The following is a 56,226-nucleotide window of genomic DNA, read 5'->3' on the forward strand; positions in this document are numbered from 1 at the left end:
CACGCCGATCTCGATGTACCCGCAGATGTGGCAGGCCAGCGGTGTCAGCTACCCCGAGCTGATCGACCGCCTGGTACAGGCCGCGCTGCGCCGCTCCACCGGGCTGCGCTGAGCGCCCGGCGGCAGGTCATCCGCGCATGGAGGCGATCCCCTTGGGGATCGCCTTCTTCACGGCCGGCGCCAGGTCCGTGAGGATCCCGGTGCCCTCGTCCTGCGCGGACATCCCCTCGGGCAGGCTGATCTGCACATAGGCCACGCGGTTGGCCGTGGTGAACCGCCAGGTGCCGTCGCCCTGCTTCTCCATCAGCCAGTCGACGCCGTCCACCCCGCCCGCGATCGCGTCGCGGTCGCCTCCCTCGGCCACCTTCGGATCGACCATCTTCGGCGGCCGTACGACACCGCAGCGCAGTATGATCGCCGGGCTTCCCCAGCCCGCCGTGTAGGCGGACCGGGGTGCGGGGTCGTTGCGGCTCCGTCCGTCGAGCTTCTGCGGCAGCACCTGGTGCAGGTCCCGGCACACCGGGACCGTCTTCGCGTCGGGGGTGGGAACCGCCACCGAGGCGCTGTCGTCTGCCGAGGAACAGCCCGCGACCGCGAGCAGCAGCGCGGGCGCGAGCAGGCCGAGAGGCCGGTGACGGAAGATGTTCACCGGCCAAGCGTAGACGGGGGCTACAGATGCACGACCGGACAGGTCAGGGTGCGCGTGATGCCGTCCACCTGCTGGACCTTCGCGACCACCATGCGACCGAGGTCGTCGACCGTGTCGGCCTGGGCGCGCACGATGACATCGTACGGACCTGTCACGTCCTCGGCCTGGATCACTCCAGGGATCTTGCTGATCGTCTCGGCGACGGTCGACGCCTTGCCGACCTCCGTCTGGATCAGGATGTACGCCTGTACCACGGAACCTCCAAGGCGGCCACGAGGATCATGTGGGGAAAAGGAACGCCACGGTATCGCGTTGCCGCTCCCCGCGGGGAGACCTGCGGGAACCGGGCTTGCGCGCCAGGGTGCAGGCACGACGGAGGTTGACGGTCGTCCTCGACCGCAACACACCGTCATCCTGATCGGAGCGGACGGTCATACCGACCGCAACGACGGTCATCTCGACCGTATCGGGGACACTGATGACGCGCGAGTGGGCACGGCAAGGCAGAGAAGGGGAGCCAGGGAAATGAAGGGCACTGTTGGTGAGCTCGGGGAGTTCGGGCTCATCAGGGAGCTCACCTCCCGTCTCACCACCACCCCGGCGGTGCGGATCGGCCCCGGCGACGACGCCGCGGTGGTCGCCGCGCCCGACCGGCGTGTGGTGGCGAGCACCGACATCCTGCTGGAGGGGCGGCACTTCCGCCGCGACTGGTCCACGGCCTACGACGTCGGACGCAAGGCGGCCGCCCAGAACCTCGCCGACATCGCCGCGATGGGCGCCGTACCGACCGCCCTGCTGCTCGGCCTGGTCGTGCCCGCCGAACTCCCGGTCACCTGGCCGAGCGAGCTGATGGACGGCCTGCGCGACGAGTGCCAGGTCGCGGGCGCCTCCGTGGTCGGCGGGGACGTCGTACGCGGCGACACGATCATGGTGTCGATCACCGCGCTCGGCGATCTGCGCAACCAGGAGCCCGTCACGCGCGCGGGTGCCCAGCCCGGCGACCTCGTGGCCGTCACGGGCTGGCTGGGCTGGTCCGCGGCCGGCTACGCGGTCCTGTCCCGGGGTTTCCGCTCCCCGCGCGCCTTCGTGGAGGCCCACCGCCGCCCCGAGCCGCCGTACCACGCGGGCCCGGCCGCCGCCGCGCTCGGCGCGACCGCGATGTGCGACGTGAGCGACGGCCTGATCGCCGACCTCGGGCACATCGCCGAGGCCAGCAAGGTCCGCATCGACATCCGCTCCGGCGCGATCGACATCCCGACCCAGATGAACGACATCGGCCAGGCGGTCGGCGTGGACCCGCTGCAGTGGGTGCTGACCGGGGGAGAGGACCACGCGATCGTCGCGACCTTCCCGCCGGACGCCAAGCTGCCGGCCCGCTGGAAGGTCATCGGAGAGGTCCTCAACCCCTCCGCGCTGCCCCAGGTGACCGTCGACGGGGCGCCCTGGACCAGCAAGGGCGGCTGGGACCACTTCGGGGACATCGAGTCATGATCCCCTGTGTGCTGACCGTGGCGGGCTCGGACTCCGGCGGCGGCGCCGGCATCCAGGCCGACCTGAAGACGATGCTGGCGTTCGGCGTGCACGGGATGAGCGTGATCACGGCCGTGACCGCGCAGAACTCCCTGGGCGTGCAGGGCGCCTGGGAGCTGCCCGTGGCGGCGGTACGGGCGCAGTACCGCAGCGTCGTGGACGACATCGGGGTGCAGGCCGTGAAGACCGGCATGCTGGCCTCGGCGGAACTGGTCGAGGCCGTCGCCGAGTTGATCTCCGGCACGGACGCGCCGGCCGTGGTGGACCCGGTCGGCGTCTCCAAGCACGGCGACCCGCTGCTGGCCGCCTCCGCGCTGGATTCCGTACGGCGGAAACTGCTGCCGGCGGCGACCGTGGCGACTCCGAACCTCGACGAGGTGGCCCAACTCACAGGGGTGCGCGTCGAGTCGGAGGACGATCTACGACGGGCAGCGGCGGCCGTGCTGGAGTACGGGCCGCGCTGGGTGCTGATCAAGGGCGGTCACCTGGCGGGGGATGCCGTGGACCTGCTGACGGACGGCTCGGCGGAGCACTGGCTGCGGGCCCCGCGCCACGACAACCGGCACACGCACGGCACGGGCTGCACGCTGGCCTCCGCGATCGCGTCGGGGCTGGCGAAGGGGCAGAGCGTGCCGGAGGCCGTCACGGCGGCCAAGGAGTACGTCACGGGGGCCATCGCGGCCGGGTTCGCGCTGGGGGCGGGGATCGGGCCGGTGGATCACGGCTGGCGCTTCCGGGGCTGATCTCGCGTCCGGGGCTGATCTCGCGCGCGTACGGCGATCGGTGCCCGGGTACGGCAAAAAGCCGGCCCACCCGGAGGTGGACCGGCTCAGTGCAGCGAACCAGGCAGTGGCCGCGCGCTCAGCTGTAGCGTCAGCGCGAGACCTTGCCGGCCTTGATGCACGAGGTGCAAGCGTTCACGCGCTTCGGCGTCCCGCCGACCACGGTACGCACACGCTGGATGTTCGGGTTCCAGCGGCGGGACGTACGGCGGTGCGAGTGCGAGATGTTGTTGCCGAAGCCCGGCCCCTTGCCGCAGACGTCGCAGTTGGCAGCCACGGGTCACTCCAAAGACTTCAGATGCACTTACGGTTGATCCCGGCATGCCGGGATCGAGATCTTAAGACCTGAATCTGAGTGGCGGTGCCAGGGGAGCGGCCCGATCGGATCGGGCAACCGGAGCAGCATACAACGACTGCGTCCGTACAAGGAAACTACCATGGCAGCTCAGGGCACCGCTCCCGGCCCTCTTCCGCCGGACACCCGATCGGGGTCTACGCTGCGTCCCACGTAGGGCCGGTTCAGGGAGGCGCAGGTGGCGCAGGTGCCGCAGACATTCTTCGATGCTCTCGCGGTACGCACCTGGTGCGGTCTGGCGCTCGGCGCACTGGGGCGGGCCCGCGAGGAGATCGACGCGATCAACGTCTACCCGGTGGCCGACGGGGACACCGGCACGAACCTCTACCTCACCCTGGAATCGGCGGCGACGGCCGTGGAGGCCGTGTTCGCCGGGTACGAGACGGGCGACGGGGAGCCGTCCCTCGCGGACGCCGTGCGGGCGATGGCCCACGGCGCGCTCATCGGCGCCCGGGGCAACTCCGGGACGATCCTCGCGCAGCTGCTGCGGGGGATGGCGCAGGTGCTCTCACAGGACGGGGACGCGGTCGGTGAGGAGCCCCGCATCGACGGCGTCGGGCTGCGACTGGCGCTGCGCCGGGCCGCCGACTCCGCCCGGCAGGCCGTGGCCCACCCGGTCGAGGGAACGGTGCTGACGGTCGCCTCGGCCGCCGCCGACGCCGCCGAGGGGGCCGAGGGCGACTGCGGGGCGGTCGCGCGGGCGGCCTACGAGGGGGCTCGGGCGGCCCTGGCGGCGACTCCGGGCCAGCTGGAGGTGCTGGGCAGGGCCGGGGTGGTCGACGCGGGCGGACGGGGCCTCGTGGCGGTGCTGGGCGCGCTGGTGGAGGCCTTCACGGGGGAAGCGGTACGGGAGAACGCGAGGGCGGCGGTGCCTGACGCGCACGCGCGCGTGGCGGTCGTCTCCGATGCCGGGCCGTGTGCCGACGGGAACGGCACCGACGGGCCCGCGTACGAGGTGATCTATCTCCTGGAGGCCGACGACACGGCCGTGGACCGGCTCCGGGAACGGCTCGACGCCCTCGGCGAATGCCTGGTCGTGGTCGGCGGCGACGGGCTGTGGAACGTCCATGTGCACGTCGACGACGCCGGCGCCGCCGTGGAGCTGGGCGTGGAGGCCGGGCGGCCGTACCGGATCCGGATCACCCACTTCGGACTCGGCGACGCGCACACCGGGCGCGGCCGGCCCCCGCGCGAGCGCGTCCAGCGGGCCGTCGTCGCCGTCGTACCGGGCGAGGGCCTGGCCGGGCTGTACGCCGAGGCCGGCGCCACCACCGTCCTCGCGCGCCCCGGGGAGCCGCCCGCCAGCGGGGAACTGGTGCAGGCGGTACGGCGGGCCCACGCGCGCGAGGTCGTGCTGCTGCCCAACGACGCCGAGCTGCGCCACACGGCCGCGGCGGCCGCCGAGCAGGCCCGCACCGAGGGCATCCGGGTGGCCCTGATCCCGACCCGCTCGGCGGTCCAGGGCATCGCCGCGCTCGCCGTGCACGAGCCGGCGCGCCGATTCGACGAGGACGTCGTCCAGATGACCTCGGCGGCGGGCGCCACCCGGTACGCCGAGGTCGTCGTCGCCGAGCACGAGTCCTGGACGACCGCCGGCATCTGCCAGGCCGGGGACGTCCTCGGGCTGATCGACGGCGACGTGGCCGTGATCGGCCCCGACGTCACCGCCACCGCCGGCACCGTCCTGGACCGCATGCTCCAGGCCGGCGGCGAGCTGGTCACCCTCGTCGTCGGCGACGAGGCCCCCGAGACCGTCGCCGAGCACCTTCAGGCCCGGGTACGGGAGTCCTACCTCGCCGTCGACACGGTCGTGTACCGGGGCGGCCGGCAGGGGGCGCTGCTGCTCATCGGCGTGGAGTGAGCGGGCCTCACGCCTCCAGCTCGAGCATCTGGGCGGCCTCCGCCCGCCGTTCCCGGACGGTCTCGTCGTCGCCACCGGCGCCCTCGTAGGCCGCGAGCACGGCACGCGCGCGTGCGACCGCCTCGGCCGGCCGGCCGAGGTCGGCCTCCAGCCAGCCCGCGGCGAGCTCGGCACCGGTACGGCTGTGCAGCCCGTCCACGCCGAGGCCGCCGAACAGCGCGGCAGCCCGGTCCATGTGCACCAGCGCGGCCTCGAACACGCCCTGGATCACGCTGTCGTCGGCCTCTTCGGCTCCGTCGGCCTCCACTGTCGCCGAGCGGGCCAGAAGATCGCCGAACTGGCGGTGCGTGGTGCCCAGTTCGGCCGTGAGCTGCTCCGAGGCCACCGGGTCCGTCACGGCCGCCCGTGCGTCCTCGCACGTGCGCACCGCCTCCGCCATCAGCTCCCGCCCGCTCTCCGCGCCGGCCTCCCCGCGCAGTGCCAGCCACGCGCGGGCGCGCAGTGAGCGCACGAGGAACTGCGGGTTGCCCAGCGCCCGCCACAGCTCGCCCGCGCGCGCGTACGCCTGCTCGGCCTCCGCAGGCAGACCGGCGTGGCTCAGGGACTCGGCCGCGAGGTGGGCGAGCGTGGCGTGGTCCTGCTGCTCGGGCCAGTGCCGGGCGAACTCGGCGGCCCGCAGCCGGCGTTCGGCGGCCGCCCGGTGATCACCCAGCTCGCCCAGACAGTCACCGAGCCACCACAGCGCCTGTACGACGGCCCCGTCGCCGTGCGTCTCGGCGGACAGGTCGGCCAGGGCCGACTCCAGCACCTCCGCGGCCTCCGCACACCGCCCCTGCCGCAGCAGGAACCCGCCCAGCTGCTGCCGCGCCCAGGCACCCAGGGTGCCGCTCTCGCCCGCCTCGTCGGCCCAGTGCGCCGCCTCCAGCGCCTGTTCGGCCGCCTCGACGACCTCCCCGCGTCCTCCGACGATCTCCGCGAGCTGCAGATGCAACTGCGCCCGTCCGACCGGCTCCACATACGGCCCGCCGTGCTCCAGGGCGTCCCGCAGCGCCCGCTCGGCCCCGGCGAGGTCACCGGCCTGATGGGCGAGCGCGGCGACCTGCACCTGGTACTCCACGGCGAACCACGGCAGCCCGGCGTCGACGTAGGCACCGGCGGCCTCGCGAAACAACCCGGCAGCCCGCCCGCCGTCTCCCCGCAGCCCGGCCAGCTCGGCGAGCATCCCCCGAGCCTCCGCACCCCGCGCGGCCAACCGCACGTCCTCGGCCCCCCGCCCGTCGACGAGAGCGAGCACCTCCCGCACGGCCCGCTCGGTGAGCGCCGCGGCATCGTGCCGGGCATCCACGTCCGCCACCGGCGTTTCGGGCGTCCCTTGCCGGGCCGCCGTCCCCTCAGCCGTCGCCCCCTCGAACACCGCCCCCTCATGCAAGCCCCGCATCAGGATCCGCGCCCGGCTCATCACCACCGACGCCGTCTGCCGTAGCCCGGTGCGTTCGTCGGCGTAGAGGGCGAGGATCTCGTCGTACAGGGCTGTGACCGTTGTCAGGGCCTCGGCGACCTGGCCCGTCAGGGCGCGGACGTACGCTCCACGCGCGCGTGCCGCCAGGGCCTCGCCGGGGTCGCCCGCCTCCGCGTACAGGGCGGCCGCCCGGTCGAACAGCTCGATGCCCTCGGGGCCGCGGGCCATCGCCTCGTGGTCGGCGATCTCCGCGCGGTCGCGGGGCTCCAGTTCCGCGTCCTGCGCTGCCCGCGCGACCGCCGCCCAGGCCTCCAGCGCGTGCGGGCGCAGTGACGCGGACCGGCGCCGTGCCTCGGTCAGCAGGGCGGTCAGGTCGGGTGCTCCGGACGCCTCCGGCGCCGGGGGAGCCGGCGCCGGTGCCGTGCGCGCCGTACGTACGCCCAGGGGCAGGCGGTCCGCCAGCGGGCGCTGCGCCATACGCGCGCGTGCCCGGTCGCCGACGTACGACGTGCCGTTGCGCCGGTCGAACCGCTCGGCCAGTTCCAGGGTCTCCGCGCGCGCGTGGGCGGCGAGTTCGCCCGCCGTCCAGGTCCGCCCGGCCGGGCCCGGCACCGATTGACCGTCCAGGCCCAGCTCGGTCAGCCGGTCCATCAGCAGGGTCACTACGGCCAGGAAGTCCAGCCGGCTGCGGGGGTGCCCGGTGTCCGTGAAGTACGCCGGGCGCTCGGCGAGCAGCTCCAGACCGCGCGCCTCGTTGCCGGTCAGCGCGCAGAACTCCACATGGTCGGCGTAGGCGCCGCGCATCGACTCCATCGGCCGTACGAGACGGAAGCCCCGCAGATGGTGCGCGCGGGCCTCGTCCACGCGGCCCAGGCGCAGCAGCGGGGCCAGCGAGGACGCCAGCACGGTGTGCGGTTCGTGCGCACAGCTGTACTCGCCCTCCAGCACCGGACGCCACAGCTCCAGCGCCTCCGCGTCCCGGCCGCGCGTGACCTGCCATTCGCCCTGCCCGTGCAGCTCGCACGCGTGGCAGTCGGCCATCGAGTCCCGGTCCGCGGCCAGCCACGCGGCGTACGCCCGCTCCGCGCGCGCGAGGTCGCCGATGTGCGCGGCCACGCTGAACTCGGCACCGCGCACCGCCCGTTCGGAGTGCCCGGCGAGCCGGTAGCGGTGTTCCATCTCGCCGAGCCACTTCTCGACCGAGGCGAGCGGGACGTGCGGCTGGTCCAGCATGCCCGCCGACATCCACTTGAAGACCCAGTGCAGCGAGTGCGTCTCGTACGCGTCGAAGTCCTCCGGCCGTTCGTCCCACATCCGCAGCAGCCGCGCGAACGGGACGAACATCCTGTCCTTCTCGGAGCTGTAGTTGTAGACCTTCAGCTGGTGTCCGAGCGCCTCGATCACGGCGAGCGGGACGCCCAGCCGCTCGGCGTCGGCGAGGAGTTGCTCCGCGCGCGCGTTGCGGGCGGGACCCTCGGGCTGCTCGGAGTTCTCCGCCATCGCCCGGCGCAGCGCGTCGAAGTCGGTGATCCCGTCGATGTCACCCATCAGCGACCGTTCTCCCCATGCGTGGCCCACTCCAGCAGGCCGATGAACGCCCGGTTGAGCAGTGCCGAGTCGGCCGGCCGGAGCGGGCGCTGCGCCATCAGCAGGGCCTGCCCGTACAGCGACTCGGTGGCGGTGCCGATCAGCTCCGGGTCCCCCAGTGAACCGATGCGCCGCACCAGCGGGTTGAGATGGTTGAGCACCAGACGCGCGCGCGGGACGCTGCCGCGCAGCGAGCCCAGGATGCCCGCCCACAGGTCGTCGGCCTGCTCCTCGGCGTCCGCGCGCGCCTGCTCGTGCCGGGCGGCCCGGTCGTCCAGGTGCAGCGCGGGCACCGACAACGGATGAAAGGCCCGGAGGACGACGTCACAGCCCAGCGGGTCCAGCTTCGCGCGCGCGGCCGCCAGGAAGCCCGACAGCGCCAGCTCCTCGGCCGGGTCCACCGCGTCCAGATGCGCGGTCACGGTGTCCGCGTCCAGCTCGGCGACCACCGTCCCCGGCCGCACCGACGGCATCGCCTCGACCAGCTCGCTGTCGTACGTGTAGCCGCCGTTGACCACGCCGACACCCTGCGCGGACGCGATCGGCGCGACCTGCCGGTACTCCTCGACGGTCCGCGTGAAGTGCACCACCGGGTGCCGCTGCGCGAACTCCTCCAGGGACAGCTGCCCGTCGGTCGTCTCGAACGGCAGCCACGGCAGCATCGTGCGCAGCATGTCGCCGTCGTGCCGGGCCAGGGACTTGACCCCCAGGTGGTGCACGGCGAGGAAGGCCCGCAGCCGCTCCGGGTCACCGGCGGCGAGCCCCGTGAGCCAGGAGCGAATCCTTTCGCCGAGCGCCTCCCGGACGGCGGCCAGCGTCTCGTCCTCGTACAGCGACTCGCGCGAGGCCGTGGGCCGCAGGCTGTCGGTGTCCAGCACGCAGCGTACGAAGAACGCCCAGTCCGGCAGCAGCTGTTCGGCCCGCTCGGTCAGCAGCATGCCCTTCAGATGCACCCGGTGACGCGCCCGCTGGGCCGGGCTGACCGCCGCCGGCAGCACGTACGCCACCCCGCGGATCCCGGCCAGCGGCACGTCCAGGTCGATCGAGTCCAGCGGCGTGAACCCGAACAGCTCGTGACAGTGCCGGGCCAGCGCCGTCCTTCTGCTCGCGGGGCTCGGGTACGGCCGGTCCCAGGGCGCGGGCAGCTCGGTGACCGGCTCCTCGCCCACCCGGACGTCGTACGGCAGCAGTGAGCCGAAGTCCCGGGCCAGGGCCAGGACCCGCTCGGGCGCGAGCCACTCGGCGGCGCCCGCACGCGCGGTGAGGTACACGGTCGTGCCGGGCTCGGACCGCGCCGAGGCGTCCAGCGTGCGCACGGTGTACGACCCGTCGTCCCGCGCGGTCCACTCGACCGGCGGGGCGTTGGGCGTACGGGCGCTGCGGCTGACCACGCGGATCCGCTCGGCGACCACGAAACAGGCCAGCAGACCGATCCCGAACTGGCCGAGGAACTCGGAGCGGGCCTCCCGCAGCCCGTCGGCGCGCTTGGAGCTGCGGCCGATGGTCGCCAGCAGACTGTGCACGTCGGACTCGGTGAGCCCGATGCCGGAGTCCTCCACCCGCAGCGCGCCGCCGTCCGCGTACAGCCGTACCCGGGCCGGGGCGCCGGGCTGTCCGGCGCGCCGGGCGGTGATGGCGTCCACGGCGTTCTGCAGCAGCTCGCGCAGATAGACCTTGGGGGAGGAGTAGAGGTGATGGGAGAGCAGGTCCACCAGACCGCGCAGGTCGACCTGGAACGTGTGAGGTGGGTGGGGTGACCGGGATGCCTGGGATGACTGTGAGGTCTGGGAGTCCATCGTCACTGCGCCGGAGGGGGAGTGCGTGCGGCGCGGGGTCGGGCGGTCCCGGATGGGCCGGTGACCGCGAAAGGATGGCCGGAGCGCGCCATCCTAGGGCCCGAACGACCTGGCTGACCAGGAGTTTCCCGAGACGTATACGGCATTGTCAGTGCCGTGGTGTGCAATGGATCTCGTGCCCGCACTGCAAGAACCACTGAAGCAGCCCCTGAAGTCGGTGCTCGGCCCCGCCACCGCGAAGGTGATGGCCGAGCACCTCGGCCTGCACACCGTCGGCGACCTCCTCCACCACTACCCGCGCAGATACGAGGAGCGCGGCCAGCTCACCCACCTCGCCGACCTCCCCATGGACGAGCACGTCACGGTGGTCGCCCAGGTCGCCGACGCCCGGCTGGCGACCTTCGCCTCCGCCAAGGCCCCGCGCGGCAAGGGCCAGCGCCTGGAGGTCACGATCACCGACGGCAGCGGCCGGCTCCAGCTGGTCTTCTTCGGCAACGGCGTCCACAAGCCGCACAAGGAGCTGCTGCCGGGCACCCGCGCGATGTTCGCCGGTAAGGTCTCCGTCTTCAACCGCCGCCTGCAACTGGCCCACCCGGCCTACGAGTTGCTACGCAGCGACGGCGAGGGCGAGGAAGCCGTCGAGGCCTGGGCCGGCGCCCTGATCCCCATCTACCCCGCCACCGCCAAACTGGAGTCCTGGAAGATCGGCAAGGCGGTCCAGACGGTCCTGCCCACCGCCCAGGAAGCCGTCGACCCGCTGCCGCCGTCCCTCCTCGAGGGCCGCGCCCTCCTCCCGCTCCCCGAGGCCCTGCTCAAGATCCACCGCCCGCACACCAAGGCGGACATCGCCGACGCCCGCGCCCGCCTCAAGTGGGACGAGGCCTTCGTCCTCCAGGTCGCCCTCGCTCGCCGCCGCCACGCGGACGCCCAGCTCCCGGCCGTCCCCCGCACCCCGAAGCCCGACGGCCTCCTCACGGCCTTCGACGACCGCCTCCCCTTCACCCTCACCGAGGGCCAGCAGAAGGTCTCCAAGGAGATCTTCGACGACCTCGCGACCGAGCACCCGATGCACCGCCTGCTCCAGGGCGAGGTGGGTTCGGGCAAGGCCCAGCCTCTTGACTCGCTTGTGCTCACGCCTGCCGGTTTCCGCCGCATGGGGGACTTGGCGGTGGGGGACGAGGTTGTCGCACCGGACGGCGACATCTCGCTCATCGACGGTGTCTTTCCCCAGGGGGATCGTGATGTCTGGCGGCTGACCCTTTCCGACGGAAGCTCCGTCGAGTGTGACGACGAGCATCTCTGGATTGTCGGTACGAGTTGCGGGTGGCACCGTGGCCAAACGCCCAAGGTCATGACGACTCGGGAGATCCGTCTCGACCTTTTCACGGCAAATGGACAATCGAAGTGGTACCTCCCGGCGGCCACCCCGGTTGATCTGGGAGACGATTCCGGACTGCCTCTTGACCCGTATCTGTTCGGTCTCCTTCTGGGAGGCGGCTCATTCCGGCACCACCTGCGTCTCGCCACCGTGGACGACGAGATCCATGACGCTGTGGCGTCAGCCGTGGCACCTGAGTGCCGGCTGGTCCCGGTCAAGGGCTCCCGCTGCGACTACACGATCCAGCTGACACAGCGTGTCGGAGGCGTACGCAATCCTGTGATCCAAACGCTGCGTGACCTGAGCCTCTGGGGTCTGACCTCGCATGGAAAATTCGTTCCCGAGGAATTCAAAAACACCTCGATCAAGAACCGCCTCGCTCTGTTGCAAGGCCTTCTTGACACCGGTGGCACCGTGCAGAGGGACGGCATGAGCGTCTCACTGTGCTCAGCCTCGCGCAGGTTGGCGGACGATGTCGCCTGGCTTGTGCGTTCCCTCGGCGGCCGAGCACGAGTCCTGCCGAAGAAAGACGCCTTCGATGTCTCTGTGGCCCTGCCCGATGAGTACGCTCCGTTCCGGCTTGCCCGCAAGGTCGAACGCGTACGGCCCAGGCCGAAATACAGCACGTTCCGGCGCGGAATTCGCGCTGTTGAGTACGTGGGACGCAAGCCAGTCCAATGCATCAGTGTCGCGCACCACAGCCACGCTTACGTAACTGACAACTTCACGGTGACACACAACACGATGGTGGCCCTGCGCGCCATGCTCGCCGTGGTCGACGCGGGCGGGCAGGCGGCCATGCTCGCGCCCACCGAGGTGCTCGCCCAGCAGCACCACCGGTCGGTCACGGAGATGATGGGCGAGCTGGCCGAGGGAGGCATGCTGGGCGGCGCCGAGCAGGCCACCAAGGTCGTCCTGCTCACCGGCTCCATGGGCGCCGCCGCCCGCCGCCAGGCCCTGCTGGACCTGGTCACCGGCGAGGCCGGCATCGTCATCGGCACCCACGCGCTCATCGAGGACAAGGTCCAGTTCCACGACCTCGGCCTGGTCGTGGTCGACGAACAGCACCGCTTCGGCGTCGAACAGCGCGACGCCCTGCGCGGCAAGGGCAAACAGCCCCCGCACCTCCTCGTCATGACGGCCACCCCCATCCCGCGCACGGTCGCGATGACCGTCTTCGGCGACCTCGAGACCTCCGTCCTCGACCAGCTCCCGGCCGGCCGCTCACCCATCGCCAGCCATGTCGTCCCGGCCGCCGACAAACCCCACTTCCTGACCCGCGCCTGGGAGCGGGTCCGCGAGGAGGTGGCGAACGGCCACCAGGCGTACGTCGTCTGCCCCCGCATCGGCGACGAGGAGGACGATCCGAAGAAGGCGAAGAAGTCCCCCGAGGACGAGGCCGAGAAGCGCCCGCCCCTCGCCGTCCTCGACGTGGCCGACCAACTCGCCAAGGGCCCCCTCCAGGGCCTCGAGGTCGAGGTCCTCCACGGCCGTATGCATCCCGACGACAAGGACGCGGTCATGCGCCGCTTCGCGGCCGGCGAGACGGACGTCCTCGTCGCCACCACGGTCATCGAGGTCGGTGTCAACGTCCCCAACGCCACGGCCATGGTGATCATGGACGCCGACCGCTTCGGCGTCTCCCAGCTCCACCAGCTCCGCGGCCGTGTCGGCCGCGGCTCGGCCCCCGGCCTGTGCCTCCTGGTCACCGAGATGCCCGAGGCCAGCGCGGCCCGCCAGCGCCTCAACGCGGTCGCCGCCACCCTCGACGGCTTCGAACTCTCCCGCATCGACCTCGAACAACGCCGCGAGGGCGACGTCCTCGGCCAGGCCCAGTCCGGCGCCCGCTCAAGCCTGCGCGTCCTGGCGGTCATCGAGGACGAGGAGGTCATCGCGGAGGCACGGGAGGAGGCGACGGCGGTGGTGACGGCGGATCCGGAGCTGCAGCAGCTGCCGGGGCTCCGTACGGCCCTGGACTCGCTCTTGGACGAGGAGAGGGAGCAGTACCTGGAAAAGGGCTGAGAATGAACCGTAAAGCCACCCCACGAAGAAGGACCCCACATGACCCGCGTGATCGCCGGCAAAGCCGGCGGACGGCGCCTCGCGGTACCCCCCGGCACCGGAACCCGGCCGACTTCAGACCGCGCACGCGAGGGCCTCTTCTCCACCTGGCAGTCGCTGTTGGGCGGCCCCCTGGACGGCGAACGCGTCCTCGACCTCTACGCCGGCTCCGGCGCCGTGGGCCTCGAAGCCCTGTCCCGAGGCGCGAGCCACACGCTCCTCGTCGAAGCCGACGCCCGCGCGGCCAGGACCGTCCGCGAAAACGTGAAGAACCTGGGCCTGCCCGGCGCCGAGGTGAGGGCGGGCAAAGCGGAACAAGTCGTCAAAACAGCACCCCCCACCGAGCCGTACGACCTCGTCTTCCTCGACCCCCCGTACGTTGTCACAGATCACGATCTTCGCGAGATTCTCCTCACACTCCGCTCAGGAGGCTGGCTCGCGAAGGACGCCCTCGTCACCGTGGAGCGCAGCACAAGAGGCGGCGAATTCCACTGGCCCGACGGCTTCACACCGCTGAGGTCCCGTCGTTACGGCGAGGGAACGTTTTGGTACGGTCGCGCCGCCTCTACGTGCGAAGACGCACGATGACCGGACCGGAGAGCGAGGGATCACAAGTGCGCCGCGCCGTCTGTCCCGGGTCGTTCGACCCGATCACCAACGGACACCTCGACATCATTGCCCGTGCCTCCCGTCTCTACGACGAGGTCTACGTCGCGGTGATGATCAACAAGTCCAAGAAGGGCCTGTTCGAGATCGAGGAGCGGATCGAGCTGATCCGCGAGGTCACCGCCGACTACGCCAACGTCCGGGTCGAGGCCTTCCACGGCCTCCTCGTCGACTTCTGCAAGCAGCGCGAGATCCCCGCCATCGTCAAGGGCCTGCGGGCCGTCAGCGACTTCGACTACGAGCTGCAGATGGCCCAGATGAACATCGGCCTCACCGGCGTCGAAACGCTGTTCGTGCCCACCAACCCCACCTACAGCTTCCTCTCCTCCTCCCTGGTGAAGGAGGTCGCGGCCTGGGGCGGCGACGTCTCCCACCTGGTGCCCGCCCCCGTGCTGGAGGCCCTGAACAAGCGCCTGCGCAAGGACTGATGGGGCTACAGTCGTCCCGTCCGTCTCCAACCCGGCTGTAGAGAGTGGCGAGCACAGGTGGACGTGCAGAAGAAGCTCGACGAGATCGTCTCCGCGGTCTCAGGCGCCCGATCCATGCCCATGTCGGCGTCCTGCGTGGTCAACCGCGCCGAGCTGCTCGCGATGCTGGAAGAGGTGCGCCAGGCGCTGCCCGGCTCCCTCGCGCAGGCGCAGGAGCTGATCGGCGACCGTGAGCAGATGGTCGAGCAGGCCCGTCAGGAAGCCGAGCGGATCATCTCGAACGCGCACGCCGAGCGCGGCTCGCTGATCTCCGACACCGAGATCGCCCGCCGCTCGCAGAACGAGGCCGACCGGATCCTCGCCGAGGCCCGCCAGGAGGCCGAGGAGGTCCGCGCCGAGGCCGACGACTACGTCGACTCCAAGCTCGCCAACTTCGAGGTCGTCCTCACCAAGACCCTCGGCTCGGTCGGCCGCGGCCGAGAGAAGCTGCTCGGCACCGGCCCCGGCCTGGACGAGAACGGCTACGAGGACGAGGACGCCCCCGAGCGCAGCCAGGACCCGGAGACCCTGCGCCACAACGCCGACGCCTACGTCGACACCAAGCTGGGCGCCTTCGAGGCGGTCCTCGCCAAGACCCTGGAGGCCGTCGGCCGCGGCCGGCAGAAGCTGCACGGCCGGATCGCCACGGACGACCTCGGCGCCCTCGCCGACGACACCACGACCTTCCAGCACTCCAGCGACGCCGACTACCTCGCCGACCTCGCGGCCCTCGCCGAGCAGGACGCCCCGGCCGAGCGCCCGGACCGGCCCGCGCAGCAGCCGTCGTACGAGCCGCAGCCGGCGTACTCGTACGACCAGCGGCAACCGGACCCCTACGGCGGCTTCCCCCAGCAGCCCGCCGCCTACGGCCAGCAGGACCCGTACGGCTACCAGCAGGCCGACCCCTACGCCTACCAGGGCTCCTACGACCCCCAGCAGGCCGCCTACGACCCTCAGCAGGCCCATCAGCAACAGCAGCCCCAGCCGCAGGCCCACCAGGGCTACGCTCTCGACGAGACCAGCCTCTTCGACACGAGCATGATCAGCGCGGAGCAGTTGCGGGCCTACGAACAGGGCCGGGGCCTGTAGCCACGGACCGGATTGGGCTGAGAGCGAAAGGTCCAGTATCCTGGCTCTTCGGTCGCGCGTATGTCCGCGATCAGCGCTGCCCGGAACACCGACGGGCGGCGTCCCTCCGAGCTCAGAAGATCGAAAGCAGGAATGGCCTCCAACGCCCGCCTCGACCACCGCAACCCCCTCGTGTTCGACACACACGAGCTGGGTCGGCGTCCTGGCGCGCTGCAGCGCCTGACCCGCACGATCGACGCTCCCGCCGATCTCGGCATCCAGGGGGTCATCGGAGTGCCGGAAGGCGCCCCGGTGGAGCTCGAGCTCCGGCTCGAGTCGGTCATGGAAGGGGTGCTCGTCACAGGCACCGCCCGTGCACAGGCCGAGGGGGAGTGCGTAAGGTGTCTGGAGCCGGTCGAGCAGGAGCTCGAAGCGGACTTCCAGGAGCTGTTCACGTACCCTGACGCCGACGACCGGGGCCGTGTGATCGCGGAGCCGGGCGACGACGCCGAGGACGACGAGGACAGGTTCTTCCTCGAGGACGGACTCTTCGACCTCGAACCTCTGCTGCGTGACGCGGTGGTGCTCGCACTGCCGATGCAGCCGGTGTGCCAGGAAGACTGTCCGGGCCTGTGCTCCGAGTGCGGAGCGCGGCTCGCGGACGACCCGGACCACCACCACGACGCCGTCGACATCCGTTGGGCGGCTTTGCAGGGACTCGCCGGTTCACTCGAAGACGGCGAGAAGGACGAGATGAGCGGCGGCGCGCTTCCATCAGCGCACGCCGACGAGAAGCAGGAGAAGTAGCCGTGGCTGTTCCGAAGCGGAAGATGTCGCGCAGCAACACGCGCCACCGCCGGTCGCAGTGGAAGGCTGCGGTCCCCACCCTGGTTGCGTGCGAGCGCTGCCACGAGCCCAAGCAGCAGCACATCGCGTGCCCGTCTTGCGGCACCTACAACAAGCGCCAGGTCCTCGAAGTCTGAGCGGGCTGGTGAGAGGCACTGTGTCCACGCCCAAGAAGAGTTCCTCCCGTGCGAGCGGGAGCCCAGCGGACAATCAGGCCTCGTCCCATACGCTTCTGGAAGGGCGGCTCGGCTACCAGGTCGAGTCCGCCCTTCTGGTGCGTGCGCTGACCCACCGTTCGTACGCGTACGAGAACGGCGGTCTGCCGACCAATGAGCGGCTGGAGTTCCTCGGGGACTCCGTGCTCGGCCTGGTCGTCACGGACACGCTGTACACCACCCACCCCGACCTGCCCGAAGGCCAGCTGGCCAAGTTGCGGGCCGCGGTGGTCAACTCGCGTGCGCTGGCGGAGGTCGGCCGCGGCCTCGACCTGGGCTCCTTCATCCGGCTCGGCCGCGGTGAAGAGGGCACGGGCGGCCGGGACAAGGCGTCCATCCTCGCCGACACCCTGGAAGCGGTGATCGGCGCGGTCTATCTCGACCAGGGCCTCGACGCGGCGTCCGAGCTGGTTCACCGGCTCTTCGACCCGCTGATCGAGAAGTCCTCCAACCTCGGCGCAGGCCTGGACTGGAAGACGTCCCTGCAGGAGCTGACCGCGATCGAGGGGCTCGGCGTGCCCGAGTACCTGGTCACGGAGACCGGCCCCGACCACGAGAAGACCTTCACTGCTGCCGCCCGCGTCGGAGGCGTCTCGTACGGCACCGGCACCGGCCGCAGCAAGAAGGAGGCGGAGCAGCAGGCCGCCGAGTCCGCCTGGCGGGCCATCAAGGCCGCTGCGGACGAGCGCGCCAAGGCGGCCAACGAGGCCAAGGAAGCCGACGAGGCCGCCGCCGAGGACGGCGAGGCGTCCTCCGCCCCCGCCTGATCACAGCAGTACCGAAGCAGCACCGAGCGCCCGCCCCGCCGTTCACGCCGGGGCGGGCGCTCAGCTCGTCCACCGCTTGTGTACGACCGCTCCGTACGGGGGTCCCGATGCCCGAGTTGCCCGAGGTCGAGGTCGTCCGGCGCGGCCTCGCGCGCTGGGTCGCCCACCGCACCGTCGCCGAGGTCGAGGTGCTGCACCCGCGTGCCGTACGCCGGCACGTCGCGGGCGCCGACGACTTCGCGCACCGCCTCAAGGGCCATCACATCGGCACCCCCAGCCGGCGCGGCAAGTACCTGTGGCTGCCGCTGGAGGAGACGAACCAGTCCGTCCTCGCCCACCTCGGCATGAGCGGCCAGCTGCTGGTGCAACCGCACGAGGCGCCGGACGAGAAACACCTGCGCATCCGCGTCCGGTTCGCCGACTCCCTCGGCACCGAACTGCGCTTCGTCGACCAACGCACCTTCGGCGGGCTGTCGTTGCACGACAACACTCCCGACGGCCTGCCCGACGTCATCGCGCACATCGCCCGCGACCCCCTCGACGAACTGTTCGACGACGAGGCCTTCCACCAGGCGCTGCGCCGCAAGCGGACCACCATCAAACGGGCCCTGCTGGACCAGTCGCTGATCAGCGGGGTCGGCAACATCTACGCGGACGAGGCGCTGTGGCGCGCCCGCGTCCACTACGAGCGTCCGACCGCCGGCTTCACCCGCCCGGTCACGACGGAACTCCTCGGCCACGTCCGGGACGTGATGAACGCGGCCCTCGCCGTCGGCGGCACCAGCTTCGACAGCCTGTACGTCAACGTCAACGGCGAGTCGGGCTACTTCGACCGGTCCCTGGACGCGTACGGCCGTGAGGGCGAGCCCTGCAAGCGGTGCGGTACGCCGATCCGCCGCCGGCCCTGGATGAACCGGTCCAGCTACTTCTGCCCGAAGTGTCAGAGGGCGCCGCGCGTCTCGTCGTAACGCGCGCGTGCCGCCAGCACGTCGTCCATCGAGCCCTCCACGTAGTGGATGAGGGCGAGCAGCCGCTCGGCGACCTGGCGGCCGAGCGGAGTCAGGTCGTAGTCCACGCGCGGCGGGTTCGTCGACTGCGCCTCGCGGTGCACCAGGCCGTCGCGCTCCAGCGCGTGCAGCGTCTGGGACAGCATCTTCTCGCTCACTCCGTCGACCCGGCGGCGCAGTTCGTTGAAGCGCAGCGACCCCTCGTACAGCGCTCCGAGCGTCAGCCCGCCCCAGCGGCCCGTGACGTGCTCCAGCGTCGTGCGTGACGGGCAGGCCTTGGCGAAGACGTCGTAGGCGAGGTTTTCGAGGCCGTCGCGGTTGTCGTGCTCCTGCGTGGTGGCGGTCATGGCCGTAAGCGTACGCGGGTGCAGCGCTAACCACCAGGTTGCACTAACCTAAAGTTAGTGCTTTCCTGTGGTCACTGCTGTTGAGCTGCCCATTTCGAGGAGTCTGTTCGAATGTCCGTCGTAACCCCTGTCGTTTCCATCGCCTACCACTCCGGCTTCGGCCACACCGCCGTCCTCGCCGAGGCCGTCCGCGCCGGGGCCGCCGACGCGGGTGCCGAGGTGCACCTGATCAAGGTCGACGAGATCACCGACGAGCAGTGGGAGACGCTGGACCGCTCCGACGTGATCGTCTTCGGCTCGCCCACCTACATGGGCACCGCCTCCGGCGCCTTCCACGTCTTCGCCGAGGCCACCTCCAAGCGCTGGTTCGGCCAGGACTGGAAGGACAAGCTGGCCGCCGGCTTCACCAACTCGGCCTCCAAGAGCGGCGACAAGCTGCACACCCTGCAGTTCTTCCAGACCCTCGCCGCCCAGCACGGCATGCACTGGGTGAACCTCGGCCTGCTCCCCGGCTGGAACGCCAGCACCGCCTCGGAGAACGACCTCAACCGCCTCGGCTTCTTCGCCGGCGCCGCCGCCCAGAGCAACAACGACCAGGGTCCCGAGGGCGTGCACAAGGCGGACACAGCCACCGCCGAACACCTGGGCCGGCGGGTGACGGAGACGGCGCGCGTGTTCGCGCAGGGCCGGATCGCGGCCTGAGGCCGCCGAAAATCCGGGGACGCGGGCAGGCCGGGAAACGTACAGTCCCGGCATGCCCGAGCTGCAGCCGCTCCGCCCGGATCATGCCCCCGCGCTCCTCGCCTTCGAGCAGGAGAACCGGGCGTACTTCGCCGCGTCCGTCCCGGACCGGGGTGATGAGTACTTCGCCCGGTTCGACGAGATGCTGCGCGCCCGGCTCGCCGAGCAGGAGACGGGCACCTGCTTCTTCCACGTGGTGACCGGCGCCGACGGCGACGTGCTGGGGCGGGTCAACCTCGTGGACGTGGCGGACGGCGGTGCCGACCTCGGATACCGCATCGCCGAGCGCGCCGCCGGCCGGGGGCTGGCCACCTGGGCCGTGCGGGAGGTTGCCGCCCTGGCCGCCGAGCGGTACGGACTGACCGTCCTGAGGGCGGCCGCCAGGATCGACAACGCGGCCTCGCGGGCCGTACTGGCCCGCACCGGCTTTGTCGTCGTCGGCGAGACGCGGCTCAGCGGCCGCCCCGGACTGTCGTACAGCCGGAGTCTCTGAGCGTCAGTAGCCGAAGTCCTGGGTCCACCAAGGGCCGCCGGGGCCGAGGTGGACGCCGACGCCGAGGGTCTTGAAGTCGCAGTTCAGGATGTTGGCCTTGTGGCCGGGGCTGTTCATCCAGGCCTGCATCACGGCCGCCGCGTCGGCCTGGCCGCGGGCGATGTTCTCGCCGCCGAGGTTGCTGATGCCGGCCGCGGCCGCCCGGTCCCACGGCGACTTGCCGTCCGGGTCGGTGTGGTCGAAGAAGCCCCGCGCGGCCATGTCGTCGCTGAACGACTCGGCCAGCCTGGTCAGTGAGGAGTTCGCCGACAGCGGGCTGCAGCCGACCTTCGACCGCTCCTGGTTGACGAGCTTCAGCACTTCCGCCTCGGCGGCGGTCTGCGCCGGCACCTTCACCGGCGCGGCACTCGGCGCGGGCGCCTTGTGCGCCGTACGCGACGGGGTGCTCTTCGGCTTGGACGCGGTCACCGACGGCGTCGGCTTCTCGGACGCCGTCTTCGACGGGGTGGGCGTCGGGGCGGCCGACTCCGAGGGGGAGGCCGACGGGGTCGGGGACTCCGGGCGCGAGGAGGTCCGGCTGGTGCCGGTGCCGGCCGCGCGGCTGTCGGCGCTGCCCGACGTACCGCCCTGCTCGGCCGCCGTGTTGCTCGGCGAGGTCGCCGCCGGTATTCGCTCGCCGCCGGTGGTGTCCGTGCTGCCACCGAGCCGGTAGTGCCCCAGACCCGGCACCACGCCCGTGGCCACCGCGGTCGTGCCGAGCGCGAGGGCGGCGGCCGTACCGAGCAGCCCCGTGCGCACCGGGCGCGCGGCCCGCTTCCGGCGCCGACGGCCGGGGGAGGAGTCGCCGGCCGGGGTGAACCCGCCGCCGGCGCCCGCACCGCCCGCCGGGCCGTCCGCGCCGCCCGCGAACAGATAGGCGTGGGCCCTGGTGTTCGCCTCCTCGTAGGCCTCGGGGTTCAGATACGGCGCGATGCCCCTGGGCGCCTGGCCACGCGCGTACGACCGCCGCGCGTACGGCTCCTGGGAGTACGACCCCTGCGGGTACGGCTCCGGCGCATACGACCCCTGCGCATACGACCCCTGCGGGTACGGCTCCGGCGTGTACGGGACCGGCTTGTAGTACGGGATCGGCGGGTTCGGGTCCTGGGGGCCGTCGCTGCCGGTCGCGGAACCGTTCGGGTGCGTGACCCCGGTGGCGCGGCCCCTGGCGGCGCGGCCGGCGGCGGAGCGTCGGTGGCGTCCCATGTCCTGGCCCTCTTCCTCGTCCTCGCGGGCGACCCGCTGCCAGTCGGCGGTGACTCCCTCTGGCCAACCCGGCTCACTCGATCGAGTGAGTTTCATATGAGATTCATCGGGTCGGGACGGTACCGCATGCCGCTCTCGGGCGATGTGTGCCGAGCGACATCGGCCGGTTAGGTTGCACCCATGAGCGAGGATGTACGACTGGTCGCCTGGGTGCGTGGACGCGTGCAGGGCGTGGGTTTTCGCTGGTTCACGCGTGCCAAGGCGCTGGAGATCGGCGGCCTGAGTGGTTTTGCTCTCAATTTGGCCGACGGCCGCGTTCAGGTGGTCGCGGAAGGGGCACGCGAGGGCTGCGAGGGGCTGCTCGACTGGCTCCAGGGCGACGACACGCCCGGGCGCGTGGAAGGCGTCACCGAGATCTGGGACACACCCCGCGGCGGCTACGACGGCTTCGACATCCGTTGACCCAGGGCGCGCGAGGCCGCACGGGCGGGCGGGCGCGGCGCCACCGGGGCGCGTGCCGTCGGAGGAAACGGCCTGGTGGTTGCCAAGAACGGCCCGGCATGGCAGGCTCCGCAGGAACTGCTGATCGTCACACCCCCAGGCACCGGAAGAGTCGCCGCGCCGCCGATTTCCCGGCCGTGTGCCCCCGGTTCGCCCGCCAATACGGGGCGTGATCGTGTTGACCGTCAAACTTTTTGGTGAGACGCTGAAAGCCCCGCGCACCTTAGCTGTTTGGCATGAAGCAACAGCAGAGCAACACCCGGATGTGCCAAGCACCGCGGGTGCGAATCCCTCACGACCCACACCGCATCGGTCGGTCACTCAGTGTGGAGGACCATCCATCATGGCAAAGGCGCTTCTCGGTTACGTCGGCGGCTCCGACCCTCGACTCCTCGCCGAGATGCGACGGCTGCAGCAGCGTGTCCAGGACCTGGAGTCCGAGCTCGTACGGATCCAGGCGGAGAACGACGCGCTGACGGCTGCCGCCTCTCAGGACAGGATCATGGAGAGCATCGACGCACACCAGGCGGAGCCTGCGCTCACCTGATCACTGCATCGCTCCACAACAGCAGTCGCAGCGATCGGGCTGCCGTTATCAACCGCTCAGTTGATCGGACGGCTGCAACCCAGCCGTCGTAAGAGTTGCAAGGGACGCTTCGGCGTCCCTTCGTTCTTTCCCCGCGCATCCTTTCACCCTCTTTAACGTACGGTGTGCCCTGCATGTTCACTGGCGAAACCGCGCGGTTGCGAGGGTTCGTGGAGTGAGATAGCGGCGCCCGGTAGAGTCCAGCGGCGTGCACCTCAAGGCCCTGACCCTCCGTGGGTTCAAGTCGTTCGCCTCGGCGACCACACTCCGGTTCGAACCGGGCATCACGTGTGTCGTCGGACCGAACGGCTCGGGCAAGTCCAATGTCGTGGACGCGCTCAGCTGGGTCATGGGCGAGCAGGGTGCCAAGTCGTTGCGCGGCGGCAAGATGGAGGACGTCATCTTCGCCGGCACCACCGGCCGCCCGCCGCTGGGCCGCGCCGAGGTGTCGCTGACCATCGACAACTCCGACGGCGCGCTGCCCATCGAGTACGCCGAGGTCACCATCACGCGGATCATGTTCCGCAACGGCGGCAGCGAGTACCAGATCAACGGCGACACCTGCCGCCTCCTGGACATCCAGGACCTCCTCTCCGACTCCGGCATCGGCCGCGAGATGCACGTCATCGTCGGCCAGGGCCAGCTCGACTCCGTCCTGCACGCCGATCCCATGGGCCGCCGCGCCTTCATCGAAGAGGCCGCGGGCGTGCTGAAGCACCGCAAGCGCAAGGAGAAGGCCCTTCGCAAACTGGACGCGATGCAGGCCAACCTCGCGCGCGTGCAGGACCTGACGGACGAACTGCGCCGCCAGCTCAAGCCCCTCGGCCGCCAGGCGGCGGTGGCGAGAAGGGCCGCCGTCATCCAGGCGGATCTGCGGGATGCGCGCCTGCGCCTGCTGGCAGACGACCTCGTACGCCTGCGCGAGGCCCTGAAGGGCGAGATCGCGGACGAGGCGGCCCTGAAGGAGCGCAAGGAGGCGGCCGAGCAGGAGCTGAAGAAGGCCCTGCAGCGCGAGGCCCTGCTGGAGGACGAGGTACGGCAGCTGCAGCCTCGCCTGCAGCGCGCCCAGCAGACCTGGTACGAGCTGTCCCAGCTGGCCGAGCGGGTCCGCGGCACGATCTCGCTGGCCGACGCGCGCGTGAAGAGCGCGACGTCCGCGCCCCCCGACGAACGCCGGGGCCGCGACCCCGAGGACCTGGAGCGCGAGGCCGCCCGCATCCGTGAGCAGGAGGCCGAGCTGGAGGCCGCCCTGGACGCGGCCCAGCACGCCCTGGACGACACGGTCGCCCACCGGGCCGAGCTGGAGCGGGAACTGGCCGTCGAGGAACGCCGGCTCAAGGACGTGGCCCGCGCCATCGCCGACCGCCGCGAGGGCCTCGCCCGGCTGACCGGCCAGGTCAACGCCGCCCGCTCCCGCGCCGCCTCCGCCCAGGCCGAGATCGACCGGCTGGCCGTGGCCCGCGACGAGGCCCAGGAACGGGCGGTCACGGCACAGGAGGAGTACGAGGCCCTCAAGGCCGAGGTCGACGGCCTCGACGCCGACGACGCGGGCCTCGCCGAACAGCACGAGGCGGCCAGGCGCCGGCTCACGGAGGCGGAGGCCGCCCTCAGCACGGCCCGCGACGCCCTCACCACAGCCGAACGCCGGCGCGCCGCGACCCAGGCCCGCCAGGAGGCCCTCGCTCTGGGGCTCCGCCGGAAGGACGGCACCGGCATACTGCTCGGCGCCCGAGACCGCCTGACCGGAATCCTCGGCCCGGCGGCAGAACTCCTGACGGTCACCCCGGGCTACGAGATCCCGCTGGCGGCAGCCTTCGGCGCGGCCGCTGACGCGATCGCCGTATCGACCCCTGCGGCGGCGGCCGAGGCAATCAGACTGCTGCGCAAGCAGGACGGCGGCCGAGCGGCATTGATCCTGGCGGGAGAGGACGCGCCCCGCAGGGGCGCGGGGCAGCATCAATATCCGGCTCCGCCGCGGGGCGCGAGCAACCACAACACACCCGCAGCCGCCGAACTCTCCGCCACTGCACCCCCCGGTGGGCGCTTCGCAGCCGACCTGGTCCGCGGCCCCACCGAGCTGATGCCCGCCATCCAGAGCCTCCTGCGAGGAATCGTGGTCGTCGGCACCCTGGAGGACGCCGAAGACCTGGTCTACGCACACCCGGACCTCACCGCCGTCACCACCGAAGGCGATCTCCTGGGCGCCCACTTCGCTCACGGCGGCTCCGCCGGGGCGCCGAGCCTGCTGGAGGTGCAGGCCTCCGTGGACGAGGCCGCGGCCGAGCTGGAAGAGCTGGCACGGCGGTGCGAGGAACTCACCGAGGCGCAGCGGGCGGCGGCGGAACGGCGTACCGAGGCCGCCACCCTCGTAGAGGAACTCGGAGAGCGGCGACGGGCCGCGGACCGGGAGAAGTCGGCCGTCGCCCAGCAGCTCGGCCGGCTCGCCGGGCAGGCGCGCGGTGCCGCCGGGGAGGCCGAGCGGTCCGCAGCGGCCGCCGCCCGTGCGCAGGAGGCGCTGGAGAAGGCCGTACAGGAGGCGGAGGAGCTGGCGGAACGGCTCGCCGTGGCCGAGGAGAAAGCCCCTTTCGGGGAAGAAGGGGCGGAGGAGCCGGACACCTCCGTGCGCGACCGGCTCGCCGCCGACGGCGCCAACGCGCGGCAGACCGAGATGGAGGCCCGGCTCCAGGTCCGCACCCACGAGGAGCGGGTCAAGGGGCTGACCGGGCGGGCCGACTCGCTCGACCGGGCGGCCCGCGCCGAACGCGAGGCACGCGCGCGTGCCGAGCAGCGCCGGGCCCGGCTGCGGCACGAGGCGGCCGTCGCCGAGGCCGTCGCCTCCGGCGCCCGGCAGCTGCTGGCGCACATCGAGGTGTCCCTCGCCCGCGCCGAGCGGGAACGCTCCGCCGCCGAGGCCGCGAAGGCGTTGCGGGAACAGGAGTTGACCACCGCACGCACCCGGGGCCGCGACCTCAAGGCCGAGCTGGACAAACTCACCGACTCCGTCCACCGCGGTGAGGTGCTCGGCGCCGAGAAGCGGCTGCGGATCGAGCAGTTGGAGACCAGGGCGCTGGAGGAGCTGGGCGTCGAACCGGAAGGGCTGGTGTCGGAGTACGGTCCGCATCTGCCCGTGCCGCCCTCGCCACCGGCCGAGGGTGAGGTGCTGCCCGACGACCCCGAGCACCCGCGCAACCAGCCGAAGCCGTTCCACCGGGCCGAACAGGAGCGGCGGCTCAAGGCGGCCGAGCGGGCGTACCAGCAGCTGGGCAAGGTCAATCCGCTGGCGCTGGAGGAGTTCTCGGCGCTGGAGGAGCGGCACAAGTTCCTCAGCGAGCAGCTGGAGGACCTGAAGAAGACCCGCGCCGACCTGCTTCAGGTGGTGAAGGAGGTCGACGAGCGCGTCGAGCAGGTCTTCACCGAGGCGTACCGGGACACGGCCCGCGAGTTCGAGGGTGTCTTCAGCCGGCTCTTCCCGGGCGGTGAGGGACGGCTGATCCTGACCGATCCCGACAACATGCTCACCACCGGCGTGGACGTCGAGGCCCGCCCGCCGGGCAAGAAGGTCAAGCGGCTCTCCCTGCTGTCGGGCGGCGAGCGTTCGCTGACGGCGGTCGCGCTGCTGGTGTCGATCTTCAAGGCCCGTCCGAGCCCCTTCTACGTCATGGACGAGGTCGAGGCCGCGCTGGACGACACCAACCTCCAGCGGCTGATCCGGATCATGCAGGAGCTGCAGGAGGCCTCGCAGCTGATCGTGATCACGCACCAGAAGCGCACGATGGAGGTCGCCGACGCGCTCTACGGCGTGTCCATGCAGGGCGACGGCGTCTCGAAGGTCATCTCGCAGCGCCTTCGCTAGCGCAGCCATTCAAGATCAACTCACTCTGTGTTCAAGAAGTGAACACAGAGCCCTCGGGCATATCGAAAAGCTCACAGCTGTTGAGCTATTGACTTCGAAACTTGAAGGCATATTCTCTGCAACGTTGCTTTTACCTTCAGGTCCTACCTGGAAGGGCTCGACCCAACCCGGCAGCGTTGCCGTGGCCCGAGGAGATACACGTGACCAGCACGACGCAGGCACCTCAGTCAGGAGCCAGAACGGCTCACCCCGAACACCTCGGGCACGTCATCTTCATCGCGGCGGCTGCCGCCATGGGCGGCTTCCTCTTCGGATACGACAGCTCCGTGATCAACGGCGCCGTCGAGGCCATCCGCGGCAAGTACGACATCGGCTCCGCGGCCCTCGCCCAGGTCATCGCGATCGCCCTGATCGGCTGCGCCATCGGCGCCGCGACCGCCGGCCGCATGGCGGACCGGATCGGCCGCATCCGCGTCATGCAGATCGCCGCCCTGCTGTTCACGGTCAGCGCCGTCGGCTCGGCCCTGCCCTTCTCACTGTGGGACTTCGCCCTCTGGCGCGTCGTCGGCGGCTTCGCCATCGGCATGGCCTCCGTCATCGGCCCGGCCTACATCGCCGAGGTCGCCCCGCCCGCCTACCGTGGCCGGCTCGGCTCCTTCCAGCAGGCCGCGATCGTCGTCGGCATCGCCATCTCCCAGCTGGTCAACTGGGGCCTGCTGAACGCCGCCGGCGGCAACCAGCGCGGCCACCTGATGGGCCTGGAGGCCTGGCAGGTCATGCTCGGCGTCATGGTCGTCCCGGCCGTCCTCTACGGCCTGCTCTCCTTCGCGATCCCCGAGTCCCCGCGCTTCCTGATCTCCGTCGGCAAGCGTGACCGCGCCCGCGAGATCCTCGCCGAGGTCGAGGGGGAGTCCACCGACCTGGACGCCCGCGTCACCGAGATCGAGCACGCGATGAAGAGCGAGCACCAGTCGACGTTCAAGGACCTGCTCGGCGGCGGCTTCTTCTTCAAGCCGATCGTCTGGATCGGTATCGGCCTGTCGGTCTTCCAGCAGTTCGTCGGCATCAACGTCGCGTTCTACTACTCCTCGACGCTGTGGCAGTCGGTCGGTGTCGACCCGACGGAGTCGTTCTTCTACTCCTTCACGACGTCGATCATCAACATCGTCGGCACCGTGATCGCGATGATCTTCGTGGACCGCGTCGGCCGCAAGCCGCTGGCCCTCATCGGCTCCGTCGGCATGGCCGTCGGACTGGCGCTGGAGGCCTGGGCGTTCTCGTACCACCTCGTCGACGGCAAGCTGCCCGCCGCCCAGGGCTGGATCGCCCTGATCGCCGCCCACGTGTTCGTCCTCTTCTTCGCCCTGTCCTGGGGTGTGGTCGTCTGGGTCATGCTCGGCGAGATGTTCCCGAACAAGATCCGCGCCGCCGCGCTGGGCGTGGCCGCCGCCGCGCAGTGGATCGCCAACTGGGCCATCACCGCGAGCTTCCCGTCGCTGGCCGACTGGAGCCTCTCCGGCACCTACATCATCTACACGGTCTTCGCCGCGCTCTCCATCCCGTTCGTCCTGAAGTTCGTCAAGGAGACGAAGGGCAAGTCGCTGGAGGAGATGGGCTGACCCTCCGCCCGGAAGCCCCGTGAACTCGGGGAGCAGGGCCAAGTCCCCGCTGCCCTCTCCCCGTACCGTCCGCCGCCCCCGCCCCGGCCACTGCCCGGAGCGGGGGCGGCGGTGTCGTACGGCCCCTGCGCCGCAGGGCACCCTCGTCGTCAGTGGCGCCCGGCGTAGTGATCAGCATGCTGCCAAAGCCTTCGGCCGCACTGCCGCGCCTGCGCGAGCTGCTCACCCACGACGACGCATCACGGCCAACCATGCCCCGGCCTGCCCGGACCGGATGGGACCCCCTCGCGGCCCCCGGCCCTGCCCCGGCGCGGTGGCCGGTTCCGGAGCATCGACCACGACGAGGCACTCCAGCGGCGCGGCCGCGCCCTCATCGCACGGCTCGCTCCTCCAGCGCCGGAAGCACCCGCTCCGCGAAGAGCCTGAGGCTGCGCCGGCCCTCCTCCACCGGCATCCCGCCCGCCAGCGGATGCAGGACGAGACTGTCCAGGCCCTGCGCCACGCACTGCTCCGGGGTGAGGATCCGGTACACGCCCTCGGCCCGCAGCTCGTCCACCGTCGTGGCCGCCGACTTCACCGCCGAGCGGATCTGGCCCGACTGCCAGGAGGCGTACGTCCGTGCCTCGTGCAGGAAGTGCTCGCCGTACACGGCCCACGCCCGGTCCGGGTCCTCGGCGATGTGCAGCAGCGGGGTCTCGGCGGCGGGCATCATCGTCCAGCCCTCGGTGCCGTACTCGGTGAGCTTCTCCTTGTAGTACGCCTCCAGCTCCGGCAGATGCGCGCTCGGGAAGAACGGCAGGCCCAGCCGGGCGGCCCGGCGGGCGGCGGCCCTGGAGGAGCCGCCGACCAGCAGCAGGGGGTGAGGGGTGGTGAACGGGCGTGGGGTGAGCCGTATTCGGCGGCCCCGGTACGTGAACTCCTCACCGGACCACGCCTTCAGCAGTGTCTCCAGCAACTCGTCCTGGAGTCGGCCGCGTTGCTTCCAGTCCACGTCGAACAGGGCGTACTCCTCGGGCCGGTAGCCGATCCCGGCCACCGTCACCAGCCGCCCGCCGCTCAGCAGGTCGAGTACGGCGATCTCCTCGGCCAGCCGCAGCGGATCGTGCAGCGGGCCGATCACCGCCGACACCGTCACCGCGATGGTCCGGGTCGCCCCGAACACCGCGCCGGCGAAGGCGAACGGCGACGGCAGCCAGTTGTTCGCCGCGCCGTGGTGCTCCTCGGTCTGCACGGTGCTGATCCCGTGCTCGTCCGCGTACGCGGCCATCTCCAGGGCGGCCCGGTAGCGGGCGGAGAGCGCGGCGGGGGTGGCCCCGGGAGCGACGAGATTGAAACGGACGACCGTGACGGGCATGGGAGAGTCCCCCTCCGGTACGACTCGGTGGAGGGGGACGGTAGCTGACGGAGCGTCAGACGGCCAGGTCCGCAGACTCCTTGGTCTCCGCGGCGCCCTCCGCGACCGGCTCGGCCGCGGGCGCCGGCTCGGTCACCGCCGGCTTCGGCAGGACCAGGTACAGCAGACCCGAGATGACGATCGTGGCGACCCAGCCGAGGCCGTACTCGCCGATGACGTTGTTCTTCGCGAGCGGGCCGGTGAACCAGTCCGAGGTCGTGAACATCAGGCCCGAGACCAGGCCGATCGCCCAGGAGGCCACGGCCGCGGGGGAGAAGCCGCCCTTGTACCAGTAGGCGCTGGTGCGGGTCGTGTCGGTCATCGCCCCGCCGTCGTACTCGGTACGGCGCAGCATGTCCGCCCCGAAGACGCCGACCCAGGCGGAGAAGGCGACCGCGAGCAGCGACAGGAAGGCGATGAAGGAGCCCATGAAGCTCGTCGCCACCAGCATCAGCACGCCGCCGAAGACCAGCGAGATCACGGCGTTCACCGAGACCGCCCAGTGCCGCGGCACCTTGAAGCCGAGGGTCTGCGCGGTGAAGCCCGCCGAGTACATCGACATCGAGTTGATCAGCAGCATGCCGATCAGCGCGATGAACAGGTACGGCACCGCGATCCACGTCGGCAGGATCTCGCCGAGGAAGGACACCGGGTCGGTCGCCGAGGCCAGGTCCGGCGTGGACACCGCCATCACCGCGCCCATCAGGACCATGGGCAGCACGACGATGCCGGCACCGCCGACCGCCGTACCCACGATCGCCTTCGAGGATGCCGTGCGCGGCAGGTAGCGGGTGAAGTCCGGCGCCGTCGGGATCCAGCTGACACCGCCGGCCGCGATCATGCCGACACCGGTTATCACTGCGGCCGTGGAGCCGCCGCCGTGGTGCAGCACCTTCGACCAGTCGGTGTTCGCCACCAGGTAGACCAGGACCAGCACCGAGAAGACGCCGAAGAGGTAGGTGGCGTACTTGTTGCACTTCTGCACGGCGTTGATGCCGAGCCCGGAGATCGCGAAGGTCGCGACGACGAAGATCAGCAGCATCACCATGTCCAGCACGCTGTTCGCCTTCAGGCCGAACAGGATGTCCACGATGGTGAGCATCGCGTAGGCGCCGGTCACCGCGTTGATCGTCTCCCAGCCCCAGCGCGCGACCCAGATCAGCGAACCGGGCAGCAGATTGCCGCGCTGGCCGAAGACCGCGCGCGACAGCGCCATGCCGGGCGCGCCGCCCCGCTTGCCCGCTATGCCGATCAGCCCGACGAGGCCGTACGACACGACCGGCGCGGCCACGGCGACCACGAGCGCCTGCCAGATGTTCAGGTGGTACGCCACGACGAGGCTCGCACCCATCGTCAGCAGCAGCACGCTGATGTTGGCACCGACCCAGGTCGGGAACAGCTCACGGGTCTTCGCGGTGCGCTCGTGATCCGGGACCTGCTCGATACCCCGGGTCTCGAGAGCGCCTTCGGTCTCGACGGTTTTGCTCATGAAAAAGGGACCTGCCGTGGGGGGAAGGGGACGGTCGGGACTCTACGCGCGTCGACAGAGCCGCCACCATCGTACTTTGCTCCCACTCCTTGCTTTAAGTGGCGTTTGTCTCTCGGAGGAAGCCACAAAAGGGCTCCTGTCGTAACCCATGGCTGATACTGGACGGGTTATGGAAACCGTCATCCTTGCTGTAGTCATCGCCGTGGTCGTGCTCGGCGCGCTCGGCGGGCTGATCGTGGGCAGCCGGCGCCGGAAGCCGCTGCCTCCGCCACCCCCGAAGACGCCCGACATCACCGCCCCCCCGGCCGAGCCGCACGTCGGCGACGAGGCCGAGACGCCGCGCGACGAACCGCGCCGGACGATCGAGGAGGTGGACCTCCCCGGCGGCCCCGCACCGGTCGCCGTTGAGGAGCCTCCCGCTGTCGAGGCTCCCGAGATCGAGATCCCGGAGCCCACCGCGGGCCGGCTGGTCCGGCTGCGCGCCCGCCTGTCCCGCTCCCAGAACGCCCTCGGCAAGGGCCTGCTCACGCTGCTCTCGCGCGAGCACCTGGACGAGGAGACCTGGGAGGAGATCGAGGACACCCTGCTCACCGCCGACGTCGGTGTGCTGCCCACCCAGGAGCTGGTCGAGGGCCTGCGCGAACGCGTCAAGGTGCTCGGCACCCGCACCCCCGAGGAGCTGCGCGGCCTGCTGCGCGAGGAGCTGCTCAAGCTGGTCGGCACGGACTTCGACCGCACGGTGAAGACCGAGCCCGAGGACCGCAAGCCCGGCATCGTGATGGTCGTCGGCGTCAACGGAACCGGCAAGACCACCACCACCGGCAAGCTCGCGCGCGTGCTCGTCGCCGACGGCCGTACGGTCGTCCTCGGCGCCGCCGACACCTTCCGCGCCGCCGCCGCCGACCAGCTCCAGACCTGGGGCGAGCGCGTCGGCGCCTACACCGTGCGCGGCCCGGAGGCCGGTGACCCGGCGTCCGTGGCCTTCGACGCGGTCAAGGAGGGCAAGGAGATGGGGGTCGACGTCGTCCTCATCGACACCGCCGGCCGGCTGCACACCAAGACCGGCCTCATGGACGAGCTGGGCAAGGTCAAGCGGGTCGTGGAGAAGCACGCGCCGCTCGACGAGGTGCTCCTCGTCCTGGACGCCACCACCGGCCAGAACGGCCTGGTGCAGGCCCGCGTCTTCGCCGAGGTCGTGGACATCACCGGCATCGTGCTGACCAAGCTGGACGGTACGGCCAAGGGCGGCATCGTCGTCGCGGTCCAGCGCGAGCTGGGTGTGCCGGTCAAGCTGGTCGGACTCGGCGAGGGCGCGGACGATCTGGCGCCGTTCGAGCCGGAGGCGTTCGTGGATGCGCTTATCGGCGACTGAGAACCACATACCGACATTGGTATGTGGTCAAGAAGTGCCCGCCCTCAAGGTGCAGTTGGGGACGGGCACTTCGCCTTTCCGGCGGGGCCTACGCTCGCGCCCGCGACCGGTGCGCCACATATGCCAGCGTTCCCAGCACCAGCCGCGCCGCCGGAGGTGCCGTCGCCGAGTCCAGGGCCGGTGGGCGCAGCCAGCGCACCGGGCCCAGGCCGCCCCGGTCGGAGGGCGGTGCCGTGATGTACGTACCGGGGCCGAGGCCGCGCAGGTCCAGGGCGGAGGGGTCGTCCCAGCCCATGCGGTAGAGCAGCCGGGGCAGGTCGGCGGCGGCGCCGGGGGCGACGAAGAAGTGGGCCCGGCCGTCCGGGGTCGCGGCCACGGGGCCGAGCGGGAGGCCCATGCGCTCCAGCCGGACCAGCGCGCGCCGGCCGGCCGCCTCGGAGACCTCGATGACGTCGAACGCCTGGCCCACCGGCAGCATCACCGCGGCGCCCGGGAACTCCGACCAGGCCTTGCTCACCTCGTCCAGCGTTGCCCCGGCCGGCACCCGGGGCGCGAACTCCAGCGGATGGGCCCCCGGCGCCGGGCAGCCGGCGCGCCCGCACGAGCAGGCGCCCGCCGCGGTCCGCGCGCCCGGCACCACGTCCCAGCCCCACAGCCCGGTGAACTCGGCGACGGCGGTGCACTCCGAGGAACGGCCGCGCCGCCGCGTGCCGGAGCGGATCTCGCGAATGCCGCCGATCGTGAAGCCCATGCCCCCTCCAACGGGTCCAGCGCGCCGGTGGTTACGACACGGAACGGAACGAAAGCGGAACGTAACGCTCTAGGCTCCGCCTTCCCGCGTCGGCCGTGGGCCACGCGCGAGATCAAGGCGGCGCCTGGAAGCGCTTCAGGTGGCGCACGTGGGGGACACGCGCCCCTTCGTGCATCACTCCGCCTACTCTCGGTCGTCCTATGTCAAGTGAATCGCGGACCGGGGATCGTGAGTTCATTCGAAGGGGTGGCGAATGGTGGCGTTTCTTGGAACGCCATGGCTGGACCGGTGATCGTAGGATTACTGTGAGTGTGCGAGTCTTCGGGGCATATGCATCCATGGGTTGCCGGAGGCCAGTCGTCAACTCGTTCGAAGGGTGACAACCAGCGGACGGGAGGCCGTATTTACCGGCATTCTGATAGGGCTTGGCGCAGTCGGCGACAAGTGGTCTCAGGGATGGGGGCGTTCCAGTGAGCGGCAACGGCGGTAGCGGGACGAACGCTGACAAGCGCCCCAATGAGCTGCTCGGTTCGTGGTTCGTGCGCAGCGGCTGGTCCAAGGGCGAGCTGGCCCGCCAGGTGAACCGCCGGGCACGCCAGTTGGGCGCCAACCACATCTCCACCGACACCTCGCGCGTACGGCGCTGGCTGGACGGGGAGAATCCGCGCGAGCCGATCCCGCGCATCCTCTCGGAGCTGTTCTCCGAGCGCTTCGGCTGCGTCGTCTCCATCGAGGACCTCGGCCTGCGCGCCGCCCGCCAGTCACCCTCCGCGTCCGGCGTCGACCTGCCCTGGACCGGCCCGCAGACCGTCGCCCTGCTCGGCGAGTTCTCGCGCAGCGACCTGATGCTCGCCCGGCGCGGCTTCCTCGGCACCTCTCTCGCGCTGTCCGCCGGTCCCTCCCTCATCGAGCCCATGCAGCGCTGGCTCGTGCCGAGCCCGGCCTCCCCGGTGGCCGCCGAGCCCGCGCCCGTCCTCGACCCGCGCCGCCCCGGCCGGCTGTCCAGGCCCGAGCTGGAGCTGCTGGAGTCCACCACCAGGATGTTCCGCCAGTGGGACGCCCAGTGCGGCGGCGGCCTGCGCCGCAAGGCGGTCGTCGGCCAGCTGCACGAGGTCACCGACCTGCTCCAGGAGCCCCAGCCCGAGTCCACCACCCGCATCCTGTTCAAGGTCGCCGCGGAGCTGGCCGAGCTGGCGGGCTGGATGTCGTACGACGTCGGCCTACAGCCCACCGCGCAGAAGTACTTCGTCCTCGCCCTGCACGCGGCCAAGGAGGCCGGGGACAAGCCGCTCGGCTCGTACATCCTCTCCAGCATGAGCCGCCAGATGATCCACCTCTGCCGGCCCGACGACGCCCTGGAGCTGATCCACCTCGCCCAGTACGGCAGCCGCGACTGCGCCAGCCCGCGCACCCAGTCCATGCTGTATGCGATGGAGGCCCGCGCGTACGCCAACATGGGCCAGCCCGGCAAGACCAAGCGCGCCGTCCGCATGGCCGAGGACACCTTCTCCGAGGCCGACGAGTGGGACGAGCCGGACCCCGACTGGATCCGCTTCTTCTCCGAGGCCGAGCTGTACGGCGAGAACTCCCACTCCTTCCGCGACCTCGCCTACGTCGCCGGGCGCAGCCCCACCTACGCCTCCCTCGCCGAGCCGCTCATGCAGCGGGCGGTGGAGCTGTTCGCCAACGATCCGGAGCACCAGCGGTCGTATGCGCTCAACCTGATCGGCAAGGCCACCGTGCACCTGCTCCAGCGCGAGCCCGAGCAGGGCACGGAATACGCCTCCCAGGCCATGGAGATCGCCAGGAAGGTCCGCTCCGAGCGCGTGAACACTCGTATCCGAAAGACGGTCGACACGGCCGCGCGGGACTTCGGCGACCTCGCCGTCGTCATCGACCTCACCGACCAGCTCTCCGTAGACCTCCCGGAGACCGCCGAGGCCGTCTGACGACCCCGGCATCCCAAGCCCCGGCCGCGGCCGGGCCTCCCGAACTGCCCGACTCGGCTCCCCCACGCCAGGTCATCGAGAGGCCCGCCGCGGCCGGCCTGTGCGCCCCCGAGGACTCCTCCTCGGCGGGTTGCGTCACGATAACGATCGCCATGCCGGAGATCCGGCAGTTCATGCACGCGTAACACGCACGGCGCCTTCGTCACCCCGGCGAAACTTCGAGGGGCTTCCACCGAAACCGCGCTGCGTCAGTCTCATGGCGCATAACCGGCCCACCCCACACCCGCCGGACCGCTCAGGCACCGCCCGCACGGGGCCGTACCAACCGACGAGGAGACGCCGATGGCACCAGCCATCACGCTTGCCGCGGAGGCACCCAAGCTGTCCTCCGCGAACACAGGCTTCATGCTCATTGCTTCCGCCCTGGTGCTGATCATGACGCCGGGTCTGGCCTTCTTCTACGGAGGCATGGTCCGGGTCAAGAGCACCCTGAACATGCTGATGATGAGCTTCATCAGCATGGGCATCGTGACCATCCTCTGGGTGCTCTACGGCTTCTCCCTCGCCTTCGGCACGCACAACGGCCTCATCGGCTGGAACTCCGACTGGTTCGGGCTCAGCAAGATCGGCCTGACGGACCTCTGGCCCGGCTACACCATCCCGATCTTCGTCTTCATGGTCTTCCAGATGATGTTCGCCATCATCACCCCGGCCCTGATAAGCGGCGCACTCGCCGACCGCGTGAAGTTCTCGGCCTGGTGCCTGTTCGTCGCCCTGTGGCTCACGATCGTCTACGTCCCGGTCGCCCACTGGGTCTGGGGCGCCGACGGCTGGGCCTTCAAGCTCGGCGTGATCGACTTCGCGGGCGGTACGGCGGTCCACATCAACGCGGGTGCGGGGGCCCTCGGCGTCATCCTCGTCATCGGCAAGCGCGTCGGCTTCAAGAAGGACCCGATGCGCCCGCACAGCCTCCCGCTGGTCATGCTCGGTGCCGGTCTGCTGTGGTTCGGCTGGTTCGGCTTCAACGCGGGCTCCTGGCTCGGCAACGACGACGGCGTCGGCGCGCTGATGTTCGTCAACACGCAGGTCGCCACCGGTGCCGCCATGCTGGCCTGGCTCGCCTACGAGAAGATCCGGCACGGCGCGTTCACCACGCTGGGCGCCGCCTCCGGCGCGGTCGCCGGTCTGGTCGCGATCACCCCGTCCGGCGGCGCGGTCTCCCCGCTCGGCGCGATCGCCGTCGGCGCCATCGCCGGTGTCGCCTGCGCCGCGGCCGTCGGCCTGAAGTTCAAGTTCGGCTACGACGACTCCCTCGACGTCGTCGGCGTCCACATGGTCGGCGGCATCCTCGGCTCCCTGCTGATCGGCTTCTTCGCCACCGGCAAGGGCCAGTCCACCGCCACGGGCGTCTTCTACGGCGACCACAGCTGGACCCAGCTGTGGAAGCAGTGCGCGGGTGTCGGCGCGGTCCTCGGCTACTCGCTGGTCGTCTCCGCGGTCCTCGCCTTCCTGCTCGACAAGACGATCGGCATGCGGGTCACCGAGGACGAGGAGGTCGCCGGCATCGACCAGGCCGAGCACGCCGAGAGCGCCTACGACTTCAGCGGCACCGGCGGTGGTGTCATCGGCTCCGCCGCCCACGCCCCGGCCCTCGCCGTCTCGCAGACCAAGAAGGTGGACGCATGAAGCTCATCACCGCCGTCGTCAAGCCCCACCGGCTGGACGAGATCAAGGAGGCCCTTCAGGCCTTCGGCGTCCACGGGCTGACGGTCACCGAGGCCAGCGGTTACGGTCGTCAGCGGGGCCACACCGAGGTCTACCGCGGTGCCGAGTACACCGTCGACCTGGTCCCCAAGATCCGCATCGAGGTGCTGGCCGAGGACGACGACGCCGAGCAGCTGATCGAAGTCATCGTGAAGGCGGCCCGCACCGGCAAGATCGGTGACGGCAAGGTCTGGTCCCTGCCGGTCGACACGGCCGTACGGGTCCGCACCGGCGAGCGCGGCCCCGACGCGCTCTGACCACAACTGTCGAGAACGGGAGTCGCTGGGTGACGGGTACGGACGGGCGGATGGAAGCAGAGGACTCGGGACCCAGCGGCTACGCGGCGGCCCGGCTGCGCCTCCTCACCGAGGGGGCGCGGTCCGGGCCGCCGCGCCGTGCCGCCCTCGCGGAACTGACCGACGACTGGCTGGCCGGACTGTTCACGGCGGCGGCCCAGGGGCTCACGGGGGTCTCTCTGGTCGCCGTCGGTGGCTACGGCCGCGGCGAGCTGTCCCCGCGCAGCGACCTGGATCTCCTTCTGCTGCACGACGGCGGTGACACCAAGGCGGTGGCCGCGGTGGCCGACCGCCTCTGGTACCCCGTCTGGGACCTCGGCCTCGCCCTCGACCACTCCGTGCGCACCCCTGGCGAGGCCAGGAAGACCGCGGGCGAGGATGTGAAGGTCCAGCTCGGTCTCCTGGACGCCCGCCATCTCGCCGGTGACCTCGGCCTCACCGCCGGCCTGCGCACCGCCGTCCTCGCCGACTGGCGCAACCAGGCCCCCAAACGCCTCCCCGAACTCCAGGAACTGTGCGCCGAGCGCGCCGAGCGGCAGGGTGAGCTGCAGTACCTGCTGGAACCCGACCTCAAGGAGGCGCGCGGCGGCCTGCGCGACGCCACCGCGCTGCGCGCCGTCGCCGCCTCCTGGCTCGCCGACGCCCCGCGCGAGGGCCTCGCCGACGCCCGGCGCCGACTGCTGGACGTCCGCGACGCCCTGCACCTGACGACGGGCCGCGCCACCGATCGCCTGTCCCTCCAGGAGCAGGACCAGGTGGCGGCCGAGCTGGGCCTGCTGGACGCGGACACGCTGCTGCGGCAGGTGTACGAGGCGGCGCGTGTGATCTCGTACGCCAGTGACGTCACCTGGCGTGAGGTGGGGCGCGTGCTGCGTTCGCGCGCAGTACGGCCGCGCCTGCGCGCCATGCTGGGCGGCGGCAAGCCGGTCGCCGAGCGCTCGCCGCTGGCCGAGGGCGTGGTGGAGCAGGACGGCGAGGTGGTGCTCGCCCGGGCCGCACGCCCCGAACGCGACCCCGTGCTTCCGCTGCGCGCCGCGGCCGCCGCCGCGCAGGCCGGTCTTCCGCTCTCCCTGCACGCCGTACGGCGCATGGCCGCCACCGCGCGCCCCCTGCCCACGCCCTGGCCCGTCGAGGCCCGCGAGCAGCTGGTCACCCTGCTCGGCTCCGGCCGCCCCACCGTTGAGGTCTGGGAGGCACTGGAGGCGGAAGGCCTGATCAGCCGCCTCCTGCCGGACTGGGAGCGGGTCCGCTGCCGCCCTCAGCGCAATGCCGTCCATATCTGGACAGTCGATCGGCACCTCATCGAGACGGCGGTCCGCGCCTCCGAACTGACCCGCCACGTCAGCCGCCCCGACCTGCTCCTGGTCGCCGCCCTGCTGCACGACATCGGCAAGGGCTGGCCCGGCGACCACTCGGTGGCCGGCGAGATCATCGCCAAGGACGTGGCGGCGAGGATCGGCTTCGACCGCGCGGACGTGGCCGTCCTGTCGTCGCTGGTCCGCCACCACCTCCTCCTCGTCGAGACGGCCACCCGCCGTGACCTGGACGACCCGGCCACGGTCCGCTCGGTCGCCGAGGCGGTCGGCACGCAGGGCACCCTGGAGCTGCTGCACGCCCTGACCGAGTCCGACGCCCTCGCCACCGGACCGGCCGCCTGGTCCTCCTGGCGCGGCTCCCTCGTCGCCGACCTGGTCCGGCGGGTGTCGGCCGTCCTCGCGGGGGACACCCCGGACGAGCCCGAGCCGGCCGCGCCGACGGCCGAGCAGGAGCGGCTCGCGATCGAGGCGTTCCGCACGGGTGGCCCGGTCCTGGCGTTGCGCGCCCAGCGGGAACCGGTCGGCGAGGACGAGCCCGCCCAGGAACCTCTCGGGGTGGAGCTGCTCATCGCCGTACCCGACCAGCCCGCCGTGCTCCCCGCGGTCGCCGGGGTCCTCGCCGTGCACCGCCTGACCGTCCGTACGGCGGAACTGCGCACTCTGCGCCTGCCCGACGACGTCCAGGACGACGGCGCGGTCCTGCTGCTCAACTGGCGGGTCGCCGCCGAGTACGGCTCCCTGCCCCAGGCCGCCCGGCTGCGCGCCGACCTCGTCCGCGCCCTCGACGGCTCCCTGGACATCGCCGGCCGCCTCGCCGAACGGGACGCGGCCTACCCGAGGCGCCGCGGCTGGGTGGCCCCGCCACCCCGCGTCACGGTGGCCCCGGCCGCCTCCCACCACGCCACGGTGATCGAGGTACGGGCCCAGGACGCCCCGGGCCTGCTGCATCGCATCGGGATGGCGCTGGAGAAGGCGGGGGTGCGGGTGCGGAGCATGCACGTCAGCACGCTGGGTTCGAACGCGGTGGATGCGTTCTATGTCACGACCGGCACGGGTGCGCAGTTGCCCACGGAGGACGCTTCGTCACTGGCCCGGGTGCTGGAGGAGACGTTGCGGGCGTGACCGCGCAGTCCTCGCGGCCGTCGACGGCCGCGAGGAGCGTTCCGCTCGCCTGATGCGGCGGGCGGGGACCGTTGCCTTGCCGGGCCAGATACCCTGGAGGGCAGCCCAGACCACTTCCGACCCCGAGGACCGACGCCACCGTGTTCGATACCCTCTCCGACCGCCTCAGCGCGACTTTCAAAAACCTCCGCGGCAAGGGCAGGTTGTCCGAGGCGGACATCGACGCCACGGCACGCGAGATCCGCATCGCGCTCCTCGAGGCCGACGTTGCGCTGCCCGTCGTGCGGACGTTCATCAAGAACGTCAAGGAGCGTGCCCTCGGCGCCGAGGTCTCCAAGGCGCTGAACCCCGCCCAGCAGGTCCTCAAGATCGTCAACGACGAGCTGGTGACCATCCTCGGCGGCGAGACCCGGCGTCTGCGCTTCGCCAAGCAGCCGCCCACCGTGATCATGCTGGCGGGTCTGCAGGGTGCCGGTAAGACCACCCTCGCGGGCAAGCTCGGCCGCTGGCTGAAGGAGCAGGGCCACTCGCCGCTGCTCGTCGCCGCCGACCTTCAGCGCCCCAACGCCGTCAACCAGCTCAGCGTCGTCGCCGAGCGCGCCGGTGTCGCCGTGTTCGCGCCGGAGCCGGGCAACGGCGTCGGCGACCCGGTGCAGGTCGCCAAGGACTCCATCGACCACGCGAAGTCCAAGGTCCACGACATCGTGATCGTGGACACCGCCGGCCGCCTCGGCATCGACCAGGAGATGATGCAGCAGGCCGCGGACATCCGTGACGCGGTCAGCCCGGACGAGATCCTGTTCGTCGTCGACGCGATGATCGGCCAGGACGCGGTCAACACCGCCGAGGCCTTCCGCGACGGCGTCGGCTTCGACGGCGTGGTCCTGTCCAAGCTCGACGGCGACGCCCGCGGTGGTGCCGCGCTGTCCATCCGGCAGATCACCGGCAAGCCGATCATGTTCGCGTCGAACGGCGAGAAGCTGGACGACTTCGACGCGTTCCACCCGGACCGGATGGCCTCCCGCATCCTCGACATGGGTGACCTGCTCACCCTGATCGAGCAGGCGGAGAAGACCTTCAGCCAGGAAGAGGCCGCCAAGATGGCCTCGAAGCTGGCGTCCAAGAAGGGCCAGGACTTCACCCTGGACGACTTCCTGGCCCAGATGGAACAGGTCAGGAAGATGGGCAGCATCAGCAAGCTGCTCGGCATGCTTCCGGGCATGGGCCAGATCAAGGACCAGATCCAGAACATCGACGAGCGGGACGTCGACCGCACCGCCGCGATCATCAAGTCGATGACCCCGGGCGAGCGCCAGGACCCGACGATCATCAACGGCTCGCGCCGCGCCCGTATCGCCAAGGGTTCCGGTGTCGAGGTCAGCGCGGTGAAGAACCTGGTCGAGCGGTTCTTCGAGGCCCGCAAGATGATGTCCCGCATGGCACAGGGCGGCGGTATGCCGGGGATGCCGGGGATGCCGGGCATGGGCGGCGGCCCCGGCCGTACCAAGAAGCAGCCCAAGCAGGCCAAGGGCAAGCAGCGCTCCGGCAACCCGATGAAGCGCAAGCAGCAGGAGCTGGAGGCGGCCCAGCGCCGCGAGGCCGCCGCTCAAGCCGGCGGCGCCTTCGGACTGCCGCAGCAGGGCGGCGAGGACTTCGAGCTGCCGGACGAGTTCAAGAAGTTCATGGGCTGAGTTCGCCCCCGGGTTCACCGCTGGGCATGCCAGGGGTTGGTCATTGTCGTACGGTCCGCATATGACCAACCCCGCGCCGCCGCGCAAGTCGCCCGACCAGCCCTGGCGTACCGAAGGTGCTCCGGAGGAGCCGTCCCCCCAGCCGCCCGGCGGGCGGAAGATGCGGGGCGGCTGGTGGCGGCTGATCCTGACCGCGCTGATCGTGTACCTGATCGCCAACCTGGTGCTGTCGTACTTCGGCGAGGAGAACGAGCCGACGATCTCGTACACCGAGTTCAGCAAGCAGGTCAACGACGGCAATGTCGCCAAGATCTACGCCAAGGGCGACTCGATCCAGGGGCAGCTCAAGAAGGAGCAGAAGAACCCCGGCGGCGGCACATACACCAAGTTCAACACCGAGCGGCCGTCCTTCGCGAACGACAATCTCTGGTCGAATCTGACCAAGCACAACGTCACGGTCACGGCTCAGCCCGTCGTCCAGCACCGCAGCTTTCTCGCCAATCTGCTGATCTCACTGGCGCCGATGCTGATCCTCATCGCCGTGTGGATCTTCATCGCGCGGCGGATGAGCGCGGGTATCGGCGGCGCGGGCGGCATGCTGGGCCGCAAGGCGCCGCCCAAGCCGGTCGAGCTGGTGCCGGGGGAGAAGCGCACCACCTTCGCCGACGTGGCCGGAATCGACGAGGTCGAGGGCGAGCTGAACGACGTCGTCGACTTCCTGAAGAACCCCGACGCCTACCGCCGTATGGGTGCCAAGATGCCCCGCGGTGTGCTGCTCGCGGGCGCGCCCGGCACCGGGAAGACGCTGCTCGCACGCGCGGTCGCCGGTGAGGCGGGGGTGCCGTTCTTCTCCGCGTCCGCGTCCGAGTTCATCGAGATGATCGTGGGCGTGGGCGCCTCGCGCGTGCGGGAGCTGTTCGCGGAGGCCCGCAAGGTCGCCCCGTCGATCATCTTCATCGACGAGATCGACACCATCGGACGGGCCCGCGGCGGTGGCGCGTCCGTGGGCGGGCACGACGAGCGCGAGCAGACCCTCAACCAGATCCTCACCGAGATGGACGGCTTCTCCGGCTCGGAGGGCGTCATCGTCATCGCGGCCACCAACCGCGCCGACATCCTCGACCCGGCCCTGACCCGCCCCGGCCGCTTCGACCGGGTCGTCCAGGTCTCGCCCCCGGACCGCGGCGGCCGCGAGGCCATCCTGGCGATCCACACCCGCGACATCCCCCTCGGACCGGGCGTGGACCTCGCCCAGGTGGCGCGCACGACCCCGGGCATGACCGGCGCCGAGCTGGCCAACCTCGCCAACGAGGCCGCGCTGCTCGCGGTGAAGCGCAAGCAGGCCGTGGTGACCCAGTCCGATCTGTCCGAGGCCCTGGAGAAGATCCAGCTCGGCGCGGAGCGGGCGCTGGTGATGCCCGAGGAGGAGCGCCGGCGCACCGCCTACCACGAGAGCGGGCACGCCCTGCTGGGCATGCTCCAGCCGGGCGCCGACCCGGTCCGCAAGATCACCATCGTGCCGCGCGGCCGGGCCCTGGGGGTCACGCTCTCCACGCCGGACGCGGACAAGTACGCGTACACCGAGGAGTACCTGCGCGGCCGGATCATCGGCGCGCTCGGCGGCATGGCGGCCGAGCACGTCGTCTACGACGTGATCACCACCGGTTCCGAGAGCGACCTGGAGCAGGTCACCAACATCGCGCGCGGGATGGTGTCCCGCTGGGGCATGAGCCGGGAGGTCGGCCGCCTCTCCGCGCTCCCGAACGACGCCCAGCAGGCCTACGGGCTCGCCGCCGCGCCGCAGACCCTGGACGTCATCGACACCGAGATGCGCCGGATCGTGGACGAGTGCTACGAGGAGGCGTGCCGCAAACTCCGCGACCACCGCGACCAGTTGGACGCCCTCGCCCAGGCACTGCTGGAGAACGAGACGCTGGAGGAGGCGGACGCGTACCGGATCGCCGGGATCACCCGCCTGACGAAGGACGTCGATTCCTAGGGATTTCTCAGGGCACGCGCGCGACGAGGTACCGGAAGACGTTCGGCATCCACACGGTCCCGTCCGGGCGGCGGTACGGATGCAGTGCCTCGGTGAGTTCCTTGTCGACCTGCTTGGCGTCCGTCGCCGCGATCGCCGCGTCGAACAGCCCCGTCGACAGCAGGCCCCGTACGGCGCTGTCGAGGTCGGCGTACCCGAACGGGCAGGCGACCCGCCCCGAGCCGTCCGGCTTCAGCCCGGCCCGCTGCGCGACCTCCTCCAGGTCGTCCCGCCGGGCCGGCCGCCAACTGCCCGTGCTCCGCAGCGGTTCGGCGAGCTTGGCCGCCACCCGCAGCACCGAGGAGGTGGCACACCGCTCCGGCGGCCCCCACCCGGCCAGCACCACGGCGGCTCCCCGCGAGGCCAGCGGCAGGGCCTGCGCCAGCAACTCCCCGAGCCCCTCGGAGTCCTCGGCAAGACACCCGACCGGCTCGAAGACGGTCACCAGGTTGTACGCAGCAGCGTCACCGCCCACATCGGCGGGTGATCCGGCGACGAGTTCCACGCCCGCACGCGCGCGCGTACGACCACTTTCGGTGGGCCCGCCGGGCAGTGCGGGCACGCCCCCGGGTACGCCGTGCGAGGAGTGTGGCAGCAGGCGTTCGCGGGCGAGGCCGAGGCGTTCGGGGGAGGAGGCGTCCACGCCGGTGACCGTGGCCCCTCTCGCGGCCGCCATCAGCAGTGCGAGTCCCGTGCCGCAGCGCAGGCCCAGGAGCCGGGTGGCGGGGCCCACTTCGAGCCGTTCGTGGACGGCTTCGTAGAGCGGCACCAGCATCCGCTCCTGGATCTCGGACCAGTCACGCGCGCGTGCGCACAGGTCCACGCGGGGTGCGGAATCCGCGTGAGCCGTGTGCTGCCGCACGAGCGTAGATGTCATAGGTGAGCGCCCCAATCCGCCGACAGTTCGCCGCCGCGCCCGGTCGCCTGGCCCCCGTGCCGTGCGCGCGCACTTCCCACGTATGTCAGGTAACTCCCGGCTCGCGGTGGCGTCCAGAGGTCGTGGAGCCCTGCTTGGGGTCTGGTCGCGTCTGTGGCGAGATTTCACATCCCGGCAATCTGGATGACCGTACGGTGTCCGTTCCCGAAGACGGGCCGGTGCCAGGAGTGGGGACGGCTCGCGGTAACGTCACGACCGTCACGGACGCTGACCGAGGTGTGGCCGTGTGCCGAGCGCGGCCGAAACGCCTCTTGCGCAGCCGTCGCCCGGGGCACTAATGGCCGGGTCGTAGGGCGGACTACGCACCAGCTTGGTACGAGCTGTGCGGCTTCTCCGCAGATCAGCGCACCCGCCCTCGTCAGGACGCATCAGCGGCAAACTGACGGGTACGTGCAAATTATTTGGGATGACCCGGAATAGGAACACATTCGAGCTCCCGCTCGTTGTCATTACGTGAGCACGACACAGACACCACCTGTTCTCGCCGCGGAGCTGGCGCAGGCGTGGGCCGACATTCAGCGGTACCACCCCGAGCTGCCGGACCTCGCCGCGCCAGAATCCCTGATCGGAGAGTCGTCGTCCGCGTGCGGGCACGAGCTCTCCTTCGAGCGACTGCTCCATGAGGCAGTCCACGGCATCGCGGCCGCCCGCGGGATCCGCGACACCTCCCGCGCCGGCCGGTACCACAACCGCCGCTTCCTGGCGATCGCCGAGGAGCTGGGCCTGGACCACCCCGAGGAGCCGCACCCGAGCAGCGGCTTCTCCCTGGTCACGCTCAACCCCGAGGCGAAGCGGCGCTACCGCCCGACGATCGAGCGGCTCCAGCGCGCGCTGAAGGCCCACACGGCGGCCACGACGTCCGACACCACCCGCAGCTTCCGCGGCCCGGCCGCCCGGCACGGCTCCTCCGGCGGGGGCGTCCGCGTCAAGGCGGTCTGCGACTGCGGTCGCAACGTCCGGGTGGTCCCCTCGGTCCTGGCCCAGGCACCGATCGTCTGCGGCGGCTGCGGCAAGCCGTTCAGAATCCCGGAGGTCGCGGGAGCGGCGTGACCCGAGCCGCGGAACGCCGGCATCTCGTGGGTGCCGGAAGCGGGCTCGTCGTCGACAGCACCGGGCAGCGCACCCGACGTGACCTCACCTCCACGCCGGGTGCCGCACCGGCATGCCCAGGCGCGGCTCACAGACCCTCGGCCCGAAGCGGCCCGCAGGGTATGGCACAATGGCTAGCTGTACTCGACAGCCGCACAGGACCCCTCTCTCCTCCGGCTGACGCGTCCATCGGGCACTCGGGTACCGCAACCCCACGCGGCAGCTCGCCGTGCCCAACCACGTCAAAACCAGGAGAACCCACTCCCGTGGCAGTCAAGATCAAGCTGAAGCGTCTGGGCAAGATCCGTTCGCCTCACTACCGCATCGTCGTCGCCGACTCCCGTACCCGCCGTGACGGCCGGGCCATCGAGGAGATCGGCAAGTACCACCCGACCTACAACCCGTCGGTCATCGAGGTGGACGCCGACCGTGTGGCGTACTGGCTGGGTGTCGGTGCGCAGCCGACCGAGCCCGTCCTCGCCATCCTGAAGAAGACCGGCGACTGGCAGAAGTTCAAGGGCGAGCCGGCTCCCGCGCCGCTGCTCGTCGCTGCGCCGAAGGCCGCGCGTCCGTCGTTCGAGGCTCTCGGCGGTGACGACGAGGGCAAGGGTGAGGCGATCACCCAGAAGAAGAAGGCTGAGAAGAAGGACGAGGCCGCGGCTGAGTCCGAGTCGACCGAGGCCTGAGCAGCATGCTCGAAGAGGCGCTTGAGCACCTCGTGAAGGGCATCGTCGACAACCCTGACGATGTGCAGGTCGCCTCGCGCAACCTGCGCCGCGGGCGCGTGCTGGAGGTCCGGGTCCACCCCGACGACCTCGGCAAGGTGATCGGCCGCAACGGCCGTACCGCGCGCGCTCTGCGTACCGTCGTGGGCGCCATCGGCGGCCGCGGTGTCCGTGTCGACCTCGTCGACGTGGACCACGTCCGCTGACGCTTCAACGCAACCGGCTCGGGCCGGGGAGGGCCACTGGGCCGTCCCCGGCCCGCAGTCGTATGACAGGAGATTTGGACAGGTGCAGCTGGTAGTCGCACGGATCGGCCGTGCCCATGGCATCAAGGGCGAGGTCACCGTCGAGGTGCGTACCGACGAGCCGGAACTCAGGCTCGCGCCCGGCGCCGTACTCGCCACGGATCCCGCCTCCACGGGACCGCTGACCATCGAGACGGGGCGCGTCCACAGCGGCCGCCTCCTCCTGCGCTTCGAGGGCGTCACCGACCGCAACGCGGCCGAGGCCCTGCGCAACACCCTGCTGATCGCCGAGATCGACCCCGAGGAACTGCCCGAGGGCGAGGACGAGTACTACGACCATCAGCTCATCGACCTCGACGTCGTCACCGAGGACGGGCAGGAGGTCGGCCGGATCACCGAGATCTCGCACCTGCCCTCCCAGGACCTGTTCATCGTGGAGCGCCCCGACGGCAGCGAGGTGCTGATCCCCTTCGTGGAGGAGATCGTCACCGAGATCGACCTGGAGGAGCAGAAGGCCGTCATCGCGCCTCCGCCGGGCCTGATCGACGACCACGCGGTGATCGACTCGACCCGGGAAGAGTCCTGATGCGCCTCGACGTCGTCACGATCTTCCCCGAGTACCTGGAACCCCTGAACGTCTCCCTCGTCGGCAAGGCACGCGCGCGTGGACAGCTGAACGTCCATGTGCACGACCTGCGCGCGTGGACGTACGACCGGCACAACACGGTCGACGACACGCCGTACGGCGGCGGCCCCGGCATGGTCATGAAGACCGACCCGTGGGGCGACGCCCTGGACACGGTCCTCGCCGACGGCTACGAGACCGGCGCCCAGGCCCCCGCGATCATCGTTCCCACCCCCAGCGGCCGCCCCTTCACCCAGGAACTGGCCGTCGAGCTCTCCGAGCGCCCCTGGCTGGTCTTCACGCCGGCCCGGTACGAGGGCATCGACCGGCGCGTGATGGACGAGTACGCGACGCGCGTGCCCGTCTACGAGGTCTCCATCGGCGACTACGTCCTCGCCGGCGGCGAGGCGGCCGTACTCGTCATCACGGAGGCCGTGGCGCGGCTGCTGCCCGGCGTCCTCGGCAACGCCGAGTCCCACCGCGACGACTCCTTCGCGCCCGGCGCGATGGCGAGCCTCCTGGAGGGCCCCGTCTACACCAAGCCGCCCGTCTGGCGCGGCCGGGAGATCCCCGACGTGCTGCTCAGCGGCCATCACGGCAAGATCGCCCGCTGGCGCCGCGACGAGGCCCTGAGACGTACGACCGCCAACCGGCCCGATCTGATCGAGCGCTGCGACCCCAAGGCCTTCGGCAAGAGGGACCGCGAGATGCTGTCCATCCTGGGCTGGGAACCGGACCCCGAAGGTCAGCCGTTCGGCCGATTTTGGCGGCGGGCCGGGGGCATGGAAGAATAGACCGCTGTTGTGCGTCCGTCCGGCGTGCGCCCCTGCCACGGGGGGACACGACGCCCGCCCCGACCCGCACGGCAGACCTCTTGTACACCTAGTTTCCGTTGATGACCTGTGGCATCAGCGAAGAAAGCAGACGAAATGTCTCACCTGCTCGACTCCGTCGACGCCGCGTCGCTGCGCAGCGACCTCCCGGCCTTCCGTCCGGGTGACACCGTCAACGTCCACGTCCGCGTCATCGAGGGCAACCGCTCCCGTGTGCAGCAGTTCAAGGGCGTTGTGATCCGTCGCCAGGGCTCCGGTGTCCGCGAGACCTTCACGGTCCGCAAGGTCTCGTTCTCCGTCGGCGTCGAGCGCACCTTCCCGGTGCACACCCCGATCGTCGAGAAGATCGAGCTGGTCACCCGTGGTGACGTGCGCCGCGCCAAGCTGTACTACCTCCGTGAGCTGCGCGGCAAGGCCGCGAAGATCAAGGAGAAGCGCGAGAGCTGAGCGCTCGCAAGGCGCCCACAGCTTGACGGTGTCCACAGCCGGGCGGGATAGCATCTCGCCCCGATGGACACCGAAGCACAGCCGACGGAACGCGACCGCTCCTCCCACCCGGATTCCCCGGGGCCGGAGGGACGGTCGCGTTTCGCGTTGGTGTCGCGGATCGCCGAGTGGCTGCCGGGCGGCCGGATCACCCTCACCCTCTTCCTCTGCCTGGCGTTTTTGCTGGTCCTCAACGCTTTCGTGGTGCAACCGTTCCAGATTCCGAGCGGATCCATGGAACAGGGCTTGAGGATCGGCGACCGCGTTCTCGTAAATAAGTTGGCGTACCGTTTCGGTGCCCAGCCGCGCCGCGGCGATGTGATCGTGTTCGACGGCACCGGTTACTTCGGGGACGCCGACTACATCAAGCGCGTTGTCGGTGTGGGGGGAGACCATGTGGTCTGCTGCGACAAGAAGGGGAGGATCGAGGTGAACGGCCACGTGGTCGACGAGTCGGCCTTCCTCTATCCCGGGGACAGCGCCTCGAGCGTGACCTTCGACGTCGCCGTGCCCGCGGGGCGCCTGTTCGTCCTCGGCGACCACCGCAGCGACTCCAGCGACTCCCGCGACCACCTCGGCTCACCCGGCGGCGGCATGATCCCGGTCGGCGACGTCGTCGGCCGGGCCGACTGGATCGTCTGGCCGTACGGCCACTGGACGCATCTGACGCGGCCCTCCGCCTACGCGCGCGTGCCCGCTGCCTCCGCGGCAGGCGCCCATGGGTAGCCGCGGCAAGCCGCGAGGGGTGCCGAGCACGCCCGCCGACAATCTGCTGCCCACCGGGGCACGCCGCACCTCCACGCCCGGCGGCGGCGGCCGCACGCGCGCGGAGCGGCGAAAACTCCAGCGCAAGGTCAAGCGCAAGCGCCGGCGTTCAGCCGTTCGGGAGATCCCCCTTCTGGTCGGAGTCGCCGTCCTCATCGCGCTCGTCCTGAAGACGTTCCTCGTCCAGGCCTTCGTGATCCCGTCCGGCTCCATGGAGCAGACGATCCGGATCGGCGACCGCGTCCTGGTCGACAAGTTCACCCCGTGGTTCGGCTCCAAACCCGAGCGCGGGGACGTCGTCGTCTTCCACGACCCGGGCGGCTGGCTGGCGGACGAGCAGACCACCAAGAAGAACGACCCCGTCGTCGTCAAGCAGGTCAAAGAGGGCCTCACCTTCATCGGCCTGCTGCCCTCCGACAACGAGAAAGACCTGATCAAGCGGGTCATCGGGGTCGGCGGCGACCATGTGAAGTGCTGTGACGCGCAAGGAAGGATGACCGTCAACGGCGTCCCGCTGACCGAGGGCAACTACATCTATCCGGGTGACGCCCCGTCCGCCATGCGCTTCGACATCACGGTCCCCAAGGGCCGGCTGTGGGTGATGGGCGACCACCGGGGCAACTCCGCCGACTCCCGTTTCCACATGAACACGCCGTACGGCGGCACGGTCTCGGAGAAGTCCGTCGTGGGCCGGGCCGTCGCCATCGGCTGGCCGCTCGGCCACTGGACACGCCTTCAGGAACCTAAAACCTTCGCAAGCGTCGCCCACTCCGTGTCGGGTACGACCGCCGCTCCCGGGCTGTCGCATAGGGTTGCCCCCGAGAATCCGAACGGAATCACCCAGCTCCCGACCCCTGCGGAACTCCCGCTCGTTATGGGAGTGGTGGGCCTGCGCCGTATCACGGGCAGGCGGCGGCACAGAGTAAGGAGTTGGCGTGGGGGATGTGGCGGTTGGCGCACGGTCGGGACACGACGGCGAGGAGCACCGCGGGCACCCCGTGGAAGCCAACGCACCCGGCCCGGAAGGCGCCATGACCTCCGGGAATGACGCGGCGGCGGACGACGACCGCACGCCGGACGACGAGCAGCAGCCCCGGACCGACGACGCGGGTGCGGGCGAGGCCGCCCGCCCGCCGAAGAAACCACGCTCCTTCTGGAAGGAGCTGCCGATCCTCATCGGCATCGCGCTGGTCCTGGCGCTGCTGATCAAGACGTTCCTGGTGCAGGCGTTCTCGATCCCGTCCGACTCGATGCAGAACACCCTGCAGCAGGGCGACCGCGTCCTGGTCGACAAGCTCACCCCGTGGTTCGGCTCCAAGCCCGAGCGCGGCGAGGTGGTCGTCTTCCACGACCCGGACAACTGGCTGGCGGGCGAGCCGGCGCCGAACCCGAACCCGGTGCAGAAGGTCCTCAGCTGGATCGGCCTGATGCCGTCGGCGGAGGAGAAGGACCTGATCAAGCGTGTGATCGGGGTCGGCGGCGACACGATCGAGTGTAAGAACTCGGGCCCGCTGCTGGTCAACGGCCACGCGCTGAACGAGCCGTACGTCTACCCCGGCAACACCCCGTGCAGCGTGGACGACCAGGGCGGCCAGTTCAAGGTGAAGGTCCCCGAGGGCTACATCTGGGTGATGGGCGACCACCGCCAGAACTCCCGCGACTCGCGCTACAACCAGACCGACAAGCACCACGGCATGGTGCCGGTCGGCGATGTCGTGGGCCGCGCGATCGTCAAGGCCTGGCCGATCAACCGCTGGGGCACCCTGCCGATCCCGGACACCTTCGACCAGCCCGGCATCTCCCAGCAGACCTCGGCGTCCGCCGCCCTGACGGTGGCCCCGGAGGGCGCGGCCCTCACGGCGGTGCTGCCGGTGGCGGTGTGGCGGCGCAGGCGGTCGGTGAAGGCGGAGCGGGACTGAGCGACCGGCCGCTCGACGGAGTCGCCCGGGTGGGTGGGCAAGCCCAGGTACCGCCCGGTAGGGTCCCGGTCCATGAGTGGTCAGAGCAGGCAAGGGGCAGGGCAGCGGCTGTCCGGGGTGGTCGTCGCACTCGGTCTGGTGCTGTTCCTCGGCGGATTCGCCTGGGCAGCGGTGAGCTACCGGCCGTACACCGTGCCCACCAGCTCCATGACCCCGACCATCGACGCCGGCGACCGGGTGCTGGCCCAGCGTGTGCACGGCGACGACATACGCCGCGGTGACGTCGTCGTCTTCGAGGACAAGAGCTGGGTCAGCAACGCCAAGGTGGTCAAGCGGGTCGTTGCGATCGGCGGCGACACCGTCTCCTGCTGCACGAACGGCAAGCTGACCGTCAACGGCAAGCAGATCGACGAGCCGTACCTGCCCAAGGGCAGCCTGGCCGAGTTCAAGAACTTCCCGACCGTGACCGTCCCCGAGGGCCGCCTGTTCCTGCTCGGTGACGAGCGCCAGGGCTCCCTGGACTCCACGGCCCACCTCACCGACGCGGCCCAGGGCACGGTCTCCCGTGACGCCGTCTCCGCGCGCGTGGACGCCGTCGTATGGCCCTGGAAGGGCAAGCTGGGGCGGCCCACCGGCTTCGAAGCCCTCGGCACCCTCTCCCAGCCCGGCCCGCTGAGCACCATCGAGCTGCTGATCGCCGCCGGCGCCGTCCTGGTCCTGGCCGGCGGCGCCTACGGCCCGATCGCGAGCCGCCTGGGCCGCTCCCGCGCCCGTACGGCCCGCCCGGAGGCGGCCGGTGCCCGCTGAGCCCACGCGGACGGACGAGGACACGTACGAGGGCGGCCTGCGCAAGGTGGCCCGGGTGGTCCTCCTCGACCCCGAGGACCGCATCCTGCTCCTGCACGGCCATGAGCCGGGGAACCCGGCCGACGACTGGTGGTTCACTCCCGGCGGCGGTCTGGAGGGCGCCGAGACCCGTGAGGAGGCCGCACTCAGGGAACTCGCCGAGGAGACGGGCATCACCGAGGTCGAACTCGGCCCGGTGCTGTGGCGGCGCAGGTGCTCCTTCCCCTTCGCGGGCCGCCGCTGGGACCAGGACGAGTGGTACTACCTGGCCCGTACGACGCAGACGGCGACCGCGCCGGCCGCGCTGACGGAGCTGGAGCGGAGCAGTGTCGCCGGAGCACGCTGGTGGACGTGTCAGGAACTGACCCGGGCACATGAGACGGTGTATCCGACCAGACTCGCCGAGCTGCTCCAGCGGCTGCTCGACGAAGGTCCCCCGGCCGGGCCCGAGACCCTCGACACGGAAATCGTCTGAGGTCACCCGGGACTGGCGCACAATGGTGGGATCGCACGGCTGAAGGGGAACATGCCATGAGCGCCGAGGACCTCGAGAAGTACGAGACCGAGATGGAGCTGAAGCTCTACCGGGAGTATCGAGATGTCGTCGGTCTGTTCAAATACGTGATCGAGACCGAGCGGCGTTTCTACCTCACCAACGACTACGAGATGCAGGTGCACTCGGTCCAGGGCGAGGTGTTCTTCGAGGTGTCCATGGCCGACGCCTGGGTCTGGGACATGTATCGCCCGGCGCGCTTCGTCAAGCAGGTCCGCGTGCTGACGTTCAAGGACGTGAACATCGAGGAGCTGAACAAGAGCGACCTGGAGCTTCCGGGTGGGTGACGGAGTTTTCCACAACCGCTGAGTAACCCACCAAGATCAACATCTTGGACGGGAACGCGTGACCGTTGGCGCCGGAGGTGGTGCCGACATGAGCAAGGCACGCAGTGCACTCGGCAAGTACGGCGAGGACCTGGCCGCGCGACGGCTGGTCCAGGCCGGAATGACGGTCCTGCAGCGCAATTGGCGCTCCGGCAGGACAGGTGAGATCGACATCGTGGCCAGGGACGGCGACGTCCTGGTCGTCTGCGAGGTGAAGACCCGCAGGGGCGGTTCCTACGAGCATCCGATGGCCGCGGTCACCCCCGAGAAGGCCGAACGGCTGCGGGGCCTGGCCGAACGCTGGATCCACGCCCACGGCGGAGCCCCACCGGGAGGGGTCCGCATCGACCTCGTCGGCGTCCTCCTGCCCCGCCGTGGCGCCCCGTCCGTCGAGCACGCGCGGGGGGTGGCCTGAATGGGATTCGCCCGCACCTGCTCGGTGGCCCTGGTCGGCGTCGAGGGAGTGGTCGTCGAGGTCCAGGCCGACCTGGAACCAGGCGTCGCCGCCTTCACCCTGGTGGGCCTCCCGGACAAAAGCCTGTCGGAGAGCCGTGACCGGGTCCGGGCAGCGGTGGTGAACTCGGGCGGCGAGTGGCCGCAGAAGAAGCTCACCGTCGGCCTCAGCCCGGCGTCGGTGCCCAAAGCCGGCTCCGGCTTCGACCTGTCAATGCTGGCGCGCAGACACTTTTACGCCCTACGCTTGGGCCATGCAGAACGCCCCCGACCGACCCCCACGCCGCATGGTCATCTACGCGAGGATCTCCGACGACCGCGAAGGCCGGCAGAACGGCGTCGACCGCCAAGAACGGCAGTGCCGCCAGCTCGCCGGCAAGAACGGAGACGAGGTCGTCGCCGTCTTCACCGACGACGACCGGTCCGCGTACTCCGGAAAGCCGCGCCCGGACTACCTGAAGATGCTCGCGTTCCTCCGCGCCGGCCACGCTGACGGCGCTCTCGCCCTCGCCCCCACCCGCTTCTACCGGCGCCTCGACGACGGGCTTGAGTTCTTCAAGCTCATCGCCGAGAAGAGCCTTGAAGTCGAGACGGTAAAACAGGGTCGCTATGACTTGTCCACGGCCGACGGCCGTCGGGACGCCCTGCGGGCCGCCGTGGATGCCCAGCACGAGACGGAGCAGATCTCCGAGCGCGTCCGTGATGCGAAGGCCGACAACCTCGCCAAGGGCGAATATCGCGGCGGACCACGCCCATTCGGATATGAGGCCGATGGCGTGACAATCCGGGAGGACGAGGCGCGGCACGTGCGCGCCGCCACCGATGCGGTCATCGCCGGAGATAGCCTCCGATCCATCTGCCGCACACTCGCCACCCAGGGCGTCCGCACAGTTCCCCGCAGGTACAAGCAGCCGGACGGCACCCGCGGCGAGCCAGAGTCCCGCGAGTGGACGGGCGAGGAGCTGCGGAAAATGCTCCTGCGGCCCCGCAACGCCGGACTCATGGAGCACAGGGGTGAGATTGTCGGCAAAGCCTCCTGGGAACCCCTGGTGTCCGAGGACAAATGGCGGGCATGCAAAGCCGTCCTCGAACGCCCGGAGCGGCGGACGACGCCCGGCAACGCCCGCGTCTGGCTCGGATCGGGGCTGTACCGGTGCGGCACCCCCGGGTGCGACGAGACGATGCGCTGCTCGACGTCGGGCAGGGGCAGCCGCAACCATCACGTGCCCGCGTACCGGTGCCGTAGCGGCAAGCATGTGACCCGGGTCGCTGCGCCGCTCGACGAGCACATCACGAACCTCGTCCTCGTCCGCCTGTCCCGCCCGGACGCCGCCAGCGTCCTCCTGCCGCCCTCTCAGCCGTCCGAGAACCGCGAGGACCTGGCGGCCACGGCGAACGCCCTGCGCGGCAAGCTGGACGGCTTGGCGGCCGACTATGCCGAGGACCTCATCACCCGGCAGCAGATGCTCGACGGGACCGCTCTCACCCGCAAGCGGCTGGAGAAGATAGAGGCCCAGATGGAGGCCCAGGCGCAGCACAACGTGTTGGCCGGGCTCCCGCTCGGTACGGACCGGGTTGTCGAGGAGTGGCCCGACTGGCACCTCGACAAGAAGCGGGCGATCATCGACGCCCTGATGACGGTCACGGTCCTGCCCGCGCGCCGAGGACGGCCAGCGGGCTTCCAGCCGGGCGTGACGAAGACGTACTTCGACCCGGCCGGGGTGCGCATCGACTGGAAGCACCCAGGGTGACCTACGAGCGCGGCGACTGGCCCGGCCGGGGATCCCGCCGGGCCTTCCTGCGTCAGGCCTCTCGGCTCTCCAGGCGCTCCGCCATGGCGGCGGCAACCTTGTACGCCGGGTGCCCGTCGAGCCGTCCGCGGCGCCGGTTGTACCGCTGGGTGGTGCGCGGGTCCCGGTGGCCGGCCGCGTCCTGCACCTCGTGCAACGGCACTCCGGCGTCGAGAGCATCCGTGATGAACCCGTGCCGGAGCGCGTGCGGCTTGATGGAGTTGGCTTGCGGCAGCTCGGCGCGGCGGGCGAGCACGCGCAGGTGTGTCCATACCTCCGGCTCGGACCAGCGGCGGCCGGAGCTGGTGGTGAACAACGGCCCGGACCCACGGCCGTCGAGGTACGTCAGGAGCGCGTCGAGAGCCAGAGGCGGCACGGGCACGGCCTGGACGCGCCCGCCCTTCCGTCGCAGCGGCAGCGTGCGGTGCCCGCGGTCGTAGCCGAGCTGCTCGGCGTTGAGCGCCAGGACCTCGTCAACGCGCGGGCCTAGGAGGTAGAGCAGTGCGACGAGCGCGTACGAGCGTGGCGACCAGTCCCGTGCGGTCTCCAGCAGCCGGGCGGTCTCGTCCTGGGTGAGGCCCTCGGTGGGGGAGTGGTCGGGGTCGATGTCCGGGCGGCCGACAGCGGCGAACGGGTCCGCCGGCACAGCGCCGAGCCGGGCCGCGTAGGTGTAGAACGACCCGGCGGCCGACAGAGCTTGAGCCCGGCCGGACGGCGACAGCGGCTTGCCGGCCGGTGCAGTCTCGCCGCGCCGACCTCCCTTCACGCGTACGAGGGTGGGCGCGCTCTCCAGGTGCCTGGAGTACGCGTCGGCGAGCGGTAGCCGGGCCTCGATCGGATGGACGCCAGCGGAGCGAGCGTAGGCCTCCCACGCGCGGAATCGACGGGCGTACGCGCGTCGGGTGTTGGCAGAACGCTGCCGGGCGATCCATGCGCCGGCGAGGTCGGGCAACGGGTCGTCCGCCCCATAGGTATCTGCGAGTTCGTCGCGGAGTTCGCGGGCCTCGGCGGGCCAGTCGTCGCGCGGGTCATGACGGGCCGTCGAGACTTCGGTTCCGGTGGCGGTCCGAGGTGCGGGTAGGTTCACGGCTCAACTCCCCCGTAGCTATTGGATAACCGAGATTATCCAATATAGGTGGGGTGGCCCTAGGGCCATGGCTGTTTCACCCGATCCGGGGATGCTGCGCGTATCGTCGACTGTATGCAATCAACGGCTATGCGGGAGCGGCGAGTTCCACCGGTCGGGCTCGGGGGTGCACTGCGGCAGGCGCGCGAGATCGTCGGCCTCTCTCAGGGTGCGGTGGCTGCGGTGCTCGGCGTCGGGCCCGACTACGTCAGCAAACTGGAGCGCGGCGAGCGGTGCCCGTCCGTCGAGGTGGCGCACGCGCTCGCCGCGGTGCTGGACCTGAGCGAGGCCGGGGCGGTACTGCTCTCGGCTGCGGCGGTCGGCGACGCCGGCCGCTCCCATCCGTGGCGGAGGAACTGAGGCGGGGTTACTGGTCTTCAGCGTTGGCACCCTCGCCTGTCGGCTCAGAGACGTTCGTGACCGTGCCATCCGCGCCGACCTGGACGTG

At 70.9% G+C, this 56,226-nt stretch carries 53 protein-coding genes and 1 pseudogene (2 of these 54 running past the window's edge); 41 read left to right on the plus strand and 13 right to left on the minus strand.

The features are described from left to right. Positions 1-112, plus strand: the 3' portion of a protein-coding gene (locus tag ACH47Z_RS17820) for a D-alanine--D-alanine ligase family protein (protein ID WP_399074532.1). It extends 1,046 nt beyond the left edge of the window; the window shows 112 of its 1,158 coding nt (coding positions 1,047-1,158); its start codon lies off the left edge, out of view; it ends in the stop codon at positions 110-112. Positions 113-127: 15 nt separating this feature from the next. On the opposite strand, the gene ACH47Z_RS17825 is transcribed toward ACH47Z_RS17820, so the two are convergent. Further along, a complete protein-coding gene (locus ACH47Z_RS17825) occupies positions 128-649 on the minus strand; it encodes a DUF3515 domain-containing protein (RefSeq protein WP_399074534.1) in 522 nt (173 codons plus the stop codon). A gap of 20 nt (positions 650-669) precedes the next feature. Then, a complete protein-coding gene (locus ACH47Z_RS17830; protein ID WP_003997603.1) occupies positions 670-903 on the minus strand; it encodes an Lrp/AsnC family transcriptional regulator in 234 nt (77 codons plus the stop codon). Between the two features lie 271 nt (positions 904-1,174). Between ACH47Z_RS17830 and ACH47Z_RS17835 the strand changes: the two genes are divergently transcribed. Together ACH47Z_RS17835 and thiD are read left to right on the plus strand one after the other, a co-directional pair. Next, entirely contained in the window at positions 1,175-2,140 is a 966-nt protein-coding gene (locus tag ACH47Z_RS17835; protein WP_399074536.1) for a thiamine-phosphate kinase, read from the plus strand. Next, the gene (gene thiD, locus ACH47Z_RS17840; RefSeq protein ID WP_399074538.1) at positions 2,137-2,922 is read left to right on the plus strand and encodes a bifunctional hydroxymethylpyrimidine kinase/phosphomethylpyrimidine kinase; all 786 of its coding nucleotides are present in this window, start codon (positions 2,137-2,139) and stop codon (positions 2,920-2,922) included. The genes ACH47Z_RS17835 and thiD overlap by 4 nt, the downstream gene beginning before the upstream one ends. Positions 2,923-3,052: 130 nt before the next feature. Here the strand turns inward: thiD and rpmB are convergent, their stop codons facing one another. Continuing rightward, entirely contained in the window at positions 3,053-3,238 is a 186-nt protein-coding gene (gene rpmB, locus ACH47Z_RS17845) for a 50S ribosomal protein L28 (protein ID WP_003993230.1), read from the minus strand. A 256-nt stretch (positions 3,239-3,494) separates the two neighbouring features. On the opposite strand from rpmB, the gene ACH47Z_RS17850 reads away from it, so the two are divergent. Next, complete coding sequence (locus ACH47Z_RS17850; protein WP_399074540.1) at positions 3,495-5,177, plus strand: DAK2 domain-containing protein; 1,683 nt, start codon at positions 3,495-3,497, stop codon at positions 5,175-5,177. 7 nt (positions 5,178-5,184) lie between these two features. Here ACH47Z_RS17850 and ACH47Z_RS17855 read toward each other — a convergent pair whose 3' ends face one another. Next, a complete protein-coding gene (locus tag ACH47Z_RS17855; protein ID WP_399074844.1) occupies positions 5,185-8,175 on the minus strand; it encodes a tetratricopeptide repeat protein in 2,991 nt (996 codons plus the stop codon). Between the two features lie 8 nt (positions 8,176-8,183). Beyond that, on the minus strand, positions 8,184-10,019 hold the full coding sequence (locus ACH47Z_RS17860; protein WP_399074542.1) for an HSP90 family protein: 1,836 nt from the start codon (positions 10,017-10,019) through the stop codon (positions 8,184-8,186). Positions 10,020-10,185: 166 nt separating this feature from the next. Between ACH47Z_RS17860 and ACH47Z_RS17865 the strand changes: the two genes are divergently transcribed. The 8 genes from ACH47Z_RS17865 (at position 10,186) to mutM (ending at position 18,455) form a co-directional block, all read left to right on the plus strand. After that, the gene (locus tag ACH47Z_RS17865) at positions 10,186-13,419 is read left to right on the plus strand and encodes a helicase-related protein (RefSeq protein WP_399074544.1); all 3,234 of its coding nucleotides are present in this window, start codon (positions 10,186-10,188) and stop codon (positions 13,417-13,419) included. A gap of 39 nt (positions 13,420-13,458) precedes the next feature. Beyond that, positions 13,459-14,046, plus strand: a complete 588-nt coding sequence (gene rsmD, locus ACH47Z_RS17870) for a 16S rRNA (guanine(966)-N(2))-methyltransferase RsmD (RefSeq protein ID WP_399074546.1) — start codon at positions 13,459-13,461, stop codon at positions 14,044-14,046. Positions 14,047-14,072: 26 nt separating this feature from the next. Further along, on the plus strand, positions 14,073-14,552 hold the full coding sequence (coaD, locus tag ACH47Z_RS17875) for a pantetheine-phosphate adenylyltransferase (protein ID WP_399074548.1): 480 nt from the start codon (positions 14,073-14,075) through the stop codon (positions 14,550-14,552). A 57-nt stretch (positions 14,553-14,609) separates the two neighbouring features. Continuing rightward, positions 14,610-15,680: a cell division initiation protein gene (locus ACH47Z_RS17880; protein WP_399074550.1), complete on the plus strand. Its 1,071-nt coding sequence runs from the start codon at positions 14,610-14,612 to the stop codon at positions 15,678-15,680. Between the two features lie 132 nt (positions 15,681-15,812). Then, entirely contained in the window at positions 15,813-16,466 is a 654-nt protein-coding gene (locus tag ACH47Z_RS17885; RefSeq protein WP_399074551.1) for a YceD family protein, read from the plus strand. Between the two features lie 2 nt (positions 16,467-16,468). Then, positions 16,469-16,642 carry a 50S ribosomal protein L32 gene (gene rpmF / locus ACH47Z_RS17890; RefSeq protein ID WP_003951102.1) on the plus strand — a complete coding sequence of 58 codons (174 nt, stop codon included), beginning with the start codon at positions 16,469-16,471 and terminating at the stop codon, positions 16,640-16,642. A gap of 8 nt (positions 16,643-16,650) precedes the next feature. Further along, entirely contained in the window at positions 16,651-17,487 is an 837-nt protein-coding gene (gene rnc, locus ACH47Z_RS17895) for a ribonuclease III (protein WP_399074553.1), read from the plus strand. A 107-nt stretch (positions 17,488-17,594) separates the two neighbouring features. Then, the gene (mutM, locus tag ACH47Z_RS17900; protein ID WP_399074555.1) at positions 17,595-18,455 is read left to right on the plus strand and encodes a bifunctional DNA-formamidopyrimidine glycosylase/DNA-(apurinic or apyrimidinic site) lyase; all 861 of its coding nucleotides are present in this window, start codon (positions 17,595-17,597) and stop codon (positions 18,453-18,455) included. Here the strand turns inward: mutM and ACH47Z_RS17905 are convergent. Further along, entirely contained in the window at positions 18,428-18,841 is a 414-nt protein-coding gene (locus tag ACH47Z_RS17905; RefSeq protein WP_399074557.1) for a winged helix-turn-helix transcriptional regulator, read from the minus strand. The genes mutM and ACH47Z_RS17905 overlap by 28 nt on opposite strands. 111 nt (positions 18,842-18,952) lie before the next feature. Between ACH47Z_RS17905 and ACH47Z_RS17910 the strand changes: the two genes are divergently transcribed. Both ACH47Z_RS17910 and ACH47Z_RS17915 read left to right on the plus strand, forming a co-directional pair. Next, positions 18,953-19,543 carry a flavodoxin family protein gene (locus ACH47Z_RS17910; RefSeq protein WP_399074559.1) on the plus strand — a complete coding sequence of 197 codons (591 nt, stop codon included), beginning with the start codon at positions 18,953-18,955 and terminating at the stop codon, positions 19,541-19,543. A gap of 52 nt (positions 19,544-19,595) precedes the next feature. Then, positions 19,596-20,075 (plus strand): GNAT family N-acetyltransferase, encoded by a 480-nt coding sequence (locus tag ACH47Z_RS17915; protein WP_399074561.1) that lies wholly within the window; start codon positions 19,596-19,598, stop codon positions 20,073-20,075. A gap of 3 nt (positions 20,076-20,078) precedes the next feature. On the opposite strand, the gene ACH47Z_RS17920 is transcribed toward ACH47Z_RS17915, so the two are convergent. Continuing rightward, positions 20,079-21,320, minus strand: a complete 1,242-nt coding sequence (locus ACH47Z_RS17920) for a CAP domain-containing protein (protein WP_399074846.1) — start codon at positions 21,318-21,320, stop codon at positions 20,079-20,081. 180 nt (positions 21,321-21,500) lie between these two features. Between ACH47Z_RS17920 and ACH47Z_RS17925 the strand changes: the two genes are divergently transcribed. The 4 genes from ACH47Z_RS17925 (at position 21,501) to ACH47Z_RS17940 (ending at position 27,879) form a co-directional block, all read left to right on the plus strand. Next, a complete protein-coding gene (locus tag ACH47Z_RS17925; RefSeq protein WP_399074563.1) occupies positions 21,501-21,782 on the plus strand; it encodes an acylphosphatase in 282 nt (93 codons plus the stop codon). Positions 21,783-22,164: 382 nt separating this feature from the next. After that, on the plus strand, positions 22,165-22,368 hold the full coding sequence (locus tag ACH47Z_RS17930; RefSeq protein ID WP_023546484.1) for a hypothetical protein: 204 nt from the start codon (positions 22,165-22,167) through the stop codon (positions 22,366-22,368). Between the two features lie 247 nt (positions 22,369-22,615). Next, positions 22,616-26,260, plus strand: coding sequence for a chromosome segregation protein SMC (smc, locus tag ACH47Z_RS17935; RefSeq protein WP_399074565.1), 3,645 nt, complete (start codon positions 22,616-22,618; stop codon positions 26,258-26,260). A gap of 200 nt (positions 26,261-26,460) precedes the next feature. Then, positions 26,461-27,879, plus strand: a complete 1,419-nt coding sequence (locus tag ACH47Z_RS17940; protein WP_399074567.1) for a sugar porter family MFS transporter — start codon at positions 26,461-26,463, stop codon at positions 27,877-27,879. A 370-nt stretch (positions 27,880-28,249) separates the two neighbouring features. On the opposite strand, the gene ACH47Z_RS17945 is transcribed toward ACH47Z_RS17940, so the two are convergent. Together ACH47Z_RS17945 and ACH47Z_RS17950 are read right to left on the minus strand one after the other, a co-directional pair. Then, the gene (locus ACH47Z_RS17945) at positions 28,250-29,233 is read right to left on the minus strand and encodes an LLM class flavin-dependent oxidoreductase (RefSeq protein ID WP_399074569.1); all 984 of its coding nucleotides are present in this window, start codon (positions 29,231-29,233) and stop codon (positions 28,250-28,252) included. Between the two features lie 55 nt (positions 29,234-29,288). Beyond that, complete coding sequence (locus ACH47Z_RS17950; protein WP_399074571.1) at positions 29,289-30,761, minus strand: cytosine permease; 1,473 nt, start codon at positions 30,759-30,761, stop codon at positions 29,289-29,291. A gap of 169 nt (positions 30,762-30,930) precedes the next feature. Here ACH47Z_RS17950 and ftsY point away from each other — a divergent pair, with 169 nt between their 5' ends. Further along, on the plus strand, positions 30,931-32,133 hold the full coding sequence (gene ftsY, locus ACH47Z_RS17955) for a signal recognition particle-docking protein FtsY (protein WP_399074573.1): 1,203 nt from the start codon (positions 30,931-30,933) through the stop codon (positions 32,131-32,133). Between the two features lie 88 nt (positions 32,134-32,221). Here the strand turns inward: ftsY and ACH47Z_RS17960 are convergent, their stop codons facing one another. Next, positions 32,222-32,884: a bifunctional DNA primase/polymerase gene (locus ACH47Z_RS17960; RefSeq protein ID WP_399074575.1), complete on the minus strand. Its 663-nt coding sequence runs from the start codon at positions 32,882-32,884 to the stop codon at positions 32,222-32,224. A 470-nt stretch (positions 32,885-33,354) separates the two neighbouring features. Between ACH47Z_RS17960 and ACH47Z_RS17965 the strand changes: the two genes are divergently transcribed. The 6 genes from ACH47Z_RS17965 (at position 33,355) to ftsH (ending at position 43,021) form a co-directional block, all read left to right on the plus strand. After that, entirely contained in the window at positions 33,355-34,833 is a 1,479-nt protein-coding gene (locus ACH47Z_RS17965; protein WP_399074577.1) for a hypothetical protein, read from the plus strand. A gap of 342 nt (positions 34,834-35,175) precedes the next feature. Next, positions 35,176-36,519, plus strand: a complete 1,344-nt coding sequence (locus tag ACH47Z_RS17970; protein ID WP_399074579.1) for an ammonium transporter — start codon at positions 35,176-35,178, stop codon at positions 36,517-36,519. Further along, entirely contained in the window at positions 36,516-36,854 is a 339-nt protein-coding gene (locus ACH47Z_RS17975; RefSeq protein ID WP_043504401.1) for a P-II family nitrogen regulator, read from the plus strand. Before ACH47Z_RS17970 ends, ACH47Z_RS17975 begins: the two co-directional genes overlap by 4 nt. A 29-nt stretch (positions 36,855-36,883) precedes the next feature. Next, positions 36,884-39,331, plus strand: coding sequence for a [protein-PII] uridylyltransferase (locus ACH47Z_RS17980; protein ID WP_399074581.1), 2,448 nt, complete (start codon positions 36,884-36,886; stop codon positions 39,329-39,331). A 140-nt stretch (positions 39,332-39,471) separates the two neighbouring features. Then, positions 39,472-41,022 (plus strand): signal recognition particle protein, encoded by a 1,551-nt coding sequence (gene ffh, locus ACH47Z_RS17985; protein ID WP_399074583.1) that lies wholly within the window; start codon positions 39,472-39,474, stop codon positions 41,020-41,022. 61 nt (positions 41,023-41,083) lie between these two features. Further along, positions 41,084-43,021, plus strand: a complete 1,938-nt coding sequence (ftsH, locus tag ACH47Z_RS17990) for an ATP-dependent zinc metalloprotease FtsH (RefSeq protein WP_399074585.1) — start codon at positions 41,084-41,086, stop codon at positions 43,019-43,021. A gap of 7 nt (positions 43,022-43,028) precedes the next feature. On the opposite strand, the gene ACH47Z_RS17995 is transcribed toward ftsH, so the two are convergent. Further along, positions 43,029-43,937 (minus strand): class I SAM-dependent methyltransferase, encoded by a 909-nt coding sequence (locus ACH47Z_RS17995; protein ID WP_399074587.1) that lies wholly within the window; start codon positions 43,935-43,937, stop codon positions 43,029-43,031. A 513-nt stretch (positions 43,938-44,450) separates the two neighbouring features. Between ACH47Z_RS17995 and ACH47Z_RS18000 the strand changes: the two genes are divergently transcribed. The 15 genes and pseudogenes from ACH47Z_RS18000 (at position 44,451) to ACH47Z_RS18070 (ending at position 54,613) form a co-directional block, all read left to right on the plus strand. Beyond that, positions 44,451-45,047, plus strand: coding sequence for a hypothetical protein (locus ACH47Z_RS18000; RefSeq protein WP_365180980.1), 597 nt, complete (start codon positions 44,451-44,453; stop codon positions 45,045-45,047). 305 nt (positions 45,048-45,352) lie between these two features. Further along, complete coding sequence (rpsP, locus tag ACH47Z_RS18005; protein ID WP_071370664.1) at positions 45,353-45,772, plus strand: 30S ribosomal protein S16; 420 nt, start codon at positions 45,353-45,355, stop codon at positions 45,770-45,772. A gap of 5 nt (positions 45,773-45,777) precedes the next feature. Then, the gene (locus ACH47Z_RS18010; RefSeq protein WP_003973401.1) at positions 45,778-46,017 is read left to right on the plus strand and encodes an RNA-binding protein; all 240 of its coding nucleotides are present in this window, start codon (positions 45,778-45,780) and stop codon (positions 46,015-46,017) included. A gap of 82 nt (positions 46,018-46,099) precedes the next feature. Next, on the plus strand, positions 46,100-46,642 hold the full coding sequence (gene rimM, locus ACH47Z_RS18015) for a ribosome maturation factor RimM (protein WP_399074590.1): 543 nt from the start codon (positions 46,100-46,102) through the stop codon (positions 46,640-46,642). Then, on the plus strand, positions 46,642-47,475 hold the full coding sequence (gene trmD, locus ACH47Z_RS18020; RefSeq protein WP_399074592.1) for a tRNA (guanosine(37)-N1)-methyltransferase TrmD: 834 nt from the start codon (positions 46,642-46,644) through the stop codon (positions 47,473-47,475). The genes rimM and trmD overlap by 1 nt, the downstream gene beginning before the upstream one ends. 135 nt (positions 47,476-47,610) lie before the next feature. Continuing rightward, positions 47,611-47,961, plus strand: coding sequence for a 50S ribosomal protein L19 (rplS, locus tag ACH47Z_RS18025; protein WP_361246133.1), 351 nt, complete (start codon positions 47,611-47,613; stop codon positions 47,959-47,961). Between the two features lie 63 nt (positions 47,962-48,024). Further along, the gene (lepB, locus tag ACH47Z_RS18030; RefSeq protein ID WP_399074595.1) at positions 48,025-48,726 is read left to right on the plus strand and encodes a signal peptidase I; all 702 of its coding nucleotides are present in this window, start codon (positions 48,025-48,027) and stop codon (positions 48,724-48,726) included. Further along, complete coding sequence (lepB, locus tag ACH47Z_RS18035) at positions 48,719-49,813, plus strand: signal peptidase I (protein WP_399074597.1); 1,095 nt, start codon at positions 48,719-48,721, stop codon at positions 49,811-49,813. The genes lepB (ACH47Z_RS18030) and lepB (ACH47Z_RS18035) overlap by 8 nt, the downstream gene beginning before the upstream one ends. Continuing rightward, on the plus strand, positions 49,701-50,684 hold the full coding sequence (lepB, locus tag ACH47Z_RS18040; protein WP_399074599.1) for a signal peptidase I: 984 nt from the start codon (positions 49,701-49,703) through the stop codon (positions 50,682-50,684). The genes lepB (ACH47Z_RS18035) and lepB (ACH47Z_RS18040) overlap by 113 nt, the downstream gene beginning before the upstream one ends. Before the next feature lie 72 nt (positions 50,685-50,756). Continuing rightward, a complete protein-coding gene (gene lepB / locus ACH47Z_RS18045; protein ID WP_399074601.1) occupies positions 50,757-51,491 on the plus strand; it encodes a signal peptidase I in 735 nt (244 codons plus the stop codon). After that, a complete protein-coding gene (locus ACH47Z_RS18050; protein ID WP_399074603.1) occupies positions 51,481-52,005 on the plus strand; it encodes an NUDIX hydrolase in 525 nt (174 codons plus the stop codon). The genes lepB (ACH47Z_RS18045) and ACH47Z_RS18050 overlap by 11 nt, the downstream gene beginning before the upstream one ends. A 56-nt stretch (positions 52,006-52,061) precedes the next feature. Next, positions 52,062-52,370 carry a DUF2469 domain-containing protein gene (locus tag ACH47Z_RS18055; RefSeq protein WP_003965949.1) on the plus strand — a complete coding sequence of 103 codons (309 nt, stop codon included), beginning with the start codon at positions 52,062-52,064 and terminating at the stop codon, positions 52,368-52,370. An 88-nt stretch (positions 52,371-52,458) separates the two neighbouring features. After that, complete coding sequence (locus ACH47Z_RS18060; protein WP_399074604.1) at positions 52,459-52,824, plus strand: YraN family protein; 366 nt, start codon at positions 52,459-52,461, stop codon at positions 52,822-52,824. Further along, positions 52,825-53,136: pseudogene (locus ACH47Z_RS18065) on the plus strand (magnesium chelatase domain-containing protein); the annotation flags it as partial. Positions 53,137-53,149: 13 nt separating this feature from the next. After that, the gene (locus ACH47Z_RS18070; RefSeq protein WP_399074606.1) at positions 53,150-54,613 is read left to right on the plus strand and encodes a recombinase family protein; all 1,464 of its coding nucleotides are present in this window, start codon (positions 53,150-53,152) and stop codon (positions 54,611-54,613) included. Between the two features lie 52 nt (positions 54,614-54,665). Here ACH47Z_RS18070 and ACH47Z_RS18075 read toward each other — a convergent pair whose 3' ends face one another. Then, a complete protein-coding gene (locus ACH47Z_RS18075; protein ID WP_399074608.1) occupies positions 54,666-55,739 on the minus strand; it encodes a tyrosine-type recombinase/integrase in 1,074 nt (357 codons plus the stop codon). A 114-nt stretch (positions 55,740-55,853) separates the two neighbouring features. Between ACH47Z_RS18075 and ACH47Z_RS18080 the strand changes: the two genes are divergently transcribed. Next, the gene (locus tag ACH47Z_RS18080; RefSeq protein WP_399074610.1) at positions 55,854-56,138 is read left to right on the plus strand and encodes a helix-turn-helix transcriptional regulator; all 285 of its coding nucleotides are present in this window, start codon (positions 55,854-55,856) and stop codon (positions 56,136-56,138) included. A gap of 7 nt (positions 56,139-56,145) precedes the next feature. Here ACH47Z_RS18080 and ACH47Z_RS18085 read toward each other — a convergent pair whose 3' ends face one another. After that, positions 56,146-56,226, minus strand: partial view of a helix-turn-helix domain-containing protein gene (locus tag ACH47Z_RS18085; protein ID WP_399074612.1) — the end only. The gene runs 705 nt beyond the window's last position; 81 of the gene's 786 nt are visible here — the last part of the coding sequence; its start codon lies off the right edge, out of view; the stop codon is at positions 56,146-56,148.

This window comes from Streptomyces sp. NPDC020192, assembly GCF_044388685.1.
In the GTDB taxonomy this organism is placed as follows: domain Bacteria; phylum Actinomycetota; class Actinomycetes; order Streptomycetales; family Streptomycetaceae; genus Streptomyces.

Excerpts from the sequence above, each read along its gene's own strand:
- ACH47Z_RS17905 (WP_399074557.1), bottom strand. The coding sequence starts at position 18,841 with ATGACCGCCACCACGCAGGAGCACGACAACCGCGACGGCCTCGAAAAC.
- mutM (WP_399074555.1), top strand. The coding sequence starts at position 17,595 with ATGCCCGAGTTGCCCGAGGTCGAGGTCGTCCGGCGCGGCCTCGCGCGC.
- lepB (WP_399074597.1), top strand. The coding sequence starts at position 48,719 with ATGGGTAGCCGCGGCAAGCCGCGAGGGGTGCCGAGCACGCCCGCCGAC.
- ACH47Z_RS18070 (WP_399074606.1), top strand. The coding sequence starts at position 53,150 with ATGGTCATCTACGCGAGGATCTCCGACGACCGCGAAGGCCGGCAGAAC.
- ACH47Z_RS17950 (WP_399074571.1), bottom strand. The coding sequence starts at position 30,761 with ATGAGCAAAACCGTCGAGACCGAAGGCGCTCTCGAGACCCGGGGTATC.
- ACH47Z_RS17925 (WP_399074563.1), top strand. The coding sequence starts at position 21,501 with ATGAGCGAGGATGTACGACTGGTCGCCTGGGTGCGTGGACGCGTGCAG.
- ACH47Z_RS17885 (WP_399074551.1), top strand. The coding sequence starts at position 15,813 with ATGGCCTCCAACGCCCGCCTCGACCACCGCAACCCCCTCGTGTTCGAC.
- rplS (WP_361246133.1), top strand. The coding sequence starts at position 47,611 with ATGTCTCACCTGCTCGACTCCGTCGACGCCGCGTCGCTGCGCAGCGAC.
- ACH47Z_RS18080 (WP_399074610.1), top strand. The coding sequence starts at position 55,854 with ATGCAATCAACGGCTATGCGGGAGCGGCGAGTTCCACCGGTCGGGCTC.
- ACH47Z_RS17910 (WP_399074559.1), top strand. The coding sequence starts at position 18,953 with ATGTCCGTCGTAACCCCTGTCGTTTCCATCGCCTACCACTCCGGCTTC.
- lepB (WP_399074601.1), top strand. The coding sequence starts at position 50,757 with ATGAGTGGTCAGAGCAGGCAAGGGGCAGGGCAGCGGCTGTCCGGGGTG.
- ACH47Z_RS17975 (WP_043504401.1), top strand. The coding sequence starts at position 36,516 with ATGAAGCTCATCACCGCCGTCGTCAAGCCCCACCGGCTGGACGAGATC.
- ACH47Z_RS17970 (WP_399074579.1), top strand. The coding sequence starts at position 35,176 with ATGGCACCAGCCATCACGCTTGCCGCGGAGGCACCCAAGCTGTCCTCC.
- ACH47Z_RS17915 (WP_399074561.1), top strand. The coding sequence starts at position 19,596 with ATGCCCGAGCTGCAGCCGCTCCGCCCGGATCATGCCCCCGCGCTCCTC.
- ACH47Z_RS18010 (WP_003973401.1), top strand. The coding sequence starts at position 45,778 with ATGCTCGAAGAGGCGCTTGAGCACCTCGTGAAGGGCATCGTCGACAAC.
- ACH47Z_RS17860 (WP_399074542.1), bottom strand. The coding sequence starts at position 10,019 with ATGGACTCCCAGACCTCACAGTCATCCCAGGCATCCCGGTCACCCCAC.
- lepB (WP_399074595.1), top strand. The coding sequence starts at position 48,025 with ATGGACACCGAAGCACAGCCGACGGAACGCGACCGCTCCTCCCACCCG.
- ACH47Z_RS17995 (WP_399074587.1), bottom strand. The coding sequence starts at position 43,937 with ATGACATCTACGCTCGTGCGGCAGCACACGGCTCACGCGGATTCCGCA.
- rsmD (WP_399074546.1), top strand. The coding sequence starts at position 13,459 with ATGACCCGCGTGATCGCCGGCAAAGCCGGCGGACGGCGCCTCGCGGTA.
- thiD (WP_399074538.1), top strand. The coding sequence starts at position 2,137 with ATGATCCCCTGTGTGCTGACCGTGGCGGGCTCGGACTCCGGCGGCGGC.
- ACH47Z_RS17835 (WP_399074536.1), top strand. The coding sequence starts at position 1,175 with ATGAAGGGCACTGTTGGTGAGCTCGGGGAGTTCGGGCTCATCAGGGAG.
- ACH47Z_RS18060 (WP_399074604.1), top strand. The coding sequence starts at position 52,459 with ATGAGCAAGGCACGCAGTGCACTCGGCAAGTACGGCGAGGACCTGGCC.
- ftsH (WP_399074585.1), top strand. The coding sequence starts at position 41,084 with ATGACCAACCCCGCGCCGCCGCGCAAGTCGCCCGACCAGCCCTGGCGT.
- ftsY (WP_399074573.1), top strand. The coding sequence starts at position 30,931 with ATGGAAACCGTCATCCTTGCTGTAGTCATCGCCGTGGTCGTGCTCGGC.
- ACH47Z_RS18055 (WP_003965949.1), top strand. The coding sequence starts at position 52,062 with ATGAGCGCCGAGGACCTCGAGAAGTACGAGACCGAGATGGAGCTGAAG.
- ACH47Z_RS17920 (WP_399074846.1), bottom strand. The coding sequence starts at position 21,320 with ATGGGACGCCACCGACGCTCCGCCGCCGGCCGCGCCGCCAGGGGCCGC.
- ACH47Z_RS17865 (WP_399074544.1), top strand. The coding sequence starts at position 10,186 with ATGGATCTCGTGCCCGCACTGCAAGAACCACTGAAGCAGCCCCTGAAG.
- trmD (WP_399074592.1), top strand. The coding sequence starts at position 46,642 with ATGCGCCTCGACGTCGTCACGATCTTCCCCGAGTACCTGGAACCCCTG.
- ACH47Z_RS17930 (WP_023546484.1), top strand. The coding sequence starts at position 22,165 with ATGGCAAAGGCGCTTCTCGGTTACGTCGGCGGCTCCGACCCTCGACTC.
- ACH47Z_RS17945 (WP_399074569.1), bottom strand. The coding sequence starts at position 29,233 with ATGCCCGTCACGGTCGTCCGTTTCAATCTCGTCGCTCCCGGGGCCACC.
- ACH47Z_RS17960 (WP_399074575.1), bottom strand. The coding sequence starts at position 32,884 with ATGGGCTTCACGATCGGCGGCATTCGCGAGATCCGCTCCGGCACGCGG.